Here is a 57671-nt window from a genome sequence, read left to right on the forward strand (position 1 = left end):
GTTCGAAGCCCAGGAAGCCCGGCGTAAAACCACACAAGAAGATGACTCAGAAAAACTGTTGAAAGGTCTTAACTTGGGTGGATTGGGGCAAAACCGGGTGCGCATTGCATGGCCTAATGACGGGGCGTCATGAATGGAGTTTGGCTTTATATACTGCACGTCATGTATCATGAATCCTTTTATGCTCGGGTGGGTGACATGGCGCGCGACAACATCAACGATATCCTTGTCTTTATTGCCGTGGCGCGCGAACGCAGCTTCACCCGCGCCGCCGCCAAGCTGGGCATGACCCAATCGGCGCTCAGCCATATCATCCGCGCGCTCGAAGAACGGCTCGGGGTGCGGCTGCTCACGCGCACCACCCGCAGCGTGTCGCCAACCGAGGCCGGCGAACGCCTGCTGCAAAACGTCGCGCCCCGGCTGGAGGAAATCGACGCTGAAATCGCCGCCATCAGCGACGCTAGCGGCAAGCCCGCCGGCACGGTCCGGATCACGGCCATCGATCACGTGATCGACAAAGTACTCTGGCCGCGGCTCGCGCCAATCTTGCCGCTCTACCCCGACTTGCACCTGGAAATGAATTCGGATTATCGGATGGTGGACATTGCCGCCGAGCGCTACGACATTGGCGTGCGCTACGGCGACCAGGTTGAAAAGGACATGATCGCGGTGCGCTTGACGCCGGACGTGCCGACCGTGATCGTCGCCTCCCCTGGCTACTTCAAGTGGCATGCGGTCCCCACCACGGCGCAAGAGTTGATGAAGCAAAATTGCATCACGCTGCGCTTAGCCAGCAGCGGCGGCATCTATGCGTGGGAGCTGCAGCATGAGGGACAAGCGATCCAGGTCCGCACGCGCGGCCAAGCCATGTTCACCAGCGGCTACCATATGGTCAATGCGGCACTTTCCGGCGCGGGCCTGGCCTTCGTCACCGAGGATCTGGTCGCCGAGCATGTGCAAAGCGGCGCCTTGATCAGCGTGATGCAACAGTGGTGCCCCAAGTTCCCCGGTCTGCACGCTTACTATCCGAGCCGGCGCCAGTCGTCACGGGCGTTGTCCATTGTGATCGAGGCGATCCGGCACCAGGAAGGCTGAACGCTCGCCTCAGCCGGACTGGCGCGCAGCGATGACGTCGGCCAATAAGCTGTCGATGACCTGCATGTCGACCGGCTTGATCAGGTGCCGGTCAAAGCCGGCTTCTCGCGACAGGGCCCGGTCTTGCTCGCCGCCCCATCCGGTCAGCGCGACGAGCGTCATGTTGGCCAGCGGTGGTATCTGGCGCAGCGCCTTGGCTACTTCGTAGCCATTCATGCCGGGCATGCCAATGTCGAGCAAGGCGACATCGGGAAGGAAGTCACGCGCGAGGTTCAACGCGGCATGGCCATTATGCACCACAGCCGTAACGTGGCCGAAAACCTCCAGCAGCAGTGAAAGAATTTCGGCTGCATCGACATTGTCGTCGGCCACCATAATTTTCAGCTTGCGTGCTGCAAGCGCCTCGGTCACACTCGGCTCCAGCGGCGCCGGCGCCGGCACGTCGCCCGCCAATCCCAGCCGCACCGTAAAGGTACTGCCCGCGCCCTTGCCGGCGCTGGTCGCCGAGGCGGTTCCGCCGTGTAATTCGACGAGCTGTCGCACCAGTGACAGTCCAATCCCCAAGCCGCCCTGGGAGCGTTCGAAGTCATGCCCGACCTGGCGAAACAGGCCAAAGATTGCGTCAATCGATTCGGGCGCGATGCCGATACCGTTATCGGTCACGGCAATTACCACGTCGTGCCCGTCACGCGTGACGTTCACTTCAATTACGCCGCCTTTGGGGGTGTATTTGGCCGCGTTGTTGAGCAAGTTGCTGATGACCTGGGAAACGCGGCCGGGATCAACGTAGACGTGGATCACTTCATCGGGAACGGCGACGATCAGGCGGTGCGCCAAGGAACTGATGAGCGGCAGGCTGGTCTCGACGGCCATCTTCACCAGATCGCCAACACGCGCGTGCTGCTTTCGCAGCTCTACCTTCCCGTTGGTAATGCGAGCAATATCGAGCAGATCGTTGACCAGGTGCACCATCTGATTGACTTGGCGGTCGAGCATGTCGCGCACCTGGTTGAAGGTGTCGACGTTTTCCGTTTGCATGCGCAGCAATTGCAAGCCGTGACGGATCGGGGCGAGCGGATTGCGCAATTCATGCGCCAGGGTTGCCAGGAATTCGGTTTTGCGGCGGTCCGCCTCGGACAGGTTGGCTGCCAGGCAGCGCAGTTCTTCCTCCCGATTCTTGCTGGCAGTAATATCGGCCACGGTACCGATAATACGCATCGGCCCGCCATTCACGTGCGGCTGCCGGTTGCCAAAAAACTCGACCCAGCGTAGTTCGCCGTCGGCCCGTTTGATGCGGCACGCGAAGTTGAAATGGGCGCCCGTTTCGATCGTGCCCGGAACTGGCCGTCCGCGCGGCGCAAACGGTGCTCGGTTTCGTACATCACGCCCGAGGCAATGGCCGCATTCCAGGAAGTGGTGGTTTGGTCGCGGTCGTCCGGATGCACCGCCTCGAGCCAGCCAAAGTATTTCATCGATGCGAACAGTTGACCCGTGAACCCGGCCCAGCCTGCCTGCTCGACATCGAATTTTCCGGTGCCGGACGTGCTCCAGACGATCGCTGCCGTCGCAGTTACGAGCGAACGGAACCGTTCTTCGCTGGCGCGTACCTTTTCATTGGCAAAACGCGCTTCGGTGATGTCGCGCGAGGTCGATAAAATCCTGGTCACTTCACCGTTGTGCCCAACAATCAGGGAAACGGTCACGTCCCACCACCGCGCGGCTCCTTTCGCTGTCGGACATGCCAGGCTCAGATGGTAGTGACGGCCGCTTCTGGCGGCAGCCACGGCGGCATGAATGGCATGCCTGTTTTCCTCTCGGTGTTCCTATTTTGTATTGACCGTTTTGTCAACGTTGCATCAACTGCGCGGTTTGCGCGCCGCGCGCGACTTTTCCCAGTTGATGAATGCCGCCAGGTCCGACGCGCACGCTTTGATCGTCCAGGCCAGCACGGTGGCGTCATCGATCAGGCCAATGCCGAAGATAAAGTCGGGAATCAGGTCGATCGGGCTGACAAAGTAGACCAGGGAAGCGACGATCATCAGCAGCGAGCGCGGCGCTACCTGCCGGTACGATCCGTTGCCGTAGGCGCGCACGAGCCTGAAAAACGCCAGCAGCGAACTCCACACACCTTTCAGCTTGCCCTGCCTGCCGGTGGCCTTGAGGCTGGCCTGGTCGATCAGCCTGGATAACTTTTCCTTGCTCTGGATATAGTCGGCAGCCTTGGTGGTCGATTTCCCATAGGAGCGGCTGCCCAGCGACCATGGCATGCGCCGGCTGCGCGTGTCCGCTTCCGGACGGGATGCATCTTTTTTCTTGAAGTCAACCATAGTGTTTTCGAGGTGCTTTGTACGAAGCGGACATGTTAGCGCAATACCCGGCCCCCTGACGCCCGGTTTTTGCCCGCTTTCGCGCAACTTGGCATGCCATGCGGCCTAATTGTCAGCGTGCCACTTGTCCGCGCCGCCCGGCCCAACTGATCGACAGCGCAAGCACGATCAGGAATGCAGCAACGCCGAACGTGAGCCGCATGCCGGCCGCCATTGCGCCCGGCTGGGCGGTCAGCAGGCTGGGCGACGCCGCGCCGATGGCGAACAGCGCGCCCATCACGCTGGCGCCCGTGATCAAGCCGAGATTGCGCGACAAATTGAGCAGGCCGGACAGTACGCCGCGCTGTTGCGGCGACGCGCTGGCCATCACGGCCGTGTTGTTGGCCGTCTGGAACAGCGCATAACTGACGGTCATGCTGGCGCTGGCGCCCAGGTAGCCGGGCACGCCGAACTTTGCCGGCATGAGCGAGAGCGCCACCGAGCCGGCGGCAAGGCCGGCGACGGCGATGCGCGCGGCGCCGAACCGGTCCGCCAGACGCCCGGCGGGGACGCCGGCCAGCGCGGCGGCAACCGGGCCGACCGCCATCACCAGGCCCACGGCCGCGGCATCGAGTGCCAACGCGCGCGACAGATAAAACGGCCCGACCACCAGCGTGGCCATCATGACCGTCGATACCAGCGCGCCGCCCGCCAGGCTGGCGCTCAGCGCCCTGTCGCGCAACATCGACAGGGCAATCATGGGCGAGGCCGCCCTGCCCTCGGCCAGCACAAACAGCACAAGGGTGCAGGCCGCCGCCAGCAGCAAGGCCGCGTTCAGCGGGCCGAAAGTGCCGCGTCCCAGCGTCATGCCGAGCGCATAGGCGCCCAGCGCCAGGACCAGCAGCAGCGTGCCCGCAACGTCGACAGGCAATTTGACGCCGGCCGGGTCGGGCCGGTCGGGCGGCAGATAGCGGCCGGCCAACGCCAGCGTCAGCAGGGCCAGCGCCAGGTTCACGAGGAAGATGGCGCGCCAGCCCAGAGTGCCGATCAGCACGCCACCTAGCGAGGGGCCGAGCGCTGTGCCGGCAGCCGACATGGCGCCAAGCAGTCCCATCGCGCTGCCGGTGCGTGTCTGCGGTACCGTTGCGCCCACCAGGGCCATGGTCAGCGCCATCATGATCGCCGCGCCCAGGCCTTGCCCTGCCCTGGCGGCAATCAGTACCCATAGCGTGGGCGCGACGCCGCCAACAAGGGACGCCGCCGCGAACAGCGCGATGCCCGCGAGCAGCAGGCGCCGGCGCCCGGCGACGTCGCCCAGGCGAGCGACGCTGACGATCAGCGTTGTCATGGCCAGCAAGTAGGCGATCACGACCCACTGGACTTGCTGGAACGAGACGTCAAAAGCTTGCGCGAACGTGGGCAAGGCGACGTTGGCGCAGCTTACGCCAAGCGCAGCAAACAGTGCGCACAGCGACAAGCTGGCAAGGGCGCCGTTGGCGGCGGGCAAGTCAATGGTGGCGGGGCGATTCATGATGGTCCCTTTCGTTGAGCGAGAAGACATGATGCGCCCCCGTTTGGCATAGCGGAAGACGCAGCGTTTGCACTTGATACGTGCAGCGGACGCCATGTCAAACGCCGAACGCGCTAGAATGGCGCCATGTCCACGCCAGACTTGAATCAACTGATCACGCTCGACGCCGTGCTCGCCGAAGGCAGCGTCGCCGGCGCCGCCAGGCGTTTGCGGCTGAGCCCGTCCGCGATGAGCCGCGCGCTGGCGCGCCTGCGCGAGAGCACGGGCGACCCGCTGCTGGTGCGCGTGGGGCGCGCGATGGTGCTCACGCCGCGCGCGCTCGCACTGCGGGTGCAGGTCAGCGAGCTGGTGCAGGAGGCCAAGGTGGTGCTGCGCCCCGAGGCCAGGCTCGATTTGCGGCAACTGGTGCGCACGTTCACGCTGCGCACGCGCGATGGCTTTGCCGAAAACTTCGGGCCCGCCCTGATCGAGCGCGTTGGCGAACAGGCGCCGGGCGTGCACCTGCGTTTCGTGCAAAAACCGGACAAGGACGGCGCCGCCCTGCGCGACGGCGCCGCTGACCTCGAAACGGGCGTGATCGACAACACGACAGAAGCGCACATGCGCACCCGCGCCTTGTTCAGCGACCGCTTCATCGGCGTGGTGCGGGCGGGACACCCGCTGTGCCAGGGGAAATTAAGCGCGGCGCGCTATGCGCAAGGCAGGCACGTGGGCCTGTCCATGGGCGGCCAGTACAAGGGCGCCGTCGACGCGGCCCTGGCGGCCCTTGGCCTGGCGCGCGACGTGGTGGCCACCGTGGGCGGCTTTTCCAGCGCGCTGGCGCTGGCGCGCGGCTCGGACCTGGTCGCTACCGTCCCGACGCGCCATACGGGCATGCTGCGCGATGGGATGCACAGCTTTGCCTTGCCTGTCGATCTGCCCGACATGACGGTCTCGCTGCTGTGGCATCCAAGGCTCGATGCCGACCAGGCCCATCGCTGGCTGCGCGCGCTGCTTGCCGACTGCTGCGCCGCGCCTTTGACGCCGGCGCCGCCTACATTCCCTTGAACAGGGGCGCGTACAAGCGGCTTACTCCCAGCTTGTCCCGGTGCCCGCGCAGCAGCAGCGTCAGCTTGCCGGCTTCGTCGCGCACGGCGCTGGCGATGGCGTCGCAGCGCACCACCGTGCCGCGGTGAATCTGCCAGAAACGCTGCTGGTCGAGCTGGGCCAGCAGCTCGCGCAGCGACACGCGGATCAGGTGTTCCTGCGTGGCGGTGATGACGCGGATGTACTTGTCGGCCACCTCGAAGTAGATCACGTCGTCGATCGGCACCATGGTGATGGCGTTGCCCGAACTGACCTGCAGCACCCGCAAGAGTGGCGCGGCAGGCGCGGCGGGCGCAGCCGGCGCCGCTTCGCCTAGCAGCGCGCGCAATTGGCCGACCACGCTGTCGAGCGCGGGCGCGGCGCACAGCGCACGTTGCGCCAGCGCCGCCTGCAAGCGCCGGCAGGTATCTTGCAAGCGCGCCGGCAGCACCGGTTTTAATACGTAGTCGACGGCGGCGCGCTCGAACGCTTGCACCGCGTACTGGCCGTAGGCCGTGACGAACACCAGCAGCGGGAACGGCTTGGCCGCCGGCCAGGCATCGGCCAAGGCTTGGGCCGCTTCCAGGCCGGACATGCCGGGCATGCGAATGTCCAGGAACAGCACATCCGGCTGCAGGGCCAGCGCGCGCTCGAGCGCAGCTTCGCCGTGGCGCACATTGGCCGCGATGTGCAACTGCGGCCAGGCGCGGGCGAGTTCAGCCTGCAGGTTGGCGGCCAGCATGGGTTCGTCTTCGGCAATCAGGGCGGTGGCGATGTTCAAGGTTGTGCGGATGCTGTCATTGTTTCAGGTTTAATGGGAAGGCGCACGATGGCGAGCGCGCCGCCTTCGGGTGAGGAGTGCAATTGCAGCGAGGCCGCAGCGCCGTACAGCGCTGCGAGCCGTTCGCGCACCTGCTGCAGGCCAAAGCGGCTGCCCTCGCCCGCCTGCCCGCCCAGCCCCACGCCATTGTCGCGCACGGTGAGCACCAGCGTGGCGCCGTCGCGGCGGGCCCCAACGTGGATCAAGCCATTGCTGACCTGCGGTTCCAGGCCATGCTTGATTGCGTTTTCGACCAAGGGTTGCAGCAGTAGCGGCGGCACTGGAAGGGCGGCAAGGTCAGGGGGCAGCTCGAGCGTGCTTTGCAGCCGCTCGCCCATGCGCACTTGCATCAGCTCGAGGTAATCTGCAGTGCGCGCAAATTCGGCCCCCAGCGCATGGGAGCCGGTGCGCGAAGCGTCGAGCATGGCGCGCAGAAAGCCGCTCAAGTGGTCGAGCATGGCTTGCGCCTGCGGTGGATCGATGCCGATCAGCACGCGCAAGTTGGCCAGGGTGTTGAACAGCATATGCGGTTCGAGCTGCGACTCGAGCAGCTTGAGCTGGTTTTCGGCGGCGCTGCGCATGGCCAGTTGCGCGCGCGCGTCGAGGATGGCGATGCGTGCGCGCATGTAGAGAACGTAGACGCAGCAGCCCGATATGGCAATGACCGTGCCCAGGATCAGGCGCAACGCGCGCGGATGGGGGAACAGGCGGCCCTGGCCATGGTCGATGCCAAGCAGTAAGTCGGCACTGAGATGGCCGGAAAAGTAAGCCGCCACCGATGCGATTACCACCCACGGCCCCATCAGGCGCCAGCCGGGCCAGTGGTTGCGGGCGTCGACATGGGCGGGATTGAAGCGGCGCAGCAGCCACGACATGCCGTAGCGGCCCCCCTCGATCAGGAACTGGATCAGCAGGCCAATGCAAAACGCATGCACCAGCGTCGTCAAGAAAGGTTCGTTGAACAAGGCGCTGAAAAAAACCGCGCACAGGATCGGCACCGGGATGCCGATGCGCAGCTCGCGCCACAGCCAGTCTAGCCGCGGCGAGTGCAGCGCCACCGGCTCAGGCGCCGGCGGCATCGGCATCGGTATGGCGGGCGCGCAGCTGGGCCGTTGTGCTGCCCTGGCCGTTGGGCGCCCAGCCCGGCGGCATGAACAGGTGGCCGGCCACGGCGCCCACGCTGCGCGAGCTTGACAGATCGCGCACCAGGCTGGCCCAGCCTGAAAACTCGACGATCAAGGGGTTGTAGCTGGTGATCGGCTGCACCAAGCCGTAGCGGCACGGCAGATCGTCGCGCTCCTTGACATAGGTGCCGAACAGGCGGTCGAACACCATTAGCACGCCGCCGAAATTGGCGTCCAGATATTCCACGTTGGCGGCGTGGTGCACGCGATGGGCTGACGGTGTATTGACAATACCCTCCAGCCAGCCCAATTTGGGAATCCAGGTCGCGTGGATCCAGAACTGGTACAGCAAGTTGAGCGTGAGCAGGGTGAAGACGGCGCGCACGTCAAAGCCAATCCACATCAGCGGCACGAAGAACAGCGCGGTGCCGGACAGCTTGCCGAACGGGCCGATGCGAAAGGCGGCCGACAGGTTCAATTGATTGGGGGAATGGTGGACCGAGTGATTCAGCCAAAACCAGCGAACACTGTGCGCGCTGCGGTGAAACCAGTAATAGCAGAACTCCTGGCCGACAAACAGCACCAGCAGCGTGGCGGCGCCGTTCAGTTCGATGGTGGCGAGGCGGTGCGCCACGGCCCAGCGGAGCAAGGGCGTCGCGATCGACAGCGGCAGCAGGAAGCCGACGCCAAGGCGCACCACCAGATCGAGCGCCGAAACGCCGGCCGCGCGCCAGTCGTAGCGCGCGCGGCGCGACAGCACAATAGCCTCGACCAGGGCGATGATCAGCACAGCGCTGGGGCCCCACAGCAGCAACATTTTATCGGTAGTATTCATGGGAACTCGCGTATGGATGAGAGGTCACATGGTGAGCGGCGTAGCGCTGGTGCGCCAGTGCCATGCGCCAAAACGCGTGCAAGCGGCGCGAAATGCTGCCGGTGCGGCGCAGCTTGCGCCAATGTTCCGCGTTGTTCAGCGTTGCTCAGCGTTTCCACGCGAGCAGCAGCACGCCACCGGCCACCAGCGCAATGCCCAGCCATTCGCGCAGCGACGGACGCTCGCCTAAAAAGGCAAACGCAAACACGGCCACCAGCACCAGGCTCAGCTTGTCGACGGGGGCCACCTTGGACGCTTCGCCCAGCTTGAGCGCGCGGAAATAGCAGACCCAGGAGGCGCCCGTCGCCAGCCCCGACAGGCCCAGGAACAGCCAGGTCCTGGGCGACAGATCCAGGGGATTGCTCCATTTGCGCGCATAGGCAATGAAGGCGGACAGGACGATCAGGATAATGCCGGTGCGAATCAGCGTGGCCATGTCGGAATCGACGCCTTCGATGCCGATCTTGGCAAAGATGGCGGTCAGCGCGGCGAACACGGCCGACAACAGCGCCCAGTACAACCATCCAGCCGGTGCGGCCATGACGTTTCCTTTTGGTTTATGGTGATTTTTTATCAGCATAGCCACTTCTGGCTAGAAACGCCACTGCTGGCCGGCCTCGGCTAGAAGAGCAGGCCCACCGTGTGCAGCAGCAGCCCGACCAGGCCGCCAACGATGGTGCCGTTGATGCGGATATATTGCAGGTCGCGCCCCACGTGCAGCTCGAATTTGCGCGACAGCGTTTCGGTGTCCCAGCTGCGGATCACGCGCCGCACCAGGTCGACGATCAGTTCGCGCTTGGCGACGATGGTTTCGGCGGCAAAGGTGCGGATCCATTCGTTGAGCTTGGCCTGCACCGCCGGGTTGCGCCCGAGCGCGCCGCTGACCGCCTGCAGCGCCTGTTCGATATGGGCGCCCACGCGCGACTGCGGCGAGGTGGTGTCGGCCAGCAAGCGAGCGCTGACGTCATCCCATACCTGGCCCACGTAGGCGCGGAACAAGGGATGGCCCAGGCTGCTGTCGAGCAGTGCGCGCAACTTGGTTTCGTACTCGGGCGAGGTGGCGAGCTTGTCTATCAGTTCTTCGGTGGCGGCCTGGAAACGGTCGCGCCATTCGCTATCCTCGCCTTGCATGTCTGCGAGGATAGCTTGCACGCCCGCCATCAGGCGCTCGTAAAATTTTTCATCGATCACCTTGGGTAGCCAGCGCGGGCTGTGCTCGTGCACTTTCTGGCGGATGTACGGGCGGTGCGCTTCGAGCGCGGCGGCCACGATGCCGAGCAGCTTTTCCAGCAGCACATGGTGCTGGCGGCCAGCCACCAGCACCGACAGCAGGCGCGACAGCAGCGGCGCCAGTTGCACGTCCTTGAGCGCGCCGGCCAGCGCGTCGCGCAGGAACATGGCGGCATCCTTGTCTTCCACCATGCGCAGCAGTGCCGGCACGGCGCTGGTGATTTGCGCGGCAACGGCGCGCGCGTTGGCGCTCTGGTCGAGCCAGTGCGCGGCGGTGCCGGCAAAGTCGATGCGTGCGAGTTCGCCGTGCACGACGGCGTAGCTCATAAAATTGTGTTCGAGGAAATTACCGAGATTCTCACCAATCCGTTCCTTATTGCTCGGAATGATGGCGGTGTGCGGAATCTTCAGCCCCAGCGGGTGTCGAAACAGGGCGGTCACGGCGAACCAGTCGGCAATCGCGCCGACCATGGCCGCCTCGGCAAAGGCGCCCACGAAGGCCAGCGCGGGGTGCCGGTCCCGGAACAGGCGCGCCAGCACAAAGACGAGCGCCATTACGGCCAGCAAGCCGGTGGCTAACAGGCGCATGCGCGCCAGGCGCGCGCCCTGTTCCACCTCTTGCGGCGAAGGCGTGATGGTAGCCAGCTGCGCGCCTGCTTACAGCTTCAGCTTGGCGTGTTCCGTCTCGTCCGGCGTGGTGCCGGTCAACACGGCCTTGGCCATTTTATATAGCTGCACCATCGTGCTGGCCGTGGAATCCCAGTATTCGGCGCTGTCGGACACCACGCGCACCAGCATCGCGTGCGGATCGTCCGGACCGTGGGGAAACCATGCCTGCACGGCCGGGTTCCACATCTCCTTGATCTTGGCGCGCTCGACCACGCGTTCGGCGCGGCCACTGATCGACACGTAGACATTGTCGGCCGGCTCGGCAAAGCTCAGGTTCACTTGCGAATGAACGGCAATGTTTTCCCACAGGTCCGTTTCGCTGGACGTGAAGAACCACAGGTTACCATCGGCATCCATTTCCTGGTTGGTCATCGGACGGCTGAGCAGGCGGCCATTGTCGTCGGCGGTGGTGAACATGGCGAAGCGGATCGACTGAATCTTCGACTTCAGTTCGGCAATCTGGCTGGAATGGTCGTAGGCGGACATGGACTTCCTTTGTTCTGGTTTCTGGAAATTTTATAATAGAACGGCTTGTCATTGTCATCTGTGCGCACGCGAACTTACGTGAAGGCAAGCGATTGTGCATTGCAAAACGCGGGAATATGAATGATAATACGAGTCATTCTCATTAACATTAAAAGACAAGACCATGTCCAGCCACTCGCCCTTCCCTTCCCGCGCCCGTCTTACGCCGATCGCCGCCGCCGCTCACTTGGTCGCAGCGGGCGCCCTGGCCATGGCGAGCGCCGCCGCTTGCGCCCAGGCCGCGCCCGCGACAACGTTGCAGGAGGTGAAGGTGATCGGGACGGCGGAAGCGACTTACAACGTCAAGTCCAGCTCCACGGCAACCAAGACCGATACCTTGCTGCGCGATACCCCGCAAGCGATCACGGTCATCACCAAGGAATTGATGCGCGACCAGAACATGCAAAGCTTGCATGACGTGGTGCGCTACGTGCCGGGGATCGTCACCACGCAGGGCGAAGGCAACCGCGACACGGCGGTGTTTCGGGGCAACAGCTCGACCGGCGACTTTTACGTCGACGGCATCCGCGACGATGTCCAGTATTTCCGCGATTTCTACAATATCGACAGCGTCGAGGCACTCAAGGGTTCGAACGCGATGATTTTCGGGCGCGGCGGGTCGGGCGGCGTGATCAACCGCGTCAGCAAGCAACCGGGCTGGACGCCCGTGCGCGAGGCCTCCCTCACGCTCGGTTCATGGGACAGCCGGCGCGCAAGCGTCGATGTGGGCCAGGCAATTAACGATCAGGTCGCCTTCCGCATCAATGGGTTGGCGGAAAAGTCCGACACCTACCGCAACGGCGTGACCGTCAAGCGCGCCGGCGTCAACCCGACCCTGGCGATCCGCGCTGGCCGAAACACCAGCGTGGTGCTGGGCTACGAACATTTCCGCGACGACCGCGTGGCCGACCGCGGCGTGCCTTCGTTTGCCGGGCGTCCTTACCGCACCGACCCGTCGATGTACTTTGGCAACCAGGAACTGAGCCCCGTGTGGGTGCGCGTGGATGCGTTCACGGCCGTCATCGACCATGACTTCGGCAACGGCGTAAGCCTGCGCAACCGCAGCCGCTACGCCGACTACGACAAGTTCTATCAGAATATTTACGCCAGCAGCGCAGCCGGCGCCGATGGCAAGGTGACGCTGGGCGCCTACAACAACGCCACGCAGCGCACCAATCTGTTCAACCAGACCGACCTGTTTTATACGCTTGCGACCGGCAGCGTGAAGCACAAGCTGGCCGCTGGCCTGGAGTTCGGTCGCCAGGAAACGGACAACGTGCGCCAGACCGGCACCATTGCGGGCGACCGCGTCCTGTTGAGCAATCCGCGCGCCGTCGGCCCGGTGCTGTTCGCCACCTCGAAAACCGATGCCTTGAACCACGGCGTGGCGACCGTGGCCTCGGTCTACCTGCAAGACCAGATCGCATTGTCGCCGCAATGGCAAGTCATCGCGGGCGTGCGTTACGACCGTTTCAAGGTTGACTTCGAGAACAAGAACCCGGCCACGCTGGCCCGGCTGGGCGTGCGCGACACGCCAGTGTCGCCGCGCCTGGGCCTGGTCTACAAGCCATTCGAAGCGCTGTCGCTGTATGGCAGCTACAGCCTGGCCTACGTGCCCCGTGCCGGCGACCAGCTCGGTTCGCTGACCGCGCGCGTGGCCGCATTCGATCCGGAAAAATTCAAGAACCTGGAACTGGGCGCCAAGTGGGATATCCGCCCCGACCTGGCCGCCAGCGTCGCCGTCTACAAGCTCGACCGTACCAACGTCATCATCGCCAACCCGAACGATGCTACCCAAAACATCCTTGCCGACGGCCAGCGCACCAAGGGGGTGGAACTGGGCTTGACGGGCAAGGTCAATGCCGCCTGGAGCGTGATGGGCGGCTACGCTTACCAGGACGCCGAGCTGGCGTTCATCAAGGGCAGCACGACGCTAACCGGCGCCACGCTGGCCAACGTGCCGCGCCAAACGTTTTCGCTATGGAACCGCTACGACCTGGACAGCCAATGGGGCGCGGGCCTGGGCGTGTCTTACCGCGACAGCATTTATGCGGCCGTCGACAATGCCGTCACCCTGCCCGCCTACACCCGGGTCGACGTGGCGCTGTTCTACAAGGTCAACAACAACCTGCAATTGCAGGCCAATGTGGAGAACCTGCTCAACAAGGCGTACTGGGCTTCGGCCAATGGCAACAACAACATCACGCCAGGCTCGCCGCGCGCACTGCGGGTGACCCTGAATGCCACGTTTTAACGCCGGCTTGCCGGAGCATCAAGGGCGCCTTCGGGCGCTTTTTTTTGCTTTTTTTCGCGTGCTCGTACTACGTTTGAGACCGCCCTCGCAAATAAAGGTTCAGTCCCGCACGTTGATGCTGGTCAGCCGCGCGATGCCACGCACGCTGATACTTAAATGACGCACGGCGAGCGGCCATGTCCGTCGTGCCCACCATTAGCGGAGGAAACGTGATTACACCCAGCGAGGAAAACGGCAACCGGCTGGCGGACCAGCAAGTGAACTTTTTGAACAGCCTGACCCAGTTCACCAGGGAGCACCGGGCCGGCCATTGGTCCGGCACTTTTTCCGGCTTTATGGAAGCGGTGCTGCCCGCCGCGCCGCACCAGGTCGCCCGCACGTCGCACCAGTACATCTGGGACATGATCCGCGCCACCTGCACCAGCGACGAGGACGGCCATTTCCGTTGCAGCCTGTTCAACGAAGATTTGTTCGGCATTGACGACGCGATCGAGCGCGTGATCGATTACTTCAAGGCGGCGGCGGCCGGTTCCGAGGTGGGGCGGCGCCTGCTGCTGCTGCTCGGTCCGCCGTCGGGCGGCAAGTCCACGCTGGTCATCTTGCTCAAGCGCGGCCTGGAGGAATACAGTTATACCGACGAAGGCGCGCTGTACGCCATCGCCGGCTGCCCGGTGCACGAGTCGCCGCTGCACCTGGTGCCGCACACCATGCGTGCCACTTGCCGCAACACCTACGGCATCGACATCACCGGCGAAGTGTGCCCGCATTGCCGGGCGCGCCTTGAAGACCAGTTCGCCGGCGACTTCATGCAGATGCCGGTGGAACGTTTTTTCGTGTCCGAATCGGGGCGCAGCGCCATCGGCACCTACGCCCCGCATGACCCCACCACCGCCGACCTGGCCGACCTGGTCGGCTCGGTCGACCTGTCCAAGGTGGCGCAGTACGGCGACGAGGGCGACCCGCGCGCGTGGTCATGGTCGGGCGCCGTGTATGCCGCCAGCCGCGGCGTGCTCGAGATGATCGAAATTCTCAAGGTCAAGCGCGAATTTCTGTATTTGCTGCTCACGCTCACGCAAGAAAAAAACGTCAAGGTGTCGCGCTTTCCGCTCATCTACCTCGATGAAACCATCCTGGCGCACACCAATCTGGCCGAGTTTCGCAAGTTCCTGCAAGAGAGCGAGAATGAGGCATTGCTCGACCGCATGGTCATCATCCAGGTGCCTTACACGCTTAATTATCGCGAAGAGGCGCGCATCTACCGCAAGCTTATTTCGTCGGCAGCGCCGGCCTTTCGCGATGTTCACCTCGACCCGCATGTACTGCACGCGGCGGCCGTATTCGCCATTCTCAGCCGCATCCAGGACGGCGACGAAAAAGACGTTGAACTGATCAAGAAAATCCGCATCCACGCTGACGAAGAAGTCGATGGCGTGAACCGGACCGAGGTCCGGCGTGTCAAAGAGAAGGCCAAGGCGCCCGATGAAGGATTGGCGGGCGTGTCGCCGCGTTTCGTGATCAACGCGCTGTCGAGCGCGATCATTCAGTCCAACCGCAAGAGTCTGTCGACCATGGACGTGCTGCTCGCGCTCAAGGATGGCATCGAAAGCGACGCGCGCATCGATCCCAAGAAAAAGCGCAAATGGGTCGACTACCTGGTACTGACGCGCAAGGACTTCTACAACCGCTGGGTCAAGGAAGACGTGCACAAGGCCTTGTTCGTGTCGTTTGAACAGGAAGCGCAGGATTTGCTGAACAAATACCTCGACGAGGTTGAATCCATGCTCGACAACCGGCAGATCAAGGATCCCATCACCAACGAGGAAAGGCGACCGGACGAACGCTTTTTGCGGGCGGTAGAAGAAAAAATCCATATTTCCGAGTCAGGCAAGCAGTCGTTCCGCCAGGAGGTCGTGCGCAAGGCCATGGGCGCCTACAAGCGCGGCATCAAGTTCAGCCTCGAAAGCCATTTGCAGTTGAACGATGCGGTGCAACAGTATCTGTTCGAGCAGCGGCGCGACGTGCTGCGGCTGGTCAGCTCGGCCAAGCGGCCGGACGATGAAATCCGCACCAAGATTTCCGCCGTTGAAAAACGGCTGGTAGACGAATACGGCTACGACGGCCACAGCGCGCGCGAAGCGCTCAATTACGTGACCACCCTGCTGGCGCAAGAGTAAGGGATTGTCACCAGCGGGTCAGGAGGCATGGCGTGACAGCGATGATCAACACGGGGTGGTATGACTTATTTTCGCGCGGAGCGCGTGATTGGCTGCGGCACAACGACAAGGTGCGCGAAGCCGTGCAAAGCCATTTGCCCGACCTGATCGCCGGCCCTGACCTCATCACCGGGCCGCAGGAGCGCACGGTGCAGGTGCCGGTGCGCATGCTTGAACACGCCCGCTTCAAGCTGGCCGAAGGCCGCAGCCAGACGGGCGCCGGCCAGGGCGAAGGCCAGCCGGGCGACGTGCTCCAGTCCGGCCAGAGCGAGCCCTCTTCGGGCAGTGGCGAGTCGGGTGAAGGCGGCAGCGAAAACGGCGAAGTGCGCCTGCTGCTCGAGTTCTCCATCGACGACGTCATGGACTGGATCTGGGAAGAACTCAAGCTGCCCGACCTGCAGCCCAAGCCGGGTGCGCGCATCGATGAAGTTGAACTGGTGCGCGAAGGCTGGGACAAGCGCGGCGCGCGCTCGCGGCTGGACCGGCGGCGCACCGTCAAGGAAGCGATCAAGCGGCGCGCCGTGCAAACGAATCCAGTGCCCTTTACGAATGACGACCTGCGCTTTCGCCAGCTTGTCACGCGCGTGCGGCCGAGTACCAGCGCGACCATCCTGTTTGTCATCGACGTGTCGGCCAGCATGACGCAGCTCGAGCGCAAGCTGGCCAAGTCCTTTTTCTTTTTTGCGCTGCAAGGCATCCGCCGCAAGTATGCCAAGGTGGAAACGCGCTTTATCGCCCACACCACGCATGCGTGGGAGTTCAGCGAGCGCGAGTTTTTCCAGGTCACGGGCATCGGCGGGACCATCGCTTCGAGCGCCTTCCGTCTCGTGAACGAGCTGGTGCGCAAGGAACTCGATGCGGCGCACAACAACATTTATATGTTCTACGCCTCGGACGGCGAGAACTTCACCGAGGACCGCGCGGCAGCCAACCAGTCCTTGAGCGAACTGGGGGGCATGTTGAATTACATCGGCTATGTCGAAACGCTGCCTGGCGTGCCGCGCGCGCTGGAAACGGAAATGCGGCGCTTGTGCAATGAACTGGAGCGGCGCGGCTTGCCGATCAGTAGCAGCGTCCTGTCGGCGCCCGATGACGTCTGGCGCGCCCTGCGAAAGTTCTTCTCCAAGGAAGTGGAAGCAGACACTGCCGAGGTACGCCCATGAGTTCCGTGCAAGAGACGCTGGCGCAGTACGCCGAACAGATCGAGGCACTCGCCGTCGAACTGGGGATGGACTTTTATCCCGTCACCTTTGACCTGGTGCCGGCCAATTTCATGGTCGAGATCGCCGTCTACGGCTTGCCGGTGCGTATGCGGCATTGGTCGTTCGGGGTGCGCTACATCCATCAATTGGTGCGCCAGCACATGGGCCATTCGCGCATTTTCGAAGTGATGTTTCCCGGTGACCCTTGCCACGCTTTCATGCAGGAGCAAAACTCGCTGGCCGAAAACACGCTGATCACCGCGCACGTGCTTGGCCATGCGGACTTCGCGAAAAACAACCAGCTGTTCACCCGCTTCATTTCCATGGCCGGGGGGAAAATACTCGAACAAAGCGCTGCACGGGCCTTGCGGCTGGAACGCGCGCTGGCGGCGCACGGCCAGTCGCGCGTGGAGGCGGTGCTCGACGCGGCGCTGGCGCTGGAAACCCACATCGACGTCAACCAGGCCCTGCACCGTCCACGCTACCCCGAATTCATCGCGCCGCCCGCCGAGCGGGGTCCGGATCCGTTCTATCACCGCTTTTCTCGCTTGCCGGGCGAAACCGTGCCGGAGGTAAAAAACGAGGCGCCCCAGCGTTCGCCGCTACCTCCCCAGCCGGAGTACGACTTGCTGTGGTTTGTCGCGCACTATGCACCCGACATGGAAGACTGGGAGCGCGATATCTTCCTGGCCGTGCGCGAGGAAGCTTTTTACTTCCATCCCATTTTTGCGTGCCAGATCATGAATGAGGGGTGGGCGTCCTACTGGCATGCGCGCTTGCTGCGCGAAGCACATTTCCTGCCGCACGACCTTTACGTGGCGGCCGTCAAGTCGCATTCCGACGTGGTGCGTCCCTTTGGCAGCGGCCAGCAATTGTCGCTGTCGGTCAACCCCTATCACCTGGGCTTTTCGATGTGGGAGTACATCATCGACAAACATGGCATGGAAAAGGCTCGCCAAATTGTCCGTGAGGAAGACGACTTTGGCTTCATCCGCAATTACCTGGATCAGGAACTGGCCGACCAACTCGATTTGTTCGTCTACGAAATGCGCAAGGATGGCGAAACGCGCATCGCCAACCGCGATATATGTGCAATCCGCGAAGCAATCCTTGCGCCCAAGTACAACTACGGCGCTCCCTGCGTGAGCGTGACCAAGGTGGGGGCCGACGGCAGCCTCGACTTGCACCACGACTATCTGCGCGACGGACGGGGTCTAGAATTGCAACAGGCCGAAAAAGTGATGGATTACGTGGCAAAAGTGTGGCGCCGGCCGGTGACCTTGCATACGGTCGACTTCCGCGGCGTGGTGCGGGTGTTACCTACCCGCAGGCCACCGGTGTGAGTCAGCGAAGCGGCGCCTGCAAGTGCGCGATATACCAGTCAAGCGAAGCGCGCAGTCCATCGTCGAGCCGATGGCTAGGCTGATAGCCCAGCAGCCGGGCGGCTTTTGAAATATCTGCCTGCGAGTGACGCACATCGCCCACCCTGAAGTCCGTGTAGTGCGGTTGGTAGTCGCCCAGGTGGGGGAAACGCTCGTCGAGCATGTTGCGCATCAGGCAATATAACTCGTTCAAGCTGGTCCTGGCATTGACTGCCACGTTGTAGACCTGGTTGACGGCCTCTGGCTTGGTGGTGAGTGCGGCGAGCAAATTGGCCTGCACCGCATTATCGATAAAGCAAAAATCGCGGCTGCTGTCTCCGTCGCCATTGATATTGAGCCTGGCATTGTTGATCATTGCGCTGAACCATTGCGGTATGACCGCAGCGTAAGGACCGTCGGGGTCTTGGCGCGGCCCAAATACATTAAAGTAACGCAGCCCGATCGATTCTGTCTGGTAGCAGCGCGCGAACATGTCGGCGTAAACTTCATTGACATGCTTGGTCAGCGCATAGGGCGACAAGGGCCTTCCGATGCGCTCTTCGACCTTGGGCAACTCGGGATGGTCGCCATAGGTCGCGCTCGACGCCGCGTAGACAAGACGGGCAACTCCGGCATCGCGCGCGGCGACGAGCACATTCAGAAAACCGATCATGTTGATGTCGCTGGTGAGGATCGGATCCTCGATCGAGCGCCCTACTGAGCCGAGCGCCGCCTGGTGGAGCACGAATTCGGCGCCCTGGCAGACTTGCTTGCACGTTGCCAGACAACGGATATCGCCTTCGACAAAGCGAAAACGCGCCCACGCGGCGCGCGGCACCAGCGAGCGCACCTGCTCCAGGTTTTCCCGGTAGCCCGTCATGAAATTATCCAGGCCCGTCACGTGCTGGCCATGGCGCAGCAAGGTTTCCAGCAAGTTCGAGCCGATGAAGCCGGCCACGCCGGTGATGACCCAGCGTCGCGGCTGCGCGTCCAGGCCGGCTAGCGCATGGCGGTAGGCGACGGGATCCATGTCTGCGCTCGCCATCAGGCACGCTCGATCTGGCACGGCTTCATTGACATTCCTCCAAGTTGCCGCATGGCTGCGGCCGGCACCGTCCACACGGCATTGTTGAAAATTTTACGGGCCGGTCGATTTACGCATTTGATTTGCAGCAATACGGAACCGATTGCGCGCAAGTTTGTGTGTAAGGGGAATCGTTGTTTGAAATCAAAGAGTGCCGTGGCTGTGTCCCTAATCTAGCAATGATATCCGTCAAATCGCCCAGGAGAATTCCATGTCCGGACACAAACAGCCCCTTTGGTCGCGCTCAGTAGCGGCTGCGCTGGCCGTCTCGCTCGGCATTACCATCGCCGGCTGCCGCGGCAGCGACCCCGACACCATGATCGCCGAAGCGCGCCAATTCCGCGACAAGGGCGACCTGCGCGCAGCCGTGATCCAGCTCAAGAATGTGATCCAGCACGACGCCGACAACCGCTCTGCGCGGCTCTTGCTTGGTGAACTCTATCTTGACCAGGGAGACGCCGAATCGGCCGAAAAAGAGTTGCGCCTCGCGCTGGCCTTAGGGGCCGACAGCGGTACCGTCGCCTTGTTGCTGGGCAAGTCGTTGCTGATGCAGGGCCAGTACGACCGCATCCTGTCCGATATTGCGCCGGATGCGGCGCCAACTCAGCGCCCGGCCACGCTGGCCTTGCGCGCCAGCGCCTTGCTGGGCCTGGGCAAGGTCGAACCGGCACGCGCGCTGTTCGACGAGGCGCTCAAGCTGCACGCTGACGCGCCCGAAGCCCTGCTCGGTCTGGCCCGCATTGCAATGTGGCAAAAGCAACCCGACACCGCCTTGGCCCTGCTCAAGCGCGCGCTCGCCGCCAGCCCGGGCGACATCGAATGCCTGCGCTTCCAGGCCGACCTGCTGCGCGCCGACGGCAAGGCCGACGAGGCGCTGGCGATTCAGCACAAGATCCTCGAACGGCGCCCCAACAATGCCCAGGCGCTGATCGACGTCGCCAATCTGCAAACCGACGCTGGCCGCTTTGCCGAGGCGCGCACGGCGCTGGCGGCAGCGCGCAAGGTGGCCGGCAGCAGCCTGCCACTGATGTATTCGGAAGCGGTGCTCAATTACCGCGAAAACAAACTGCCGGCCGCGCTCGAATCGGTGCAGCGCCTGCTGCGCGCTGCGCCCGAGCACTACCCCACCATCTTGCTGGCCGGCGCCGTGCAGTCGGCGCTGGGCGCCCATCAGCAAGCCGAGCAGCACTTGCAAAAATTTCTGCACGCCTATCCCGGCCACCCTTACGCGACCAAGCTGCTGGTGTCGCTGCACATCAGCGCCGACCATCCGGAAGCGGCGCTGGCCCTGCTCGGCCCGCTCCTGGAGGCCGACGACGCCGATGTCGAGCTGCTGGCCCTGGCCGGCGAAGCGAACCTGCGGGCGCGCCACTTCAGCGCGGCGGCATCCCTGTTCGACAAGGCCAGCGCGCTGCGTCCCGAAGCGCCGGCGCTGCACGCCGCGCTCGCGCTCAGCCGCATGGGCGACGGCGACAATGCCCGTGCCTTGGCCGAACTCGAGCGGGCCGCCAGCCTCGAGCGCAGTCCGGCGCGCACCGGCGTGCTGCTGGTCATGACTTATTTGCGCGCCAATATGCCCGACAAGGCGCTGGCGACGGTGCTCGACATGGAAAAACATGGCAACAATCCCTTGATTCAGAACTTGAAAGGGGGTATCTACCTGGCGCGCAACGATTTGCGCAGCGCCCGCGCCAGTTTTATGGCGGCGCTGGCGCTAGACGCGGCTTACCTGCCGGCCTTGACAAACCTGGAACAGCTCGATGTGCTCGAGCACAAGACGGTGGAAACGCGCAAGCGTTATCTGGCGGCCCTGACGGCCTCGCCCGGCAACAGCGCCGTGATGGAAGCGCTGTCGGCGTTGGCCGCAGCCCACAATAACGTGCCCGAAGCGATCGGCTGGATGGAGCGCGCCGCGGCCGAGCATCCTGACGCCCTGCCGCTGGCGCTGCGGGCCGGCGCTCTGTATGTGCGCGCCGGCGACAAGCAAAAAGCGCTCGTATTTGCCCAGAAGCTGCAGTCCGGCCACCCGGCCAGCGCCGAAGCGCTTGCGCTGCTGGGCCAGGCGTACGCCGCCAACGGCCAGTACGGGCCGGCGGCCGACACGTATGTGCGCCTGGCCGCGCTCACGCCTGCGGCCGGCACGCCGCACTTGCACATGGCGTCGGTACTGATCGCCCAAAAGCAGGACGCAGCCGCCGTGGCCGCGCTGAACAAGGCGCTGTCGCGGGAGCCCGATTTGCTCGAAGCGCGCATCACGCTGATCAATCTGCTAAGCCGCAACAGCCGCTTCGGCGAAGCGCTGGCGCTGGCGGTGGCGTTCCAGAAACGCCATCCCGACGGCGCAGCCGGATTCAAGCTCGAGGGCGACGTGTATGCGGCCCAGGGCAAGCACGCGAGCGCCTACAAGGCTTACGAAAAGGCGTTCGGCCTGGCGCCCGGCGGCGCGCTGCTGATCCAGATGTATGGCACGCTCGTCAAGCAGGGCCGCGTGGCCGAGGCCGACGCCAGCGTTATCGGCTGGTTGCGCCGCCATCCGGGCGACGTGCCCACTCGCCTGTACTACGCCAGCAGCAAGCTGGTGGGCGATGACCCGAAAACCGCCATCGCCCAGCTGGAACTGGTGCTCAAGCACGCGCCCGACAATCTGGCAGCGCTCAACGACCTGGCCTGGAGTTACCAGCGCACCGGCGAGCGCAAGGGCCTGGCGCTGGCGCAGCGCGCCCATGCGCTGGCGCCCGACAATCCGGCCGTGATGGATACGCTGGGCTGGATTTATCTTGAACAGGGTGAATTGGCCCGGGCCCTGCCGCTGCTGCAAAAGGCGGCTGCGCTGGCGCCCAACGCGGCCGAAATCCGCTATCACTACGGCCTGCTGCTGGCCAAAACGGGCGACAAGCGGGGCGCGCGGCGCGAGCTGGAAAAAGCGCTCGCATCGACCGCCCATTTCGCCAAGCGGGCCGAAGCGAAGACCTTGCTGTCGACGCTGTGATCCTGCCCACTGCCCACTGCCCGCTGCCCGCCGACCGCTGACGCTCACCGCTTCAAGCGACGCTATGACGCTGCGCCCCGCTCTCAGTCGCGCTCGCTGTCGGCGTTTTTGACAGTCAGCCGTGTTCGCTTCGGCCAGCCGCGGCGGGCTGATAGCGGCCGGGCGCGAGCAAGCCCTGCGGATCAAGCGCTTCCTTGATCCGCGCGACGGTCTTCCAGTAGACGTCGGCATGCGGATCGAGCTCGGCCATCGACTGATTGCCGACCCGGTACGGGATATACCCTTCGGCCATGCACAGCGCAAACACCTCGTCGTAGCATTGCTTCGCGCGGGCCACGTCCTGCGCATCTTCCTTGTCGTAGCAAACCGTGATCACCGCGCCCAGCGCGCGCTCGTTGATCATGGAGAACGTCACAAACAGGTCGACCCCGTGCCGCTTGAAGATCGGCTCGACCAGCGCATGCAGGGCCAGCACATCGGCCCCGCGCGTGGGAAGGATGGGCGAGACCCACAACATGCCGCAGTTATCCAGCGCCGGGTTGGCCTGGCGCGGGAAATCGGCCGGCAGCCCGCCGCGCCGCTTCCAGTAGGCGCCCGCCAAAAAGCGCCCGTTCGGTATGCCACGGTTCATGGCGAACAGCGCTTCGCCGAACGCGACCTGGCCGCGCATCCGCTTGCCTGCCGCCGTCTGGCCCAGCACGCGTGCCAGCAGCGCGCCCATGCGCAGCTTGCGCTCGTCGATGAAGCGCGTCTTGGCGGCCGTGCGTTTGAGCGCACTTTTCAGTGCCGCGCGCGCCGCCGCGACCTGTGCGGCACTGCCCGTCAGCGCGCCCGACACCGCCCACGCGCCCACCCCGGCCAGCTCGCGCATCTGCGCGCGCAGCGCCTCGGGTACGCTGGAGGCGCCACCGGCGAGCTCGCGCGGAAAGAGCTGGCCGCCCGACAAGACCCGCAGGTCGTTGCCAATGTGAACGATCGAGCGCAGCGTGCCATCCATGCGCAAGGGCCGCAGCGCATCGATCACGGGGCCGATGTCTTCGTGCCGCGCAACGGTGCACAGGAAGTGGTTCAGGCAGGCGGCCTGGGGCATCAGCCACAACCCGATCTGGGTCACGATGCCCAGGTTTGACTGGGTGAATATGCCGTCGAGAAACGGGCCCACGCCGTACGGGAAGATATGGGTGGCGCGCGCTTTCGGGTAGTGGCCAAAGCCGGTCTGCAGCACGTCGCCATTGGCCAGTACCACCTGCATGCCCGAGACGTGCTGCAAGCGGTTGCCGTAGGGCGAGTGGCCGAAGCCGCGCTCGAGAATATTGCCCATCAGGCTAGTGTCCGGGCCGGCGCCGGTGCAGTCCATCCACAGGTTCAGGCCTTGGTCGCGCAGGTAGTCCGACAGTTGCTGCTGCGTGACGCCCGGTTCGATCACGGCATACGCCAGTTCGGCGTCGACCTTGATGATGCGGTTCATCCGCGAAAGCTCGACAATAAGCTGGCCGTTGCCCACCGCGCAGGCATCGCCATAGCCCCAGTTACGCCCGGTACTGACGGGGTAAAGCGCAATGCCGTGCGCGGCGGCCAGGCGCACCAGCGCCACCACTTCGGCGTGCCCGCCGGGGTAGACCACGGCCAGCGCTCGCGTGCTGCGCGACGCGGTGCTGCGCGCGTAGCGTTCGAGCGTGAGCTCGTCGGACAGGACATACCCGGGGCCGACGATGTCGCGCATGGCGCGGAGCAGCGGTGCATGCCTTTCAGTGCCGGGCAGGTCGCTAGCGGGCTCGATGGGGCTGGCGTCCTGGTGCTGGTCTGCAGGGGCGGCGGTGGTGGTCATGGCGGTCATGGCGGTCAATTCCGGCCGGTCATGAGGCGCGAGGTGATGCCCGGTTCATCCCAGATGGGGAAAAAATACGGATAGAACGAGCGCTCTTCGCCGTGCTGCTCCATCAGGCCGCCCCACTTGCGGATCATGGCGCCCATCTCCGACAGCGGCAGGCGCAGCAGCACGGCCGGCGCGCCCACGCGCGTGCACTGGCGCTCCTCGCCGAAATCGGAAAAGCCCAGCATCCGTTTGTAGAACATCACGTGGCGCGGGTTGACCTCGATCACATAGTCGGTGTAGCCATGGATGTTGTGCGCGTAAATATATGAAATATGGATCAGCGAGGCGAACACGCGCTTGGTGACGCCCTTGTCGATGGCCAGGCGCGACGGCTCGCACAGGCGCCGCCCCTGCAGGCGCAAGCCTTCGAGCTTGTCGCCAAAGTTTTCGTCGGCCGGCAGCGTTGTTTCGCTGTCCAGGCACAGGCTCATCGTCCCCACCACCACGCCGCCCGTTTCTGCATACAGGGTGATCTTGTTCGCTTCGTGCGGCTCATTGGCGTCGACCGAATAGCCGCGCCAGCCGTACATCTTGCGAATCAAGAGACTGGCCGCTTCCCGGCGACCGGCCGAGTTTGCCATCCTGATATGAAACACCTGGAGGTCCAATGGATGGTCCAGGTCTGGCGGCGTACCGCTTTCGCCGATGCACAAATCGCGCATTCCGGTGGGCGATGCGAACGTGGCGATGGCGAGATCCTCTTTGATCATGTTGTCTTCCTTCCAGGTGAGCGTTTTAGCACCGCTTGCCGGCGCGAACGATATGTTGTCAAGGTCAGACCGGCCCATCCGTACGGAAGTTCCCCTGTGGCGAGCTTCTACTATTGCGCGTGAACAAATTGGCAGCGTCGAAAAAATTGGCAGCGGCCCCGCCGGGGCGGCGTTGGCGTCTGGAATTCTTTGTAAGGTTATGATTTTTAAGGAAAAAATGGACTGGCATGGATGCTGCATAGAGACAGTCGCGGCGGCCTGATGTGCGCCCCAAGCTTTCTCGTTATTTATCCCCACCGGAGATCGATCCATGAAACTTTCACGCAAAACCTTGGTCATGTCGGCTGCGCTGGCCACCTTGTCCGTCGGCCTGATGGGCAACGCCCGCGCCGATGCCTTCGCCCAGTCCATCCTTACCATCAACAACTTCCGCCTGCTGCACGCCGACGGCTCCGCTTATGTGCCGGCTGACTTCGACGTGCTCGACGGCGTCAATTCAGCCCATGCGCGCGCCAGCCTGAACGGCGTCACCTCGGTCGCTACGCCGCAGGATTTTTCCATCCTGTCGGGCCTCAATCCCGACGTCGCCCACCAGTTCGTCGGCTTGCCCAATCCACCGCGCGGCGAAAACGACTACACCCCGTTTCCCTCGCCGCCACCGGTGCCGGGCACTTTCGGCTACGCCGACCAGTTCCTGACCGGCAGCGCCATCGCCGTTGGCGGTCGGCCTGCCGGCGCTACCGCGCAAACGCGCGCCGACGCTTCGCTGCAATCGGCAGGCTCCGCTTCGGGCGACTCCGACGTTGGCACCTCGACCACGTTCAGTTTCACCATGGGCGACGCCGACACCATGACGTTCGCCTTTGACGCCACCCCGTTCACCCAGGCCTACACCACCGCCGGCCCCGTCACCAACGCCATCGCACGTTTGTCGTGGAGCTTGAATATTGTCAATCTGACCACAGGCGCGCTGGTACTGTCCTACCAGCCGGGCGCGCTCAATGGCGACGCCAACGTCAGCCGCACCGGCACCTTTGCCGGCCTGTCCACCTACAACCCCGGCAGCGGCTTTTTCACCACCACCACCCCGCTGCTCAACGGCGAGGACACCTATCAGCTGACGGTGCAGCACAACACGCTGGCCAATGCGCTGCAGGGCGCAAGCGTGCCTGAACCTGGCACCTTGGCCATCTTCGGCCTAGGCTTGCTGGGCATGACGGCCTTCAAGCGCCGCCGCAGCGCCTAAGCGCGCAGTGAGCAGTACCCGTCCGCGCTGTGCGTGGACGGGGTATCTGACGACATCGTGGCCCAAGCGGACGTGGCCACGCCAGGGCGTTCGATTCCGTGTTGCGGTTTGGGCCTGCTGGGGATGCGAGCGCCAGATTGCCGCTGGAAGCCCTGATGCCACTGCCAGCCAGTAGGCATTTTCACCCGGCCAGGGCGCGCACTGTCCGGGATTTTTTTCTTGGCGAACGCTGCGCCGTGGTCGAGGAAAAAGCCTTTTGACGGTAATCAACGGCCCCGTGACTAGCAATATTTCCTGGTTTCTACGGCCATATAATCGGATGGGTAGCGAAGTCCCTTCGCGCTTCGAACCGCTGCATGACAAACGGAGAACCGCACGATATGGAGGACCTCATCAGCCAGTTGCTTTCACACGTGCGCGGCATCTGGAAACACCGCTGGTACGCGATCGCCATCATGTGGATGGTTGCCGTGGCCGGCTGGGCAACCGTCTTCACGCTGCCCAACGACTACCAGACCAGCGCGCGCGTGTATGTGGACACGCAAAGCATCCTGAAACCCCTGTTGGCCGGCATGACCAGCATGCCCAATGTCGAAGAACAAGTGTCGATCATGAGCCGTACGCTGCTCAGCCGACCCAATCTTGAGCGCATCATGCGCATGACCGACATGGACGTGCAGGCGACGACGCCGCGCCAAAAGGAGGAGTTGGTCGCCCAGCTCATGGCCAATATCAAGATTACCGGCACTAACACCCACGACATCTACACCATCAGCTACGCCAACAAGAACCCCAAGCTGGTGCGCGACGTGGTGCAGTCGCTGCTGACCATCTTTGTCGAAGGCAGTTTCAAGGGCAAGAAGAACGATTCGCAGCAGGCTGTCCAGTTCATCGACGAACAAATCAACAGCTACGAGCAGCGCCTGGTGGCGGCCGAGAACTCGGTCAAGCAATTCAAGCTGCGCAACGCCGGGCTGTTGCCGCGCCTGGGCGCCGATTACAGCGCCCAGCTCGCTGCAGCTGCCGACGCGCTCGGCACGGCGCGCCTCGAACTGGCCGAGGCCGAACAGACGCGCCAGGCCATCGCTGCCCAGATCCGCGGCGACGCCCCCAAGCGTGGCGGCAAGGTGCGCATCAATAATCCAGAGCTCGACGCCCGCATCGACACGGTCAACAAGAATCTCGACATGCTGCGCCTGCAATACACGGAGCAGCATCCCGACATCGTCGCCGCCCGCCGCCTGCTCGGCCAGCTCGAAGCGCGCAAGGTCGAGGAAAGCCGGCATCCGCTGTCCGACAGCGACCCGGGCCGCAACTACAGTCCCATGCTACAGCAGCTCAAGGTGGCGCTGACCGAGGCCGACGCCCGGATCGCGGCTATCCGCGTGCGGGTGCTCGAATACAGCGCGCGCCATGCCCGCCTTGAAGAGCAAAGCCGCGCGGTGCCCGAAGTGGAGTCGCAATTGTCCCAGCTCAACCGCGACTACGAGATCAACAAAGACAACTATCAAAAGCTGATCAGCAAGCGCGAGGCGGCCAAGCTGTCGGGCGAACTGAGTTCCACCACCGAAATGATGACGTTCAAGATCATTGATCCGCCTACGTTGCCGGTCACCCCGTCCGGCCCCAACCGCCCCTTCCTGTACTCGATGGTCATGCTGGCCGCACTGGGCGCGGGCGCCTTTGCCGCCCTCCTGATCAGCCAAGCCCGGCCCACCTTCGCCGGCCCGGGCATGATGCGCGAGCTGACCGGGCTCAACGTGCTCGGTACCGTGTCGATGAACTGGACCGCAGCCGAGCAGCGCCGCCGCCGCCGCGGCCAGTACCTGCTCGGCCTGTCATTTTCCACGCTGCTGCTGGTGTACGGCAGCGTGCTGGCATCTTCCCTCATCATTACTTAAGCGCCGAGGTACATTATGGACATTCCCGGGCCCCAAGCGAGCGCCTCGTTGCAACTGGTGGCGCCGGGCGAACCCGACCACTTGCGTTACGTCGACATCAACCTGGCGCGCTTGCACCAGATGGGCATGGTCACCCACGACGCCGGGCGCACCAACGCCGCCGAAGATTTTCGTATCATCAAGCGCCCATTATTGCGCAACGCGCAAGGGGCGATCAGCAGCGGCCTGAAAAACGGCAACCTGATCGTTGTCACCAGCGCCTTGCCGGGCGAAGGAAAGACCCATTGCGCCGTCAACCTGGCCATGAGCATTGCCATGGAAAAAGACCACACGGTGCTGCTGGTCGACGCCGACGTGGCCCGGCCCTCGGTGCTGCGGGTGCTGGGCGTGCCGGCCGCGCCCGGGCTGATGGATGTGCTGCTCGACGACACCACCGGCCTGGCCGACGTCATTTTGCGCACCAATATTCCCACGCTCAGCCTGCTGCCAGCGGGGCGCAACAACAAGCATGCCACCGAACTGCTGGCCAGCCAGACAATGAGCGCCCTGCTCGACGAGATCGCCACGCGCTACCCCGAGCGCATCGTCATCTTCGATTCGCCGCCCCTGCTGCTGACCTCGGAAGCGAGCGTGCTGGCAGCGCAAATGGGCCAGGTCGTCATGGTCATCGAGGCGGAAACGACGACCCAGCGCGAAGTGCGCGAAGCATTGCGGCGTCTGGACAACTGCCCGCGCGTGGACTTGATCTGCAACAAGGCGCGCGCCTTTGCCGGCGACTACCACGGCTACTACGACTGAACGGCAGGCACGCATCGGCACAGGATTCATCGGGCGCGGCCCTCCCGCAGCGCCGTCTTTCACTCGGAGTGACACCATGACAGTCTCAGAACAGCCGCGCCTGATCGTGCATCTGGTCCAGCAGCTTGACGTCGGCGGCCTCGAAAACGGGCTCATCAACCTGATCCGCCACATGCCCGCCGAGCGCTACCGGCACGCGATTGTCTGCCTGAAAGATTATTCCGCGTACCACGCCCACATCAAGTCGCGCGGGGTGGAAATCATCAGCTTGAACAAGCGCGAAGGCAAAGATTTTGGCCACTACCTGCGCATGTTCCGCACCCTGCGCGCCTTGCAGCCTGACCTGATCCACACGCGGAACCTGTGCGGTATCGAAGGCCAGCTGGTGGCCGCGCTGGCCGGCGTCAAGCTGCGCGTGCACGGCGAACACGGGCGCGACATGAGCGACCTGTACGGCAAGCGCCTCAAGTACCGCTTGCTGCGTTTGCTGTTGCGCCCGCTCATCGGCCACTTCATTGCCGTCAGCAGCGACCTGGAGGAATGGCTGATCGACAGTGTGGGCGCCGAGCCCGAGCGGGTCTCGCAAATTTCAAATGGCGTTGACAGCGTCCAATTCCACCCGCGCCTGGGTCCCCCGGCGTCGGTCGGCCCGGCCGGCTTCATGCAGGACAATGCCTTTGTGATTGGCAGTGTCGGTCGCATGGATGAGGTGAAAGATTATCCGACGCTAGTTGAAGCCTTCCTGCGCCTGATCGCGTCGCCCCATCCGGCGCACCAGCGCATGCGTCTGTTAATCATCGGCGACGGCCCGCAACGCGCCGCCTGCCTCGACATGCTGGTGCGCGCCGGCGCCGCCCACCGCGCCTGGTTGCCGGGCGAGCGCACCGACATCGCGCAGATGCTGCGCGCCATGGACCTGTTCGTCCTGCCGTCGCTGGCCGAAGGCAGCTCCAACACCATCCTCGAAGCGATGGCGACAGGGTTGCCGGTGGTAGCCACTGCCGTGGGCGGCAATCCGGTGCTGGTGCATTCGGGATTTACCGGTATCTTGGTGCCGCCGCGCACGCCCGACCTGATGGCCGCCGCGATCGCCGATTATTGTCGCATTCCGGAAATGGGCGCGCGCCACGGCATGCGGGCGCGCAGCCAGGTCATCGCGCGCTACAGCCTGCCTGAAATGGCGCGCGGTTACACGGCCGTATACGACGCTTTGACGGGCCAAGCCTCACCGTGCCAGGGGGGGCAAAACACACCACCGGCGTGACGGCGCCGCCGGGCCGGCTGCTTGCACGGACCTGACTCACAACGCCACCGCCTTGCTGTCGACAAGACCGGCATAACAGGCGGCCAGTTGCCCGGCGGCGCGCTCCCAGGTGTAAGGGCGCACCAGGTCGCGCACGCTGGAGCGTGCCGGCGGCGCGGCGATCAATTCCAGCAGGGCCTGCTTTTGCGCGGCAGCATCGCTCCATGCCACTTGACGCAGCGCAAAGCCGCCTTCGGGCAAGTCCAGCACGCTCGACGAGCTCATCACCACGGGAGTACCGGCGGCCAGCGTATCGAACACCGTGCGCGCGCAGCCGTCGCCCTGGCATGGCAACACCAGCACCGACGCGGCCGCGTAGGCGCTGGCCAGCATGTTGGGGTCGTGTTTCAAGCCGCCCAGGCAGGTCACGCCGCGCACCGCGCGCAGCTGGCGCAAATAGTCCTGGTCGCGCTCGCGCGCTTCGCCCAGCAATACGAACGGCAAGGCCAGCTCGGCGAGCACCTGAGCCATGCCAAGCTGGTTCTGGTAGGGCGAGATGGCGCCGGCCATCAGCACGAACGGGCCGGCAATGCCGGTGCGCAGACGAAACAGATCGCCGTCGGCGTCGAACAAATGCGCGCTTACACCGTTCGGAAACACGCGAATCTTGGCGCTGTCGATCAAAAAGCCTTCTTCGATCGCTTTCTTTTCATTTTCGCCCAGCGCCACGACGGCGCTGGCCAATTGCAGCGAACGCCGGGTCTGCGCGTAAGTACTTTGCACCGACCAGGCGGTCTGCTTGCCCATCTTGTGATCGGCCAGGCGCGCATGCTCGCCGCAGCTGCGGTCCCAGCCGGCCGAAATGAGGGGCGAGAGCACCACCGGCACGCCCAGTTCGGCCGCCGCTTCGACGATGCGATGGTTGCCGCCGCTGGCGGAAAAGACGTGGATCAGATCGTAGCTGTCAAGGTGGGTGGGGTCGGCGCCCACCAGCTCCACCGTCAGCGCGTTGCCGTCGACTTGCTGGAGTGCATTGAGCGCGCGCGTCGTTTCGCGTACCTGGACCTGCAGCGCGGCGTCGCGCTGGAACAGCATGGGATAGGAAAGAATACCGATACGCATGAAAGCCTCCGCAGCTGCACTGTCGTTCGCGCCACGGTCGGGGGCGCCCCGGATGCATGTCGGGCCAACATGAGAACGCTCAACAGCCGTGCCGCCGCGCCGGTCTAATATTGCCTCAACATAAGAATTAAGTGTACCGACGCCCCGTTCTTCATTCTTGACAGGAATCAAGACTTTCCCGCCAGAACCGCCGGCACCACGTCACGACAGGCCACGCCATGCAAGTACCGCTCTCGATCCTGATGTACCGGCGCGTAATCGCGCGCCCGGACCCACTATTTCCCGACATTATCGAGGCGGACCGCTTCGCCCAGCATTTGCGCTTGCTGCGGCGCTGGTTCCAGGTGTTGCCGCTCGAGCAAGCCGTGCGCCGCCTGAAGGAACGTTCCCTGCCTTCGCGCGCGGCCTGCATCACCTTCGATGGTGGCTACGCCGACCACGCCGACGTCGCACTGCCACTGCTGCAGCGCTTCGGCCTGCCAGCCACGTTTTTCGTCGCCACCGGCTACCTCGACGGCGGCTACAGCTGGACCGACGCCGTCATCGAACTGGTGCGCAATGCGCCCGGCCCGCGCCTGAACCTGGCGCGCTGCGGCTTTGGCGCCTACGATGTGGCGTGCCCCGTGCGCCGGCGCGCCGTGATCGACATGCTGCTCGCCGCGCTCGGCACGCTGCCGCCCGTCGAACGGCTCGAGCGGGTGCATGCGATGGCGCGCCGCACCACGCCCACCATGCTCAGTTCCGACCAGTTGATCGCCCTGCACCGGGCCGGCATGGATATCGGCGGTCACACCGTCAACCAGCATTCGCTGGCCACGCTGTCGAACGCGGAAGCGCGCGCCGAAATTGGCAATGGCCGCGCCCGGCTGGAAGAAATCGTGCAGGCACCGGTGCGCCTGTTTGCCTATCCGAACGGCAAACCGGGCGAAGACTTTGAAAAACGCCACGCCAACATGCTGCGCTCGGCCGGCTTCGACGCCGCCGTGACCACCGCCAGCGGCGCCGCGCGCGCCGATTGCGACCCGTATGAATTGCCGCGCTTTACGCCTTGGGACCGCAGCAGCGGCGGCTTTTTACTGCGCATGGGCAGCAACCTGCTCAGCGCCGCTTGAAGCGGGCAAGCCGCTCCCCATGCCGGGCTCAATTCACTCATTTGTATTGCTCGCTGCGCGCGCCGGGATGCTGCGTCAGCGCTGCATGCTCGCCTTCCCCCGCCGTGCCCGCCAACCGCCCCGGCAACAGCCATGTCTCGGTCTGCGGCAAGTGGCGGCGCAGCGCGTCCAGGGTCGGGCGCGGCAGCACGCCGCCCACGCTGATGATGTTGCGCAGCGCCTGCGCGCCGTGCCAGTCGAGCGCGGCCGCCTGCATCCACAGCCACGGCGCGGCCGCCACCATCGTCACGCCTTCGCGTCCGGCCAACTGTGGCACCTCGCGCGCGGGAATGTCGTTGACGAGCAGCGCGGTCCCGGCGCAACCGAAGCTGCAAGCCAGAAAGCCAAGGGCGCTCGCGCAAGACAGCGGCAGCAGGCACAGGTCGGCTTGCTGCGCCTGCCGGCCCAGCATCTCGCCCAGCCTGGCAGCGCCCTCGAGCACGCTGCGGTGGGACAGCATTGTCGCGCGCGGCTTGCCACTGGAGCCGCAACTGTATACCAGCGCCGCCATGCCGGTGTCCGCACCGCGCGCAGCTGCCAGCGGTGCGGCGTGGCGCAGGCAATCGTCCCACCCGAACACGGCCAGGCCCGGCACGGCCGCCCCCGCAGCCCCGGTTTGCAGCACGCAGCGCAAATCCGGGCAGCGCGCCAGTGCGTGGCTCAATGCCAGGCGCCGGGTCGGCGTTGTCACCAGCATGCGCGCTCCGCTGTCGCGCAGCACCAGGCCCGCCTGTTCGCTTTTGAGCATGGGATCGACCGGCACGAAGGCGGCGCCGGCGCCGAGCGCGCCGAACATAGCCAGCAGCGCTTCGGCCCGCTTGTCGAGCAGGACCGCGACCCGCTCGTCCCGCTTCAAACCGAGCGACAGGAAAGCTCGCGCCGCGCGCTCGACGCCCTGTGCCAGCTGGCCATAGGTAAGACGGCTTTGCTCGCAGCGCACGGCAAGCTGCTGCGGCTGCTTCCATGCGACATCCATGATCAGGTCGTGCAGTAGCGTCGCCATATTCCTCCTCCTATGACTGCGGGGAAAAGATCATGATTGGGACAAAGCGCACATCAACCCTTGATATAGCTCAATGAAGAGCGCTGCAGAAGCCCTTGCGCGCTGTCAATGTCACGCTGTTATCACAGGTATCTAATTGTTATGTATTAAGGATATCGTTCCTTGAACGCGGGTGGCGGCGTGTTGCCGCGCCAGCCGCACCGCCATTTTTCGGGTACCGGTCTTGGCCGGGCCCGTGCAGGAGAAGGTACAGCATGAACGCCCCGATGCCCTCCGCGCCCCGCGTGGAACCGTTTTTCTTCGACGCCGATCCAGGCACCCGCTTCAGCCTGTATCACGCGCCCGCCCCGCAAGTGCCGGCGCGCGGCGCCATCCTCTACGTGCACCCGTTCGCCGAAGAGCTCAACCGCTCGCGGCGCATGGCCGCCCTGATGTCGCGCCGCTTTGCCGCCATGGGCTTTGCCGTGCTGCAGATCGACCTGTTCGGCTGCGGCGACAGCTGCGGCGACTTCAACGCCGCGCGCTGGGAGCTGTGGAAGCGCGACCTTGACACCGCGCGCGCCTGGCTGGCCGAACGCAGCAGCGGGCCGATGCACGTCTGGGGCTTGCGCCTGGGCGGCCTGCTGGCGCTCGACTACGCCGTCACCTCGCCCGTGGACGGCGTGATCCTGTGGCAGCCCTTCCTCAACGGGCGCACCTGCGTCAACCAGTTCCTGCGCCAGCGCGCCGTGCCGGCCGACGCGCCGCGCGCACCCACCAGCGCGGCGCTGCGCAGCGAACTGGTGGCGCGCGGCCTGTTCGAAGTGGACGGCTACGAGCTGGCCGCGCCGCTGGCCCAGGCGATCGACGCCTGCGACGCCGCCGCGCTCGCGCTGCCCGCGTGCACCGTGCACTGGTTCGCAAGCGGCATTCCGGCGCCGGTCAGGCTGGCCGCGCGCGCGGCGCGCCTGCAGGAGCGCTGGGCCGAGCGCGGCATCACGCTGCACTTCCAGGCTCTTGAAGGCTTGCCTTTCTGGAGCGGCCAGTTCGCCGAGTGCGACGCGCTGCTCGACGCCACCAGCGCTGCCTTTGCCCTGCCCACGCCATGAATACTGAACAGCGCGCGCTCCAGTTCACCTGCCAGGCCAGCTCCCTGGTCGGCATCATCGACGTGCCCGAACGCCCCATCGGGCGCGGCGTGCTGGTCGTCTCGGGCGGCCCGCAATACCGGGTTGGCAGCCACCGCCACTACGCGCTCATGGCGCGCCTGCTTGCCCCGCGCGGCATTCCCGTGATGCGCTTCGACTACCGCGGCATGGGCGACAGCGAAGGCGAAGCGCGCGCCTTTGGCGCCATCGACGACGATATCCGCGCCGCGATCAAGGAATTTTTTATGCAGATGCCCGAACTGCACGAAGTAGTTTTGTGGGGTCTGGGCGACGGCGCCACCGCCGCCGCGCTGTACGCGCACACCGATGCGCGGGTGCGCGGCCTGGTGCTGCTCAACCCGTGGGCGGGCGGCGCGGGCGGGGCGCCCCAGGGGCCGCTGCTGCCGCAGTTGCTCTCGCGCTTTGGCGAAATCGGCTTCTGGAAAAAAGTCGGCAGCCGCCATGCGGTCGCGGTCGACACCGACATGCCGCTCCCGCAGCGCATCATCGCCAGCCTGGCCTGCTTCGACGGCGCCGCGCTGGTGGTCGTCGGCGGCGCCGACACCATTGGGCGCGAATTTGTCGACCTGATGGAGCGCAACGACACCGCCTGCCGCCGCGTCACGATCGCCGGCGCCAACCACACCTTCGCCAGCCGCGAATGGCGCGACGAAGTGGCCGAACTGTCGGCCAACTGGATCGTGTCCTGGTAAGCTGTCCGCTGCACGCTCAAGGTGCGATCCTGATCCCGTGATGGTGCATCAGGTCGTACAGCGTCGGGCGGCTCACGCCGAGCAGCTCGGCCGCCTTCACGATCGAACCGTCGGCGCGCGCCAGCGCCAGGACCATCACCTTGTACTCGGCCGCATCGCGCGCCTGGCGCAGGTTGACCGGGGCGTCGAACTGCTGCGCGCTGGCCAGGCCCAGGTCGGCCGCGCTGATCTGCGGCCCGTCGCACATGATCACCGCGCGCTTGATGCAGTTTTCCAGTTCCCGCACATTGCCCGGCCAGCCATGCTGCTCGATGGCGATCAGCGCGTCGTCGGCAAAGCTGAGCGTAGCGCGCCCTTCGGCCACGCAGGACCGGTTTTTAAAGTGATGCGCGAGCAAAATGGCGTCGCCCACGCGCTCGCGCAGCGGCGGAATCGGCAGCACGATTTCACTGAGCCGGTAGTACAGGTCTTCGCGAAAGCGCCCCTCGCGCACCAGCGCTTTCAAGTCCTGGTGGGTGGCGCACACGATGCGCGCGTCGATGGCAATTTCCACCCGCCCGCCGATGCGCTCGATCACGCGCTCCTGCACAAAGCGCAGCAGCTTGGCCTGCAGCGCCATCGCCATGTCGCCGATCTCGTCGAGGAAAAACGTGCCGCCCTGCGCCATTTCGATCTTGCCCAGCGTTTGCTGGCCGGCGCCGGTAAAGGCGCCCTTCTCATGCCCGAACAGTTCACTTTCCAGCAGATCGGCGGGAATGGCCGCGCAGTTGATCGCCACGAAACGGTGTTCGCTGCGCGCGCTCAATTGGTGCAGCGCGCGCGCGAACAGTTCCTTGCCGCTGCCCGAGTCGCCCAGCAGCATGACGGTCGCCGACGACGGCGCCAGCTTTTCCACGTTGCGGCACAGCTTGAGGATGGCCGGGTCGCGGCTGACAATGCCGGCCAGCGGCGAATCAGCCTGGATCTGCAGCATGCGCGCATTTTCCTCCTGCATGGCATGCAGCACAAAGGCGCGCTCCACCACCAGTTTGAGCAGTTCCGGCTCGCACGGCTTCTGGTGGAAGTCGTAGGCGCCCATCGCCACCGCCTTGAGCGCGTTGGCGCGCTCCTGGTTGCCCGACAAGACGATCACCTTGGTGCCCGGCGCCGCCGCCAGCACCTGGGCCAGCGTGGCCAGGCCTTCGGAGGCGCCGTCCGGATCGGGCGGCAAGCCCAGGTCCATCGTCACCACCGCCGGCGCATGGCGCCGCAGCTGCGCCAGGGCGCTCTCGCGGTCGTCGGCGATGATCACTTCGTAGGCGTCGAAGCTCCAGCGCAGCTGCTTTTGCAGGCCCTTGTCGTCTTCCACGATCAACAGTTTTTTCTTGCCCATGCCAGACTCCTTGAATAATCAGTTAGCGGCTGCCCTTGCCCGTCAAGACCACCTGCACCGTATCGATCAGGATCAAAAGATCGAGGAACAGGCTGTTGTTCTTGACGTAGTACAGGTCGTACTGCAGCTTCTGGACCGCGTCTTCGAGCGAAGCGCCGTACTGGTAGCGCACCTGCGCCAGACCCGTCACGCCGGGCTTGATGCCATGCCTGACGTTGTAATACGGGACTTCCGCGATCAGCTGATCGACAAAATAGGCGCGCTCGGGGCGCGGCCCGACAAAGCTCATTTCGCCCTTGAACACATTGATCATCTGCGGCAGTTCATCGATGCGCAGCAGGCGCAGGATGCGCCCGACGCGCGTGACGCGCGGATCGTTCTCGGCGGCCCAGGTGGGCACGCCCTCTTCGGCGTTCTTGCGCATGCTGCGAAACTTGAGCACCTTGAAGATGCGCCCGTGCCGCCCCACCCGCTCCTGCTGGTAAAAGATCGGGCCGCCGTCGTCGAGCGCGATGGCGGCGGCGGCCAGCAGCAGCACCGGCAGGCTGGCCACGCTGACGGCCACGCTGGCCACCAGGTCGAAGATGCGCTTGACGCTGGCCCGATAAAAACTCTGGTCGAAGCCGCCGCCAAAAATCAGATAGCTCGGCTGCAGCGAATCGAGCCGGATCTGGCATGCCTCGCGCTCGAAAAACGTGGCCGCGTCGATCACGCGCACGCCGCGCAGCGCGCACGCGAGCAGCTCTTCGTTCGGAAAGGCACGGCTGCGCCGCTCGCCCAGCGTGACGACGATTTCGCTGGCCTCGTATTTTTGCGCCATCATCAACAGCGACTCGCCCATCGGCAGCAGATAAGAGTCGGGCACGCAGCTTGGCTCGCCATCGACGACCACGCAGCCGACCACCTTGAACTGATGAAAACCGAATTTGCTGCAGGCCAGGTCCAGGCATTCGCGCGCCATCTCGCCGCTGCCGATGAAGATCAGGCGCGCCTCGAGCAGCGCCGACTCGGCCGACTTGAACACCACCAGGCGCGTGAGAACGACGCCGGTGGCGCCCAATGCAAAAATCGCGCTGCTCATGCCGCGCCCGATGTACATGTCGGGGCGTACCGCGATCAGGGCGCTGAGCAGCGCAAAGCCGAGTGCAAATGAAGGCATGATCCGAAACAGCGTGGTGCGCATGCCTTCGCGCGCGCTGTGCTGGTACATGCCGAGCGCGCTCATGCTAAAAATGATGACGAGCGCGAAAGTGAGCGAGGAGAGGTACAAATTATCGGTGCGAAAGTGACCCTGGCCGTCGGAAACCCAGATCGCCGACGCGACGCTGACGGTCCCCAGCAGCATCACCAGCTCGAGCAGCAGCAGGATGAATGCCATTTTGGACACGTAATGATTAAAGATCCGTATCACGGCGCTCCAATGGCAAGGGGTTCGAACATGGCTCTTGCAGTGTGGCGCAGAAGGACACAACGGGCATTGACTGCGGACAAGATTAATTTGGTGTTTCCTCAAGGCCAGACGTGCGATTGGCAAATGGTCTATAGTGGAGCTTCCGCTATAAATTACTTGCCCATCATGAAATTTGACGTCGCTATCGTCGGCAGTGGCCTTGCCGGCCTCTCGGTCGCCCTCCATCTGGCGCAGACGCGCACCGTTGCCATCATCTCCAAGCGCGCCCTGCTCGACGGCGCCAGCAACTGGGCCCAGGGCGGCATCGCCGCGGTGCTCGATTCGGGCGACACGCACCAAAAGCACATCGACGACACGCTGGTTGCGGGCGGCGGCCTGTGCGACGAAGCGGCCACCCGCTTCATCATCGAACACGGGCGCGAAGCGATCGAATGGCTGATCGAACAAGGCGTGCCGTTCACCCGCGACGCCACCGCGGAACTCGGGTTTCACCTGACGCGCGAAGGGGGCCATAGCGAGCGGCGCATCATCCACGCGGCCGACGCCACCGGCCACGCAGTCCAGGTCACGCTCGAGCAAAAGGTGCGCGCCCACCCGAACATCACCATCTTTGAACAGCACTGCGCGATCGACGTCATCACCAGCGACAAACTGTCGGGCAAAGTGACCCATCCCGCGTCCAGCAATCCGAGCCAGCCGCATTGCTACGGCCTGTACGTGCAGGATGAAAAAACCGGCCAGGTACTCACCTTTGAAGCCGAGCACACCGTGCTGGCCACGGGCGGCGCCGGCAAGGTCTATTTGTATACCACCAACCCCGACACCGCCACCGGCGACGGCATCGCCATGGCATGGCGCGCCGGTTGCCGGGTGTCGAACATGGAATTCATCCAGTTCCACCCCACCTGCCTGTACCACCCGTACGCCAAGTCGTTCCTGATCACCGAAGCGATCCGCGGGGAAGGTGGCCTGCTCAAGCTGCCGCCCGAAGCGGGAGCGGCGGCCGGCACCCGCTTCATGCCGATGTACGACGAGCGCGGCGAACTGGCCCCGCGCGACGTGGTGGCGCGCGCGATCGACTTCGAGATGAAAAAACGCGGGCTCGATTATGTCAACCTCGACATCAGCCACCAGAGTCCTGAATTTTTAATGGAGCACTTCCCGACCATCTATGCGCGCTGCCTGGAACTGGGCATCGACATCACCACCGAGCCGATTCCCGTGGTGCCGGCGGTGCACTTTACCTGCGGCGGCGTGGTCACCGACCTGGCCGGCAGCACCGACGTGCCGGGCCTGTATGCGGTGGGCGAAGTGGCCTGCACCGGCCTGCACGGCGCCAACCGCCTGGCCAGCAATTCGCTGCTCGAATGCCTGGTCGTGGGGCGCGCCTGCGCGCTCGAAATCGCGGCCATGCCGCGCAAGGACATCCCTGCGCTGCCGGCCTGGGATGAAAGCCGGGTCACCAACGCCGACGAGGAAGTGGTCATCGCGCACAACTGGGACGAACTGCGCCGCTTCATGTGGAATTACGTGGGTATCGTGCGCACCAACAAGCGCCTCGAGCGCGCCCAGCACCGCATCGCGCTGCTCAAGGAAGAGATCGACGAGTACTACCGTAATTTCCGCATCACGCATGACCTGCTGGAGTTGCGCAACCTGGTTGACGTGGCCTCGCTGATCGTCAACAGCGCATTGAGCCGGCGCGAAAGCCGCGGCCTGCATTTCAGCCGCGACTATCCAAACACGCTGCCCAAGGCGCTGCCCAGCGTACTGACGCCGCCGCGCAGGTAAAACCCACGGTCCGCGCGCCCGCGCGCGGACGCTGCATCCAACCACTGCCCCGCATGACAGAGCGCCTCTCCCCTTCCACCATCACCTTGCTCACCATCCCGCCGCTGCTGTGGGCTGGCAACGCCATTGTCGGGCGCCTGGTGCGCACGGCCGTGCCGCCGATGACGCTCAACCTGCTACGCTGGAGCATTGCGCTGTTGATCCTGCTGCCGCTGGGCCGGCGCCTGTTGCGCCAGGATTCGGGCCTGTTGTCCAACTGGCGCCGCTACGCGCTACTGGGCCTGCTCGGGGTTGGCCTGTACAACTCCCTGCAGTACCTGGCGCTGCAAAGCTCCACCCCCATCAACGTCACTTTGGTCGCCGCCGGCATGCCAGTCTGGATGATGCTGGTCGGCGCCCTGTGCTTTGGCGTGCCCGCCACGCGCAAGCAGCTGGCCAGCGCCGCACTGTCGCTGGCCGGCGTGCTGCTGGTGCTGTGCCGCGGCCAACTGGACGTGCTGCTGGCCATGCGCCTGGTGCCGGGCGACGCCTACATGATCCTGGCCACCATCGCCTGGTCGTTCTACAGCTGGCTGCTGACCCAGCCGAAAGACCCGCCCGCCGAACGCGCCGACTGGGCCGCTTTCCTGCTGGCCCAAGTCGTCTACGGCGTGCTCTGGTCGGGCGCCTTTGCCGCCGGCGAGCATGCGCTGGGCGCGGCTCCCATTGCCTGGAGCTGGCCGGTCGTGGCCGCGCTGCTGTTTGTGGCCAGCGGCCCGGCCGTGATCGCGTTTCGCTGCTGGGGCGCGGGAGTGCAGCGCGCCGGCCCGGCCACCGGCGCCTTGTTCGTCAACCTCACGCCGTTGTTTACGGCGCTCCTGTCGGCGCTGTTTTTAGGCGAGCTGCCGCGTCTTTACCATGTCGTCGCCTTTGTCCTCATTGTCGGGGGCATCGTGCTTTCCACCCGCAGATCGCATAAAATCAGCGCATGACCGCGTCGCTTTCGCAACTTGCCGACTTCCTCGAACGCCACCGGCGCGTGCTGGTGCTGACCGGCGCGGGCATGAGCACCGCATCCGGCATTCCCGACTACCGCGACAAAGATGGCGTGCGGCGCGGCCAGGCACCGATGCAAGGCCATCAATTTCGCAAGCTCGACGCCGTGCGCCGCCGTTACTGGGCGCGCAGCATGGCCGGTTACCCCACGCTGGCGCGCGCCGAGCCGAATGCCGGCCACCGCGCGCTGGCGCAACTTGGCGCGGCGGGCCATATTGGCGAGCTGATGACGCAAAATGTCGATGGGCTGCACCAGCAAGCCGGCAGTTTCCATGTGCTTGAACTGCACGGCAGCATTCACCAGGTGGTCTGTCTGGACTGCCGCGCCGTGTTCGCGCGCGCCTTCGTGCAAGGCCAGCTGGTGGACGCCAATCCAGGGTTGGCCGGCATTGCCGCCCCGGCCGCGCCCGACGGCGACGCCCAGCATGAACCGGCCTCGCTGGAGGGCTTCAACATCCCCTGGTGCGTGGACTGCGGCGGCATGCTCAAGCCCGATGTCGTCTTTTTTGGCGACGGGGTGCCGGCCGATCGCAGCGCGCGCGCGCTGGCCCAGATGGACGACGCCGACGCGCTGCTGGTGGTGGGCTCCTCGCTGACGGTGTTTTCCGGCTTTCGCTTTTGCCGCATGGCCGCGCAGACAGGCAAGCCGATAGCCGCGGTCAACCTGGGCAAGACGCGCGCCGACGAGTTGCTGGCGCTCAAAATCGCGGATTCTGCCGAGCAGGTTCTGCCAGCGCTGGTGCAACTGCTGAACTAAGGTCCCTGGCGCCGGTCACACCTTATTATCGAGTGCGAGGGAGAACCGCAATGGCCTATCAAATCACGCAGTACCCCACCAAGACCATCCGGCTCGGGCAATGGGGGCCGCCGGCCCTGCTGGCCGCCGCCGGGCTGGCCGCGTCGTTCCTGTATGTGCGCAGCAAGGCGCAGGAGGCGGAAGCAGACAATCCCCCCAAGGGCCAATTCATCGACGTTGACGGCGTGCGCCTGCATTACCTTGAAAAAGGCAGCGGGCAGGTGGTGGTCATGCTGCACGGCAACGGGATCCTCGCCAACGATTTCGACACCAGCGGCCTGCTCGACGAAGCGGCCGGCAAGTACCGGGTGATCGCATTCGATCGCCCCGGCTACGGCTACAGCGAGCGCCCGCGCACCACGCTCTGGACCCCGGCTGCGCAGGCCAAGCTGATTCACAACGCCCTGCAGCAGATGGGCGTGGAGCAACCCATCGTGCTGGGCCATTCGTGGGGCACGCTGGTGGCGCTGTCGATGGCGCTCGACTTCCCCGACGACGTGCGCAGCCTGGTGCTGCTCTCGGGCTACTACTACCCCAGCCTGCGCCTTGATGCGCCCATGAGTGCGCCCCCGGCCATCCCCATCGTCGGCGACTTGCTGCGCTTTACAGTGGCGCCCCTGATCGGCCGCATGATCTGGCCGGCGCTGGTTAAGCGCATCTTCAGTCCCGTTGCCGTGCCTGACAGCTTTCGCGAATTGCCCGTCTGGATGATGCTGCGCCCGTCGCAACTGCGCGCCAGCGCCGCGGAAAGCGCGCTGATGGTGCCTTCGGCGCTGGTGCTCAGCCGGCGCTATGCAGAGCTCAAGATGCCGGTGATGATCGTCGCCGGCAACGAAGACAAAATTGCAAGCGCCGGCCATAACGCCGGGCGCCTGCACGACGCGCTGCCGCAAAGCAGCCTGCGACTGGCGCCCGGCCAGGGTCACATGGTGCATTACGCCGATGCGGACGATATCGTTTGCGGCATTGACGCCATGCAAGCCTTGCCCACGCCATCCATGAAGGAGCACGTCTTGAGTCGGGTGTAGCAGTTCGGCATCCTTGCGCTACAATCGTGCGACATAAAACAAGGCGTGAGGATAACGATGAAGGCGAAATGGATCGTGCCGGCGGCGCTGGCTTTGTTGTTGGCCGGCTGTACGGGCAAGCCGGAGAACGTGACGCCGGTGGATAATTTTGACGGGGCCAGGTACCTTGGCACGTGGTATGAGATCGCGCGCCTGGACCATTCCTTCGAGCGCGGCTTGAGCCAGGTGACGGCGCAGTACAACATGCGCGAGGACGGCGGCCTGAAAGTTATCAACCGGGGTTACAACGCCGGCAAGTCGGAATGGAAGCAAGCCGAGGGAAAGGCGTATTTTGTCGGGAAGCCGGACGTTGGCTACCTGAAGGTGTCGTTTTTTGGGCCGTTTTATGGCTCGTACATCGTGTTCGACCTGGACCAGCAGAATTACGGCTATTCGATGATCAGCGGCCCGGATACGTCATACCTGTGGATTTTATCGCGCACGCCGACCATGGACGACGCGACGAAAAAGCGCCTGGTCGACAAAGCGAAGGGGCTTGGGTTTGATACGTCGAAGCTGATTTATGTGGATCAGAGCCCTGGGGAGTCGAATAGCAAAAATAGCTCCAAGCCGTGAACCACAGCGTGCTCGCGCAGGAGGTTGGAGTTATGCTCACAAATACGACCGCGCTGCAGCGGGTGTGAACGTGCCGCAGCGAGAAGCGTAGGTCGGATAAGCGCTAGGCCTGGGCGGCCCCCTTATCCGACCTACCTCCCGCTGTAATTTCTACAATCTTTACCTGGCCGCGCCTCGCCAACCAATCAGTCAATAATCCGCAGCGAAAAATCCGTCGCCTTCACATCCTTGGTCAGGCTGCCGATCGAAATGCGATCCACGCCCGTCTCGGCAATCGCGCGCACGCTATCCAGGTTGACACCACCTGATGCTTCCAGCAGTGCCCGTCCCGCATTGATCGCAACGGCCTCGCGCATGGCCACCAGCTCAAAATTATCCAGCAGCACCGACTTGGCGCCAGCTCCCAGCGCTTCGGTCAACTGCGCCAGCGTCTCAACCTCGATCTGCACCGGCACGCCGGCATTGAGCGCAAAAGCAGCCGTGAGCGCATTGCTCACGCCATCGGCAGCCGCAATATGGTTTTCCTTGATCAGGATGCCGTCGAACAGCGCCATGCGCTGGTTCTGTCCGCCGCCCACGCGCACCGCGTATTTTTGCGCCTGGCGTAAACCCGGCAGCGTCTTGCGCGTGTCCAGGATGGCGGCCTTGGTGCCGGCCACCACATCGACAAACTTGCGCGTAGCCGTGGCCACGCCAGACATCAGCTGCATGAAATTGAGCGCACTGCGCTCGCCCGTCAACAAGGCGCGCGGCAAGCCTTCGATGGTGCAGACCACGCTGCCCGTTTTCATCATGTCGCCTTCGGCATACTGCCAGTCGACGACCGTATCGCGGTCCAGTGCGAGCATCACGCCTTCAAACCATGGCGCGCCGCACAGTACCGCGTCTTCGCGCACGATCACGCGGGCGCGTACCCGCTCGTCATTTGGTACCAATTTACCGGTCAGGTCGCCGTTGCCGACGTCTTCGAGCAAGGCGGCCAGCAGGTTGGCGTCAAACGCGGTTTGCAGGGCCGCGTCAAAGTCGGCATAGGGATTGCGCAAATTACTCATGCAGGACCAACTCCAGAAAACAGTGAACCTTCTTTGGCCAGCTCGCCGGTCGGCAAGGCCTTGGCCTTTTTCGCGGCCGCAAAGTCCAGCATGCGGTCGATGGCGCGCTTGGCCTCGCGCCCCACCTGCGGCTCGACATGGATTTCGTTGTCGAGGTTTTCAAGCACGTCGACCAGGTTCTGCAAGCCGTTCATCGCCATCCACGGGCAGTGCGCGCAGCTCTTGCAGGTCGCACTGTTGCCGGCGGTGGGCGCGTCGATAAACACCTTGCCCGGCGCCGCAGCGCGCATCTTGTGCAAAATGCCGTTGTCGGTGGCGACGATAAAGGTGGTGGCATCCATCGTTTGCGCGGCGTTGATCAGCTGCGTGGTCGAGCCGACAGCGTCGGCCAGGGCCACCACGTTGGCCGGCGACTCCGGGTGCACCAGTACTTTGGCGCCTGGATTTTCGGCCATCATCAGTTCAAGTTCGACCGCCTTGAATTCGTCATGCACCAGGCACGAACCCTGCCACAGCAGCATGTCGGCGCCGGTCATTTTCTGGATATAGGAACCCAGGTGGCGGTCCGGCGCCCACAGGATTTTTTTGCCTTCGGCGTGCAGGTGCGCGACGATATCCAGGCCAATCGACGACGTCACCATCCAGTCGGCGCGCGCCTTGACGGCGGCGCTGGTGTTGGCGTAGACGACTACGGTGCGGTCGGGATGGGCGTCGCAAAAGGCGGCGAATTCGTCGGCCGGGCAGCCCAGGTCGAGCGAACAGGTCGCGTCCAGGTCGGGCATGAGGATGGTCTTTTCAGGGCTGAGGATCTTGGCCGTTTCGCCCATGAAGCGCACGCCCGCCACCACCAGCGTTTTGGCCGGATGGTCGCGCCCGAAGCGCGCCATTTCCAGCGAGTCGGACACGCAGCCGCCGGTTTCCTCGGCCAGATCCTGCAGGTCGCCGTCCACGTAATAGTGGGCAACGAGCACCGCCTCGCGCTCCTTGAGCAAACGCTTGATGCGCTCCTTGAGCGCGATCTTCTCTTGCGCCGAGGGCGTGGCCGGAGCGCGCGCCCAGGCCTGCGCGGTGCAGCTTGCGCCGTCCACCGGATGGTCGTATTCGACGCTTTTGATCGGTAAAATATTCATGACGATACTATCTCACAAGGCCGAAAAGTTTGCAGAGACCACGCTGAACCCGACAATTATTCGATGCCCTGGCTGGTCAGGTAATCTTCGTAATTGCCACGGAAGTCGGTGATGCCGTCTTCCTTGATTTCCAGGATGCGGTTGGCCAGCGAGGAGACAAATTCGCGGTCATGCGAGACAAAGATCAGCGTGCCGGTGTACTTTTCGAGCGCGATGTTAAGCGACTCGATCGACTCCATGTCCATGTGGTTGGTCGGCTCGTCAAGCAGCATGACGTTGTGCCGGCCCAGCATCAGCTTACCGTACATCATGCGGCCTTTTTCACCACCCGACAGCACGCTGACCGACTTCTTGACGTCGTCGCCGCCAAACAGCAAGCGTCCCAGGATAGAGCGCACGGCCTGGTCGTCGTCACCTTCCTTGGTCCACTGGCCGATCCAGTCGGTCAGCACGGCGCCGCTGGCGAATTCTTCGGTCGGGTCTTGCGGCATGTAGCCGACGTTCGCATTCTCGGCCCACTTGACGCGGCCGGTGTCGAGCGCCATGCCGGTCAGCTCGGCGCCGATGGCGCGCAGCAGCGTGGTCTTGCCCGCGCCGTTGGCGCCGATGATCGCAATGCGCTCGCCCGCTTCCACCATGATGGAAAAATTCTTGAACAGCTGCTTGTCGTACTTTTTGGAGATGCCTTCAACTTCCACCGCCAGGCGGTGCAGCTTTTTTTCCGCTTCAAAGCGCACGAACGGATAGGCGCGCGAGGACGGCTTGATGTCGTCGACCTTGATCTTTTCAATCTGCTTGGCGCGCGACGTGGCCTGGCGCGCCTTGGACTTGTTGGCGGCAAAGCGGCGCACGAAGTCCTGCAGTTCGGCGACCTTTTCCTTGGCCTTGGCGTTGTTGGACAATTGCTGGTTGCGCGCCTGGGTGGAGGCGAACATGTACTCGTCGTAGTTGCCCGGGTAGACCTTGAGCGTGCCGTAATCCATGTCGGCCACGTGGGTGCAGACCTGGTTGAGGAAGTGGCGATCGTGTGAAATGATGATCATCGTCGAGTTGCGGTCGTTGAGCACATCCTCGAGCCAGCGAATCGTGTTGATGTCCAGGTTGTTGGTCGGCTCGTCGAGCAGCAGGATGTCCGGGTTCGAAAACAGCGCCTGCGCCAGCAGCACGCGCAGCTTCCAGCCAGGAGCAACTGCGCTCATCGGGCCCGCGTGCTGGTCGATCGAGACGCCCGCGCCCAGCAGCAGTTCGCCGGCGCGCGCTTCGGCCGAGTAACCGTCGTATTCGGCCACTTTGCTTTCCAGTTCGGCCGCGTGCATGTAGTCGTCGTCGGTCGCCTCGGGGTTGGCGTAGATCGCGTCGCGCTCCGAAATGGCGTTCCACAGTTCGGTGTGGCCCATCATGACCACGTCGAGCACGCGCATGTCTTCAAACGCGAACTGGTCCTGGCGCAGTTTGCCCAGGCGCTCGTTCGTGTCAAGCATGACGGTGCCGCCCGACGGATCAAGGTCGCCGCCGAGAATTTTCATGAAGGTCGATTTGCCGCAGCCGTTGGCGCCGATCAGACCATAGCGGTTGCCATCGCCGAACTTGACGGAGATGTTTTCAAACAGCGGCTTGGCGCCGAATTGCATTGTAATGTTAGCGGTCGAGAGCACGAGTAAAGCCTTTAATAGCGGATTTGATTAACCGGCTATTTTACCACTGTGCAGACAGAGCGGCGGAAGGGGCGCAAAAAGTCTACGGCGTGGCGGCAGCGGCGGCCATGGCCACCAATTTTGCCACGGTGTTCATGTTGCGCGCCGTACCCACCTCGGCGCCGGGCACCTTCAGTTTGGAGTCGGCCATGCCATCGCCGTAATGGACGTAGACTTCGCGCTTGCCCAAGGCAAGCTCTTCCGACTTTTGGCCCGACACTTTGTCGGCCGTATCGGGTGCCGGCGCCCGGTCCATGAAAATGGCCACCGTACGGTTTGGTGGTGCCTTGGGGAAAGGGTTGGCGGCCAGCACGGCAGCCATTTCTTCTGCGCTACGCACCAGCACCAAAACCGGCCTGCCGGCATAGGCGAGCAAGGCCTTTTCCAGCGCCGCCTTGACCTGCGCCTCGGACGCGCCGCTGTCAAACACCACATTGCCGCTGGCAATATAGGTCTTAACCTTGGTAAAGCCCGCCTTCTCGCACATGCTGGTCAACTCGGTCATCGGCAGCTTGCCGGTGCCGCCAACGTTCACGGCGCGTAACAGGGCGATATATATGGGCATGGCAGGGCTTGTCGAAAGTGAAAGTATGATTGTACTGCTTGCGTCAGAACTCCTCCCACTCATCGGCGGCAGCGGCCTTGGCGGACGGCTTGGCCTCGATCTTGCGCGGCGCCAGTCTCGCTCTTGGCGCGGCAACACTGGCACGCACGACCTGCCTAGGCGCAGGTGGTGCCGTCTGCGACTCGTCCAGCTTGAACACGCTGACAATCTGCGCCAGCCTGGCCGCCTGGTCCTGCAGCGACTTGGCGGCCGCTGCCGCCTCCTCCACCAGCGCCGCATTTTGCTGCGTGGCGTCATCCATCGACGTGATCGACTGGTTGATCTGACCGATGCCCTGGCTTTGTTCGTGGCTGGCGGCGGCGATCTCGCTCATCAGGTCGGCCACCTGCCTGACCGAGGTCACAATCTGGTTCATCGTCGAGCCCGCTTCATCGACCAGTTTGCTGCCGGCATCGACCTTGCTGACCGAATCGTCGATCAAGCCCTTGATTTCCTTTGCCGCGCCGGCCGAGCGCTGCGCCAGGTTACGTACTTCGGCCGCCACGACGGCAAAGCCGCGTCCCTGCTCGCCCGCCCGGGCCGCTTCGACGGCGGCGTTCAAGGCCAGGATGTTGGTCTGGAAAGCAATCGCGTCAATGACGCCGATGATGTCGACGATCTTGCGCGAACTGTCGGTGATGGAACCCATCGTGCTGACCACTTGTCCCACTACTTGCCCGCCCTTGGTTGCATAGGTGGATGCGGACACCACCAGCTGGTTGGCCTGGCTGGCGTTTTCCGCATTTTGCTTGACGGTTGAGGTCAGCTCTTCCATGGCGGCGGCGGTTTGTTCCAGGCTGGAAGCTTGGGCTTCGGTGCGACCTGACAAGTCCATATTGCCCGCCGCGATCTGGCTCGACGCAGCCGCAATGGTCTGCGTGCTGCCGCGCACTTCGCTTATCGTCGTGTTAAGGGAAGAAACAAAGCGGTTGAAAGCGTCGGCCAGTGCACCCACCTCGTCGCCAGTCTCAACCGGCATGCGGCGCGACAAATCGCCATTGCCGCTGGCAATGTCGCTAAGCATGTTGGCGGCGCGGGCAACTGGCGCAGCAATGGCGCGGCTGATCAGGTAAATGATCAACAAGCCGATGCTGCCGCCAATCAAGCCGGCCACTAGTGCCGAAATCGTGGCCGAGCGGATCACATTGCCCATCACTTCTGCGTCGGGCACTTCAGCGATCACATACATGTTCAGTTCCGGCACGTAGGACGAGGCGACGATGTTGGTGCCGCCCGGCGCTTCATATTGCGTATGCGTGAAGCTGGCGCCGGAGAGCAACTGCGCGCTCAGCGCGGCATTAAAGCCCGGCAAATCCTTCAGGAAATGCTTACCGTCGGCCAGCGCAGCATCGCGGTGCACCAGCACGCCGCCATTGGCGCGCACCAGCGACACAAAGCCGGACTGGCCAATCTTGTAGGCGCGAATGGTTTCCGCCATGGACGTGACCGACAGGCCAAGGCCCGCCACGCCGAACTTGCCCGGTCCCGCTTCGGCGCGCACGTTAATAAACAGCATGAATTCATTCGAGCCGACATCCTTGTCGAGTTCCAGCGTGTACGGCTTGCCGCCGGCCAAAAAGCCGTAGAACCATTGGTCGCTGGCGGCATCCCGGGCCAGCGTGCGGTTCAGGCCGGCCTCGTTCATGTACTTGCCGCTCGACTCCGAGACCCAAAACACCGTGGCCGCCTTGTTCCTGGTTTTGATGGTGGCGGCGTATTTCTTCCAGGCTTCAAGGCCAGTATCGGCCAGTTCTTCCGCTTCCCAGGCGTGCAGATAGCTGTTGTTGGCGACCGCCTGGGACGTTGCCAGCGGCAGGGCGATCTGGCGCAGGATATCGTTGCGAATTTCCCCCACTACCGCAGGCAATTCCTGGGTCACAACCCGCTCGCGGATGCCTTTGCCCGTCATCACGATGCTGAGCGTGGACGAAATGGCCACGAACAACAGCAAACACGCGGCCATACTGAGCATTAATTTTTTTTGAATCGAGAGATCGCGGAGCAGGGTCACTGGAAGTCCTTCAGGTAGGCGCACGAACGGGGGAACTGCGATATTCCTGAGCGCGACAGGCGGCGTCAAGCTGCGTCGGTACCGGACGCTGTTTGCTCGTGAAAAGTGTTGTGCGCGCGTCTGCGCCGTGGCGCTATCGACAAGATTGCTGCCTTGCCGGCCTACTGCCGCATCCAGTCGCGCAAATCATAATACCAGTACGCCAGTTGCGCCGCCAACAGGCCGGCCGGCCCGCCAGTCGATGGCAAGCCCCAGTGGGTAAAGCGCGCCAGCTCCTCGTCTGCGCCCGCGCCCGCTCCTCCCCCCATGATGGCCGCCGCCAGCACTTCCCCGGCCAGCGTGGTAGGCGCCACGCCGTGGCCGCCAAAACCCATGCCGTACCAGATGCCGTCGGGCAGGCGCCCCAGTTGCGGCATCTTGTGTCGTGCGTAGCTCATCATGCCGCTCCACGCGTAGTCGACCCTGGCGCCGGCCAGTTGCGGATAGACCTTGAGCATGTCGCCGTACAGCAGGCGCGCGACGGCGGCGCTGCTGCGCTCCAGGATTGAAATGCGTCCGCCCCACAGCAAGCGGGTGTCGGCCAGCGGCCGGTAATAGTCGAAGGCGAAGCGCGTGTCGTAGACGGCGGCGCCCGTACGCATGGCTCCCTGCAAGCGATCGCCGAGCGGCTCGGTGACCATCACGTAGGTGGCGATCGGCAGCACGGCGCCGCCCAGGCGCGGATACAGTTTGTCGATGTAGCCGCCGCAGCAAACGACAACGTCGCGCGCGCACACCTGGCCGCCGGCGGTAGCGATGCGCCAGAGGGCGCCGTCGGCGGCGATCTGCGCGACCTTGCTCCCTTCAAAAACGCGCACGCCTTTTGCGACCAGCACGCGCGCCAAGCCCTGCGCATATTTCAGCGGATGAAAATGAAAGGCGTCGGGCTCGAACAGCGCGCCGAAATAGCGCTCCGATGCGATTTTTTCCGCCAGCTGCGCGCGACTGACGCGCTGCCACTGCACGCCCAGCTTGTCGGCCATGAAGCGCGCTTGACGCTCGAGGATGCGCTCGTCGTCGAACCAGTTGACGAGGTACACGCCCTCCTCCCGCAGTTCGCACTCGATGCCGTACTGGTGAATGCGGCTGCGGATGCGCTCCACCGCGGCGAGCGTCATGTGATACAGTTTTCTGGCATCCTCTTCGCCAACTGTATCAATTATCGACCGCTCGCCCAGCGAAAAACCGCCGAACACAAAGCCGCCATTGCGCCCCGAGGCGCCATGGCCCACGCTGTGCGCTTCGAGCACGACGATATCGCTGGCGCCCCGCTCGGCCAGCGCGAGCGCCGTCGACAGACCGGCGAAACCACCGCCGATGACACACACGGCGGCGTCAATCGTGCCCTCAAGCGCCGGGTAGCCGACACCGGGCGAGGTCGCGCGATAGTATTCTGTCGCCAGCGGCGCCTCAGCCATCGGCCAGGTTGGGGTAAGCGCTGATGGCAAGCTCGACGTGCACCGCGTCGGACCACAGGTCGGCCCGGGCGCCGAACGGGATGGTAACGCGTTTTGCGCAGTGGCCGAACTGCAGGCCGGTCAGCACCGGGCAAGGCAGCGTCTTGCGCAGGTAGGCCAGCATGGCGGAAAAATCGTAGCCGTTGTCGGCCGCCGTGATCTTGTAGGCCGAAAAATCGCCCAGCAGAAGCGCCTTCTGGCGCGCCAGCACGCCGCTTTGCATCAACTGCAACAGCATGCGCTCGACCCGGTACGGATGCTCGTTGACGTCTTCGACGAACAGGATGCCATCGTCGACCTGCGGAAAATACGGCGTGCCAAGCAGCGAATTGATCATCGCCAGGTTGCCGCCCCAGAGGGTGCCGCGCACATTGAGCGTGGGATTGCCGCCGACGGCCTGGCTGACGCGGTGCGTGCTGCTGGTGAGGCACTGGAAAAAGTCGTTGATGGTGAACTCCTCCGGCTCGCGCGCGGCAAAGTCGGTCAGGAACATCGGACCCGCATAGCTTAGCGCGCCGGTTTGCGCCAGTAGCGCCATGTGAAAGGCGGTAAAGTCGCTGTGGCCGACAAAGATCTTGCCGCTGGCCGCCATGCGCGCAAAATCGATCTGGGGCAGCAGGCGCGTCATGCCGTACTGGCCGCGCAGCGCCATGACAACGTCGACCAGCGGATCGTCCACCGCCGCGTTCAGCTGCGCCAGGCGCGCCTCGTCGGTGCCGCCGAAGCGCTGGAACACCTGGGCGCTGTCAAAATAATTGTGGACCGTGTGGCCGTGCGCTTCCAGCGCCGCGATGCCGCGCGCGAGCGCCGCGTCGTCGAAGGTGTAGCCGCCCGGGGCGACGATGGCAATGCCGATTTTTTGCGTGTTCATTGTTTTTCCAAACGCTGCGCTGGGGTGTAGGGATCCATCTTACCGTGGGCGTGGGCGTCGATCAAGCACACCAGGCGCTCGGTTAGTTGCGACGGCAGGTCATGGCCCATGCCTTCGATGACTTCCAGGCGCGCGTGCGCAATCTGGCGCGCGGTGTCGGCGCCGCAGGCCAGCGGCACCAACGGATCGGCCGCGCCGTGGATCACGAGCGTAGGCGCGCAAATGCTGTGAAGCAGCGCGCTGCGGTCGCCCGAAGCGGCGATGGCCAGCATCTGGCGCAGCACGCCGCCGGGACAGACATTGCGCCTGATCTGCGCGCCCACGCGTGCGCGCAGCACCTTCTCCGGGGTCGGGTAGGCCGGGCTGCCGATGACGCGAAAAACGTTCGCCCCGTGCGCGACCATTCTGTCAAAGTCGCCCGCGGCCTTGGGGCGCTGGAACAGGATGGCGCGCGCGGCGCGGGTGGGTCCCGGCAAGCCGCGCCGCCCGCTGCTCGACATGATGGACGTGAGCGTGAGCACGCGCGCCGGGTGCGCGGCGGCCAGCACCTGCGCGATCATGCCGCCCATCGAGGCGCCCACCACGTGCGCCTTGGCCACGCCCAGCGCGTCGAGCACGCCCACCGCGTCGCGCGCCATGTCGGCCAGCGTATAGGCGCCCTTGAGCGGCCAGCGCACCAGCATCTTGAGCATGGCGAGCGGCACATTGGGCGTGCCCGCATGCTCGAATTTGTCGGACAGGCCGATGTCCCGGTTATCAAAACGGATCACGTAAAAGCCCTGCTCCGTCAAGCCTTCGACAAAGTCTTCCGGCCAGCCGGTCAACTGCATCCCAAGGCCCATGATCAGCAGCAGGGGTGGCCCGGCCGGGTCGCCCGAGGTTTGGTAAGCGATGCGAACCCCGTTGACGCGCGTATAAGGCATCAGGCCGCCTTGGCGACACGCGCCTTGCGCGGCGCCGTCTTGCTGGCCGTGGCGCGTTTTTTTGGCGCGCCAGGTTCGCCTGCGGCCAGCAGTTCCTGGTGCGAATGCGCCATGCAGGCGGCGAACAGGCCGATATCGGGCAGCGCGCGGCGGCATGCGAGCAAGCCGACATTGAGGGCGCCGTCGTAGCTTTGCACTGTGACGTTCAACGCCAGGCCGTGGGTGACAATGGAGAGCGGAAAATTGCTGGTCACCCGGGCGCCGGCCAGGTACATGGCAACGCGCGGCCCCGGCACATTGGAAACGATGACGTTGGCCACCGGCGGCAGCGCGTCGGCCAGGCGCGCGCGCGCGTACAGGGACACCAGGACGCTCAACAGCCACGGCAGGCCCAGGCTGGGACAATCAATCGGCAGCACCGACTTGACGCCGGCCACTGTCTTTTTCATCTGAGCCGACGCCTTGACGATGGCGTGCATGCGCAGCACCGGGTCGGCCTGGTCGGTGGCCAGTTTCATGAGCATCATGCTGACCTGGTTGTTCATCTGCGTGTCGCCCTCCGCGCGCAGGCTGACCGGCACTGCCGCCACCAACGGCTCATCGGGCAAGGCGCCGTGCTGGTCCAGGTAGCGCCGCAGCGCGCCGCTGACGATGCACAGCACTACGTCGTTGAGCGTTCCACCATAGGTTTTGCCCAGCGCCAGCGCCTGTTTCAGGTCGAGCGCCACGGTCGCATACGCGCGCCGGCTGGTAATGCTGACATTAAAAGGCGTGCGCGGCGCGAGCGCCAGCCTGACGGGCCAGCCCAGGCGGCGCCTGCCGTCGGCCCCGGGCGCGAGCATGCCGGCGGCGGCGCGTACGCCCGTCGGAACGCCGCGCACCAGCTTCGCGCATTGGTCATACGTGTCGCGCAGGGCGGCCTTGAGCATGCCCGGCGCCGACACTTGGTGCGGGGCGCCCTCGCGCGGGGGCGGCGCACGGACGCGGCGCGGCGCGGCCGTCACGTCCAGCAGCGCCTGGGCCAGCACGCCTGCGCCCTGCCCGTCCAGCGCCGCATGGTGGATCTTGACATACAAGGCTACCTGGCCTGACTTGAGGCCCCCAATCAGATAGAACTCCCACAGCGGCCGGCTGCGATCGAGCAGGCCGGCATGCAAGCGCGCCACGCACGTTTCGAGCTGGAGCTGGGTGCCCGGCGCCGGCAGGCTGACCTGGCCGATGTGATAATCGAGGTCGACGTCGCCAGCGTCAACCCACACCGGGTTGGCGATATCGAGCGGCATGAAGACGAGTTTTTTGCCAAACACCGCAGCCAGGTGCATGCGCTTTTGAATATGGCGCTTGAGCGCGTCGATGTACTCGCCTTTCAGGCCAGCGGGCAGATCGAGCAGGTGGAGCGCGCCCACGTGCATGGGCATGTCAAGCGTCTCAAGGTGAAGGAAGGTGGCATCCAGGGCGCTCAGGTGTTTCATGCTTGACTTCCTTTGATAAGCGCGTGCCGGAGCCTAATAGAAACCGAAAAAAGGATTCGGCCACGAGGAGCGGTTCGGGTCCTGGAACAACAGCTTTTTCAGGCCCGTGTGAACGGTATGGTCAAAGCGCTTCCAGTCGCCTTCGACCTGCGAGAGCCGGTCCGCGATCGCATACAACGCGGTCGGGTTCATGCCCATGCCTACGTGGCTGGCGTGGACCTCGATGTTTTCGGAGGTGGCCGTTTCCTGCTCCACGCTGCACTGCCAGGCCACCACGCCGTCGGTGCGGCTGTAGATCGAGGTGGTGGGCACGCGCGGCGTTTCCTTGAGCGCGGCAAAGCGCGCCTCGTCGACTTCCTTTTCGCCCGACACCAGTTGGTACACGCGCCACGCGTTGGTCGCCTTGTGGCTGCCCGTGAAGGGCGAGCCGAGCGTGATGACCTGGCGTACGTGGTCGGGCATCATCTTGGCCAGTTCGCGCGCGTACACGCCGCCCAGGCTCCAGCCGACCAGGCTGACCGGGCGGCCATGCGCCTCGTGCAGCTGGCCGATCTGTTCGATGCACGCCTCAAGCACGCCCGGACGCGGACCGAAATTGAGGCCCTGTTCCCACGCGTAGGCCGGGTAGCCCAGGTCGTTCAGAAAGCGGCGGATGACGACGGTGGTGAGGTCGCCCGCCGCCAGGCCCGGAAACACCAGCACCGGATGGCCGTCGCCCTTGGGCGCGCCGCGCAGAAACGGCAGCGATGCCAGCGCAAAGCCTAGTTCCCAGGGCGCGCGCATTTCGAGCGCGAGGCGAACGATGCCTGGCGCGGTGTCGCTCTTTTCTTTGTTTACCAGTTTAGTACGAGGCAAGCTGATCTCCTGTCGTCGCGCTTTGGGCTTGAACCGCCCGCGCCCTTATAGCTCCGATTGGTCCGATGGTTCCGATGGGTCCGATGGGTCCGATGGGTCCACTACGAGCATACCATTTTTGGGACGGCGCGCGGCACTGCGCCGTTCGGCGAAAAACGCCTTGAGCATAGCGCCCGCCTCCACTGCCATGACGCCGCCGGTCACCTGCGTGTGGTGATTGAGCTGCTGCTGCTCGAACAGGTTGAGCACCGAGCCGCACACGCCCGTCTTGGGGTCGCTCGCTGCGTAAACGACACGCGCCAGGCGCGCATGCATCATCGCGCCGGCGCACATCAAACACGGTTCGAGCGTGACGTACAGCGCGCACCCGGGCAGCCGGTAGTTGCCCAGTTTTTCTGCGGCCGCGCGCAAGGCATTGACCTCGGCATGCGCGGTCGGGTCGTGGCTGCCGATCGGCCGGTTAAAGCCGGTGGCGATGACCACGCCATCTTTCACCACGACCGCCCCCACCGGCACTTCGCCCAAGCTCCACGCATGTTGCGCCTGCTCGAGCGCCAGCAGCATGAAGGGCGAATCAGGCATCGGTGATCTCGGCCCAGCAGTTGGGGGTTTCGTGCAGCACCAGCTTGTGCAGGTGCAGGCCGGTGCCGAAACGGTCGGTGTAGGCCGCTCTCAAGATGTCAAAGGCGATCTGCGCCAGGTTTTCCACCGTCGGGATGCGGTCGATGACGACCGTCTTGTGGCCGGGCAGCGACGCGAGAAAGTCGCGCACCTTGTCGTCTTTGTCGTAGACCAGAAAGGCGTGGTCCCAGAGGTCGACCAGGTGTTCCTTGGCCAGCGCCTTGATGTCCGAAAAATCCATGATCATGCCATTGTCGGAATTGCCTTCGGCCTGGATGACGGCGCCCGTCAGCGTGATTTCGAGCGTGTAGCGGTGCCCGTGCAGGTTGCGGCACTGGCTTTTATGGTCGGGAATGCGGTGACCTGCATCGAATTCGAGCTTGCGTGTGATCGTGAGCATAAGGACTTGGGCGTTTAAGGTATGTGTAAAAGTTTATGGGTTTGCAGGCTCAATTTCCATCGCGGATTGCGCTTGCAGGTCTCGATCGCCAGGCCGGTGTTGTACTCGGCCAGCGGGCCGTCCATCGGCTGCACGAAAAAATGCTCGAAGTCGAGCTGTTCGTAGGCACGCAAATCCTGCTGCGCCTGCGGGATGACAACCTTGATTTCGCTTCCCCTGGCCACCACCAGCGTCGCACCCATCTTGGGGCTGACGCAGATCCAGTCCACGCCCGGCGGCACCGGCAGCGTGCCGTTGGTTTCGATGGCGATCATGAAGCCGGCAGCGTGCATGGCGTCGATCAGCGCAGCGTCGAGCTGCAGCAGCGGTTCGCCGCCGGTGAACACGACATACTTGGTCTGCGGATAAGCGGCCGGCCACAGGCTGTCGATGCGCGCGGCCAACTCGGCGGCTGCGCCAAATTTGCCGCCCAGCTCGCCATCAGTGCCGACGAAATCGGTATCGCAAAAGCTGCAGACAGCCGTGGCGCGGTCGCTTTCGCGTCCACTCCAGAGGTTGCAGCCGGAAAATCGGCAGAACACGGCCGGCCGGCCGGCGTGCGCGCCCTCGCCCTGCAAGGTGTAGAAAATCTCTTTGATGCTGTAAGTCACGTGGATAACCTTAATCGTCAACCCTCCATTATAGCAAGGCGCGGCGTGGTACTGGAAAAACCCGGCTTGATCTGAGTTGATGCCACCATGAAACTCAGTTGATTTCGGACAATTACGTAAAGATTCCCTAATGTAACTTTATCGGAGATTGCTGGACATCGTCGGAAAACCGGAGATTGACATGACTACCCTGCCCGCCTTGCTCGCCGCGATTGTCTGGATGTTGCTGTTGGGATGGGGCTTTCATGCGCTGCTCAAGCGCCACTTGCGCCTGGACGACTTGCTGGCGGACCACGAAGCGCAACTTGCCGTCGAGCGCCACGCGCGCCTGACGGCCGAGCGTTCGCTGGCCGCGAGCCACGACACCCTGTGCCAACTTGCCCGCCAGCAGGAAACAGTGCGCGAAACCGAGCGCCAGCGCATCGGGCGCGATATCCACGACGACCTGGGTCAGAACCTGCTGACGCTGAAGATCGATTTATCTTTGCTGCATGTAAGCACCACGGGCGCCCATCCGATGATTACCCAAAAAGTCGATTGCATGATGGGCAACCTGGACCTGACGATACAGTCGCTGCGCGCGGTGATCAACGACTTGCGGCCAGTCGCCCT

The 57671-nt window shown here is 64.2% G+C and carries 50 protein-coding genes (1 of these 50 running past the window's edge); 20 read left to right on the forward strand and 30 right to left on the reverse strand.

The window, feature by feature from the left end:
* The first annotated feature begins 198 nt into the window (after positions 1-198).
* Positions 199-1095 (forward strand): LysR family transcriptional regulator, encoded by an 897-nt coding sequence (locus ACP7BV_RS19335; RefSeq protein ID WP_426106119.1) that lies wholly within the window; start codon positions 199-201, stop codon positions 1093-1095.
* A 9-nt stretch (positions 1096-1104) separates the two neighbouring features.
* Here ACP7BV_RS19335 and ACP7BV_RS19340 read toward each other — a convergent pair whose 3' ends face one another.
* From ACP7BV_RS19340 to ACP7BV_RS19355, 4 genes are all read right to left on the reverse strand, one after another.
* Entirely contained in the window at positions 1105-2424 is a 1320-nt protein-coding gene (locus ACP7BV_RS19340) for an ATP-binding protein (RefSeq protein WP_426106209.1), read from the reverse strand.
* Entirely contained in the window at positions 2325-2879 is a 555-nt protein-coding gene (locus ACP7BV_RS19345; RefSeq protein WP_426106121.1) for a PAS domain-containing protein, read from the reverse strand. Before ACP7BV_RS19345 ends, ACP7BV_RS19340 begins: the two co-directional genes overlap by 100 nt.
* A gap of 72 nt (positions 2880-2951) precedes the next feature.
* Positions 2952-3422 (reverse strand): YkvA family protein, encoded by a 471-nt coding sequence (locus ACP7BV_RS19350; protein ID WP_426106122.1) that lies wholly within the window; start codon positions 3420-3422, stop codon positions 2952-2954.
* Between the two features lie 112 nt (positions 3423-3534).
* The gene (locus ACP7BV_RS19355; protein ID WP_426106123.1) at positions 3535-4932 is read right to left on the reverse strand and encodes an MFS transporter; all 1398 of its coding nucleotides are present in this window, start codon (positions 4930-4932) and stop codon (positions 3535-3537) included.
* A gap of 126 nt (positions 4933-5058) precedes the next feature.
* Here ACP7BV_RS19355 and ACP7BV_RS19360 point away from each other — a divergent pair, with 126 nt between their 5' ends.
* On the forward strand, positions 5059-5979 hold the full coding sequence (locus ACP7BV_RS19360; RefSeq protein WP_426106124.1) for a LysR family transcriptional regulator: 921 nt from the start codon (positions 5059-5061) through the stop codon (positions 5977-5979).
* Here ACP7BV_RS19360 and ACP7BV_RS19365 read toward each other — a convergent pair.
* The 6 genes from ACP7BV_RS19365 to ACP7BV_RS19390 form a co-directional block, all read right to left on the reverse strand.
* Complete coding sequence (locus tag ACP7BV_RS19365; RefSeq protein ID WP_426106125.1) at positions 5966-6778, reverse strand: LytR/AlgR family response regulator transcription factor; 813 nt, start codon at positions 6776-6778, stop codon at positions 5966-5968. The two genes, ACP7BV_RS19360 and ACP7BV_RS19365, sit on opposite strands and share 14 nt — an antisense overlap.
* A complete protein-coding gene (locus ACP7BV_RS19370) occupies positions 6775-7902 on the reverse strand; it encodes a sensor histidine kinase (protein ID WP_426106126.1) in 1128 nt (375 codons plus the stop codon). Before ACP7BV_RS19370 ends, ACP7BV_RS19365 begins: the two co-directional genes overlap by 4 nt.
* Positions 7880-8776, reverse strand: a complete 897-nt coding sequence (locus ACP7BV_RS19375) for a sterol desaturase family protein (RefSeq protein ID WP_426106127.1) — start codon at positions 8774-8776, stop codon at positions 7880-7882. The genes ACP7BV_RS19370 and ACP7BV_RS19375 overlap by 23 nt, the downstream gene beginning before the upstream one ends.
* A 145-nt stretch (positions 8777-8921) precedes the next feature.
* Positions 8922-9356: an EamA family transporter gene (locus tag ACP7BV_RS19380; RefSeq protein ID WP_426106128.1), complete on the reverse strand. Its 435-nt coding sequence runs from the start codon at positions 9354-9356 to the stop codon at positions 8922-8924.
* An 80-nt stretch (positions 9357-9436) separates the two neighbouring features.
* Positions 9437-10633: a DUF445 domain-containing protein gene (locus tag ACP7BV_RS19385; RefSeq protein ID WP_426106129.1), complete on the reverse strand. Its 1197-nt coding sequence runs from the start codon at positions 10631-10633 to the stop codon at positions 9437-9439.
* Between the two features lie 69 nt (positions 10634-10702).
* Positions 10703-11200: a pyridoxamine 5'-phosphate oxidase family protein gene (locus ACP7BV_RS19390; RefSeq protein WP_426106130.1), complete on the reverse strand. Its 498-nt coding sequence runs from the start codon at positions 11198-11200 to the stop codon at positions 10703-10705.
* A 163-nt stretch (positions 11201-11363) separates the two neighbouring features.
* On the opposite strand from ACP7BV_RS19390, the gene ACP7BV_RS19395 reads away from it, so the two are divergent.
* The 4 genes from ACP7BV_RS19395 to ACP7BV_RS19410 all read left to right on the forward strand — a co-directional run bounded on the left by ACP7BV_RS19395 (position 11364) and on the right by ACP7BV_RS19410 (position 18251).
* Positions 11364-13493: a TonB-dependent receptor gene (locus ACP7BV_RS19395; RefSeq protein ID WP_426106132.1), complete on the forward strand. Its 2130-nt coding sequence runs from the start codon at positions 11364-11366 to the stop codon at positions 13491-13493.
* Between the two features lie 209 nt (positions 13494-13702).
* A complete protein-coding gene (locus ACP7BV_RS19400; protein WP_426106134.1) occupies positions 13703-15667 on the forward strand; it encodes a serine protein kinase in 1965 nt (654 codons plus the stop codon).
* A 41-nt stretch (positions 15668-15708) separates the two neighbouring features.
* Positions 15709-16869: a DUF444 family protein gene (locus ACP7BV_RS19405; RefSeq protein ID WP_426106210.1), complete on the forward strand. Its 1161-nt coding sequence runs from the start codon at positions 15709-15711 to the stop codon at positions 16867-16869.
* Positions 16866-18251, forward strand: coding sequence for a SpoVR family protein (locus ACP7BV_RS19410; protein ID WP_426106135.1), 1386 nt, complete (start codon positions 16866-16868; stop codon positions 18249-18251). The genes ACP7BV_RS19405 and ACP7BV_RS19410 overlap by 4 nt, the downstream gene beginning before the upstream one ends.
* Position 18252: 1 nt before the next feature.
* Here the strand turns inward: ACP7BV_RS19410 and ACP7BV_RS19415 are convergent, their stop codons facing one another.
* Positions 18253-19314 carry an SDR family oxidoreductase gene (locus ACP7BV_RS19415; RefSeq protein WP_426106137.1) on the reverse strand — a complete coding sequence of 354 codons (1062 nt, stop codon included), beginning with the start codon at positions 19312-19314 and terminating at the stop codon, positions 18253-18255.
* A 250-nt stretch (positions 19315-19564) separates the two neighbouring features.
* Between ACP7BV_RS19415 and prsT the strand changes: the two genes are divergently transcribed.
* On the forward strand, positions 19565-22342 hold the full coding sequence (gene prsT / locus ACP7BV_RS19420) for an XrtA/PEP-CTERM system TPR-repeat protein PrsT (RefSeq protein WP_426106138.1): 2778 nt from the start codon (positions 19565-19567) through the stop codon (positions 22340-22342).
* Positions 22343-22457: 115 nt separating this feature from the next.
* On the opposite strand, the gene ACP7BV_RS19425 is transcribed toward prsT, so the two are convergent.
* A complete protein-coding gene (locus ACP7BV_RS19425) occupies positions 22458-24179 on the reverse strand; it encodes an FAD-binding oxidoreductase (protein ID WP_426106139.1) in 1722 nt (573 codons plus the stop codon).
* A gap of 5 nt (positions 24180-24184) precedes the next feature.
* Positions 24185-24928 carry an N-acyl amino acid synthase FeeM domain-containing protein gene (locus tag ACP7BV_RS19430; protein ID WP_426106140.1) on the reverse strand — a complete coding sequence of 248 codons (744 nt, stop codon included), beginning with the start codon at positions 24926-24928 and terminating at the stop codon, positions 24185-24187.
* Between the two features lie 310 nt (positions 24929-25238).
* On the opposite strand from ACP7BV_RS19430, the gene ACP7BV_RS19435 reads away from it, so the two are divergent.
* The 4 genes from ACP7BV_RS19435 to ACP7BV_RS19450 all read left to right on the forward strand — a co-directional run bounded on the left by ACP7BV_RS19435 (position 25239) and on the right by ACP7BV_RS19450 (position 30137).
* A complete protein-coding gene (locus ACP7BV_RS19435) occupies positions 25239-26174 on the forward strand; it encodes an EDSAP-1 family PEP-CTERM protein (RefSeq protein WP_426106141.1) in 936 nt (311 codons plus the stop codon).
* A gap of 356 nt (positions 26175-26530) precedes the next feature.
* Entirely contained in the window at positions 26531-28075 is a 1545-nt protein-coding gene (locus tag ACP7BV_RS19440) for an XrtA system polysaccharide chain length determinant (protein ID WP_426106142.1), read from the forward strand.
* Between the two features lie 15 nt (positions 28076-28090).
* Positions 28091-28873: an XrtA-associated tyrosine autokinase gene (locus ACP7BV_RS19445; protein ID WP_426106143.1), complete on the forward strand. Its 783-nt coding sequence runs from the start codon at positions 28091-28093 to the stop codon at positions 28871-28873.
* Between the two features lie 76 nt (positions 28874-28949).
* On the forward strand, positions 28950-30137 hold the full coding sequence (locus tag ACP7BV_RS19450) for a TIGR03088 family PEP-CTERM/XrtA system glycosyltransferase (protein WP_426106145.1): 1188 nt from the start codon (positions 28950-28952) through the stop codon (positions 30135-30137).
* A 36-nt stretch (positions 30138-30173) separates the two neighbouring features.
* Here ACP7BV_RS19450 and ACP7BV_RS19455 read toward each other — a convergent pair whose 3' ends face one another.
* Positions 30174-31238, reverse strand: coding sequence for a glycosyltransferase family 4 protein (locus ACP7BV_RS19455; protein ID WP_426106146.1), 1065 nt, complete (start codon positions 31236-31238; stop codon positions 30174-30176).
* Between the two features lie 218 nt (positions 31239-31456).
* On the opposite strand from ACP7BV_RS19455, the gene ACP7BV_RS19460 reads away from it, so the two are divergent.
* The gene (locus ACP7BV_RS19460) at positions 31457-32350 is read left to right on the forward strand and encodes a polysaccharide deacetylase family protein (protein ID WP_426106147.1); all 894 of its coding nucleotides are present in this window, start codon (positions 31457-31459) and stop codon (positions 32348-32350) included.
* Between the two features lie 37 nt (positions 32351-32387).
* On the opposite strand, the gene ACP7BV_RS19465 is transcribed toward ACP7BV_RS19460, so the two are convergent.
* Entirely contained in the window at positions 32388-33392 is a 1005-nt protein-coding gene (locus ACP7BV_RS19465; RefSeq protein ID WP_426106148.1) for an AMP-binding protein, read from the reverse strand.
* Positions 33393-33646: 254 nt separating this feature from the next.
* Between ACP7BV_RS19465 and ACP7BV_RS19470 the strand changes: the two genes are divergently transcribed.
* Positions 33647-34480, forward strand: coding sequence for a hydrolase 2, exosortase A system-associated (locus ACP7BV_RS19470; RefSeq protein ID WP_426106149.1), 834 nt, complete (start codon positions 33647-33649; stop codon positions 34478-34480).
* Positions 34477-35232 (forward strand): hydrolase 1, exosortase A system-associated, encoded by a 756-nt coding sequence (locus tag ACP7BV_RS19475; RefSeq protein WP_426106150.1) that lies wholly within the window; start codon positions 34477-34479, stop codon positions 35230-35232. The genes ACP7BV_RS19470 and ACP7BV_RS19475 overlap by 4 nt, the downstream gene beginning before the upstream one ends.
* A gap of 16 nt (positions 35233-35248) precedes the next feature.
* Here ACP7BV_RS19475 and prsR read toward each other — a convergent pair whose 3' ends face one another.
* The gene (prsR, locus tag ACP7BV_RS19480) at positions 35249-36604 is read right to left on the reverse strand and encodes a PEP-CTERM-box response regulator transcription factor (protein ID WP_426106152.1); all 1356 of its coding nucleotides are present in this window, start codon (positions 36602-36604) and stop codon (positions 35249-35251) included.
* Positions 36605-36626: 22 nt separating this feature from the next.
* Positions 36627-37982 carry a TIGR03013 family XrtA/PEP-CTERM system glycosyltransferase gene (locus ACP7BV_RS19485; protein WP_426106153.1) on the reverse strand — a complete coding sequence of 452 codons (1356 nt, stop codon included), beginning with the start codon at positions 37980-37982 and terminating at the stop codon, positions 36627-36629.
* Between the two features lie 198 nt (positions 37983-38180).
* Here ACP7BV_RS19485 and nadB point away from each other — a divergent pair, with 198 nt between their 5' ends.
* The 5 genes from nadB to ACP7BV_RS19510 are packed head-to-tail and all read left to right on the forward strand — an operon-like array spanning position 38181 to position 43280.
* Positions 38181-39806 (forward strand): L-aspartate oxidase, encoded by a 1626-nt coding sequence (nadB, locus tag ACP7BV_RS19490; protein ID WP_426106154.1) that lies wholly within the window; start codon positions 38181-38183, stop codon positions 39804-39806.
* 53 nt (positions 39807-39859) lie between these two features.
* A complete protein-coding gene (locus ACP7BV_RS19495; protein ID WP_426106155.1) occupies positions 39860-40777 on the forward strand; it encodes a DMT family transporter in 918 nt (305 codons plus the stop codon).
* Complete coding sequence (locus tag ACP7BV_RS19500; RefSeq protein WP_426106156.1) at positions 40774-41598, forward strand: NAD-dependent protein deacetylase; 825 nt, start codon at positions 40774-40776, stop codon at positions 41596-41598. The genes ACP7BV_RS19495 and ACP7BV_RS19500 overlap by 4 nt, the downstream gene beginning before the upstream one ends.
* Positions 41599-41648: 50 nt before the next feature.
* Positions 41649-42665: an alpha/beta fold hydrolase gene (locus tag ACP7BV_RS19505; RefSeq protein WP_426106157.1), complete on the forward strand. Its 1017-nt coding sequence runs from the start codon at positions 41649-41651 to the stop codon at positions 42663-42665.
* A gap of 57 nt (positions 42666-42722) precedes the next feature.
* The gene (locus tag ACP7BV_RS19510; protein WP_426106158.1) at positions 42723-43280 is read left to right on the forward strand and encodes a lipocalin family protein; all 558 of its coding nucleotides are present in this window, start codon (positions 42723-42725) and stop codon (positions 43278-43280) included.
* 185 nt (positions 43281-43465) lie between these two features.
* On the opposite strand, the gene nadC is transcribed toward ACP7BV_RS19510, so the two are convergent.
* The 13 genes from nadC to queE form a co-directional block, all read right to left on the reverse strand.
* On the reverse strand, positions 43466-44332 hold the full coding sequence (gene nadC, locus ACP7BV_RS19515) for a carboxylating nicotinate-nucleotide diphosphorylase (RefSeq protein WP_426106160.1): 867 nt from the start codon (positions 44330-44332) through the stop codon (positions 43466-43468).
* Positions 44329-45462, reverse strand: coding sequence for a quinolinate synthase NadA (gene nadA / locus ACP7BV_RS19520; protein WP_426106161.1), 1134 nt, complete (start codon positions 45460-45462; stop codon positions 44329-44331). Before nadA ends, nadC begins: the two co-directional genes overlap by 4 nt.
* 56 nt (positions 45463-45518) lie before the next feature.
* Positions 45519-47117 (reverse strand): ABC-F family ATPase, encoded by a 1599-nt coding sequence (locus ACP7BV_RS19525; protein ID WP_426106162.1) that lies wholly within the window; start codon positions 47115-47117, stop codon positions 45519-45521.
* A gap of 82 nt (positions 47118-47199) precedes the next feature.
* Entirely contained in the window at positions 47200-47721 is a 522-nt protein-coding gene (locus tag ACP7BV_RS19530) for a DUF1697 domain-containing protein (RefSeq protein WP_426106163.1), read from the reverse strand.
* Between the two features lie 43 nt (positions 47722-47764).
* The gene (locus ACP7BV_RS19535) at positions 47765-49732 is read right to left on the reverse strand and encodes a methyl-accepting chemotaxis protein (RefSeq protein WP_426106164.1); all 1968 of its coding nucleotides are present in this window, start codon (positions 49730-49732) and stop codon (positions 47765-47767) included.
* A 200-nt stretch (positions 49733-49932) separates the two neighbouring features.
* Positions 49933-51228, reverse strand: coding sequence for an NAD(P)/FAD-dependent oxidoreductase (locus tag ACP7BV_RS19540; protein ID WP_426106212.1), 1296 nt, complete (start codon positions 51226-51228; stop codon positions 49933-49935).
* On the reverse strand, positions 51221-52138 hold the full coding sequence (gene ldcA, locus ACP7BV_RS19545) for a muramoyltetrapeptide carboxypeptidase (RefSeq protein ID WP_426106165.1): 918 nt from the start codon (positions 52136-52138) through the stop codon (positions 51221-51223). Before ldcA ends, ACP7BV_RS19540 begins: the two co-directional genes overlap by 8 nt.
* On the reverse strand, positions 52135-53061 hold the full coding sequence (locus tag ACP7BV_RS19550) for an alpha/beta fold hydrolase (RefSeq protein ID WP_426106166.1): 927 nt from the start codon (positions 53059-53061) through the stop codon (positions 52135-52137). Before ACP7BV_RS19550 ends, ldcA begins: the two co-directional genes overlap by 4 nt.
* A complete protein-coding gene (locus tag ACP7BV_RS19555) occupies positions 53061-54533 on the reverse strand; it encodes a WS/DGAT/MGAT family O-acyltransferase (protein WP_426106167.1) in 1473 nt (490 codons plus the stop codon). The genes ACP7BV_RS19550 and ACP7BV_RS19555 overlap by 1 nt, the downstream gene beginning before the upstream one ends.
* Positions 54534-54566: 33 nt before the next feature.
* Entirely contained in the window at positions 54567-55388 is an 822-nt protein-coding gene (locus ACP7BV_RS19560; protein WP_426106168.1) for an esterase/lipase family protein, read from the reverse strand.
* Positions 55389-55433: 45 nt separating this feature from the next.
* The gene (gene tadA / locus ACP7BV_RS19565; RefSeq protein ID WP_426106169.1) at positions 55434-55970 is read right to left on the reverse strand and encodes a tRNA adenosine(34) deaminase TadA; all 537 of its coding nucleotides are present in this window, start codon (positions 55968-55970) and stop codon (positions 55434-55436) included.
* Positions 55963-56409, reverse strand: a complete 447-nt coding sequence (gene queD / locus ACP7BV_RS19570; RefSeq protein WP_426106171.1) for a 6-carboxytetrahydropterin synthase QueD — start codon at positions 56407-56409, stop codon at positions 55963-55965. Before queD ends, tadA begins: the two co-directional genes overlap by 8 nt.
* 14 nt (positions 56410-56423) lie before the next feature.
* A complete protein-coding gene (gene queE, locus ACP7BV_RS19575) occupies positions 56424-57059 on the reverse strand; it encodes a 7-carboxy-7-deazaguanine synthase (protein WP_426106173.1) in 636 nt (211 codons plus the stop codon).
* A 181-nt stretch (positions 57060-57240) separates the two neighbouring features.
* On the opposite strand from queE, the gene ACP7BV_RS19580 reads away from it, so the two are divergent.
* Positions 57241-57671, forward strand: partial view of a sensor histidine kinase gene (locus ACP7BV_RS19580; RefSeq protein WP_426106174.1) — the 5' portion only. It continues 412 nt past the right edge of the window; only the first 431 of its 843 coding nucleotides appear in the window; it begins with the start codon at positions 57241-57243; its stop codon lies beyond the right edge, outside the window.

Origin of the sequence: Massilia sp. TSP1-1-2, from assembly GCF_049896185.1 — a bacterium.
Taxonomy (GTDB): domain Bacteria; phylum Pseudomonadota; class Gammaproteobacteria; order Burkholderiales; family Burkholderiaceae_D; genus Telluria_A.

Excerpts from the sequence above, each read along its gene's own strand:
- ACP7BV_RS19455 (WP_426106146.1), bottom strand. The coding sequence starts at position 31,238 with ATGCGTATCGGTATTCTTTCCTATCCCATGCTGTTCCAGCGCGACGCC.
- ACP7BV_RS19360 (WP_426106124.1), top strand. The coding sequence starts at position 5,059 with ATGTCCACGCCAGACTTGAATCAACTGATCACGCTCGACGCCGTGCTC.
- ACP7BV_RS19410 (WP_426106135.1), top strand. The coding sequence starts at position 16,866 with ATGAGTTCCGTGCAAGAGACGCTGGCGCAGTACGCCGAACAGATCGAG.
- ACP7BV_RS19550 (WP_426106166.1), bottom strand. The coding sequence starts at position 53,061 with ATGCCTTATACGCGCGTCAACGGGGTTCGCATCGCTTACCAAACCTCG.
- ACP7BV_RS19430 (WP_426106140.1), bottom strand. The coding sequence starts at position 24,928 with ATGATCAAAGAGGATCTCGCCATCGCCACGTTCGCATCGCCCACCGGA.
- ACP7BV_RS19465 (WP_426106148.1), bottom strand. The coding sequence starts at position 33,392 with ATGGCGACGCTACTGCACGACCTGATCATGGATGTCGCATGGAAGCAG.
- ACP7BV_RS19355 (WP_426106123.1), bottom strand. The coding sequence starts at position 4,932 with ATGAATCGCCCCGCCACCATTGACTTGCCCGCCGCCAACGGCGCCCTT.
- ACP7BV_RS19450 (WP_426106145.1), top strand. The coding sequence starts at position 28,950 with ATGACAGTCTCAGAACAGCCGCGCCTGATCGTGCATCTGGTCCAGCAG.
- ACP7BV_RS19380 (WP_426106128.1), bottom strand. The coding sequence starts at position 9,356 with ATGGCCGCACCGGCTGGATGGTTGTACTGGGCGCTGTTGTCGGCCGTG.
- queD (WP_426106171.1), bottom strand. The coding sequence starts at position 56,409 with ATGCTCACGATCACACGCAAGCTCGAATTCGATGCAGGTCACCGCATT.
- ACP7BV_RS19415 (WP_426106137.1), bottom strand. The coding sequence starts at position 19,314 with ATGGCGAGCGCAGACATGGATCCCGTCGCCTACCGCCATGCGCTAGCC.
- ACP7BV_RS19500 (WP_426106156.1), top strand. The coding sequence starts at position 40,774 with ATGACCGCGTCGCTTTCGCAACTTGCCGACTTCCTCGAACGCCACCGG.
- ACP7BV_RS19555 (WP_426106167.1), bottom strand. The coding sequence starts at position 54,533 with ATGAAACACCTGAGCGCCCTGGATGCCACCTTCCTTCACCTTGAGACG.
- ACP7BV_RS19335 (WP_426106119.1), top strand. The coding sequence starts at position 199 with ATGGCGCGCGACAACATCAACGATATCCTTGTCTTTATTGCCGTGGCG.
- ACP7BV_RS19470 (WP_426106149.1), top strand. The coding sequence starts at position 33,647 with ATGAACGCCCCGATGCCCTCCGCGCCCCGCGTGGAACCGTTTTTCTTC.
- ACP7BV_RS19530 (WP_426106163.1), bottom strand. The coding sequence starts at position 47,721 with ATGCCCATATATATCGCCCTGTTACGCGCCGTGAACGTTGGCGGCACC.
- tadA (WP_426106169.1), bottom strand. The coding sequence starts at position 55,970 with ATGCCTGATTCGCCCTTCATGCTGCTGGCGCTCGAGCAGGCGCAACAT.
- ACP7BV_RS19540 (WP_426106212.1), bottom strand. The coding sequence starts at position 51,228 with ATGGCTGAGGCGCCGCTGGCGACAGAATACTATCGCGCGACCTCGCCC.
- ACP7BV_RS19435 (WP_426106141.1), top strand. The coding sequence starts at position 25,239 with ATGAAACTTTCACGCAAAACCTTGGTCATGTCGGCTGCGCTGGCCACC.
- ACP7BV_RS19440 (WP_426106142.1), top strand. The coding sequence starts at position 26,531 with ATGACAAACGGAGAACCGCACGATATGGAGGACCTCATCAGCCAGTTG.
- nadA (WP_426106161.1), bottom strand. The coding sequence starts at position 45,462 with ATGAATATTTTACCGATCAAAAGCGTCGAATACGACCATCCGGTGGAC.
- ACP7BV_RS19535 (WP_426106164.1), bottom strand. The coding sequence starts at position 49,732 with ATGCTCAGTATGGCCGCGTGTTTGCTGTTGTTCGTGGCCATTTCGTCC.
- ACP7BV_RS19495 (WP_426106155.1), top strand. The coding sequence starts at position 39,860 with ATGACAGAGCGCCTCTCCCCTTCCACCATCACCTTGCTCACCATCCCG.
- prsR (WP_426106152.1), bottom strand. The coding sequence starts at position 36,604 with ATGGGCAAGAAAAAACTGTTGATCGTGGAAGACGACAAGGGCCTGCAA.
- ACP7BV_RS19395 (WP_426106132.1), top strand. The coding sequence starts at position 11,364 with ATGTCCAGCCACTCGCCCTTCCCTTCCCGCGCCCGTCTTACGCCGATC.
- ACP7BV_RS19425 (WP_426106139.1), bottom strand. The coding sequence starts at position 24,179 with ATGACCGCCATGACCACCACCGCCGCCCCTGCAGACCAGCACCAGGAC.
- nadC (WP_426106160.1), bottom strand. The coding sequence starts at position 44,332 with ATGAGTAATTTGCGCAATCCCTATGCCGACTTTGACGCGGCCCTGCAA.
- prsT (WP_426106138.1), top strand. The coding sequence starts at position 19,565 with ATGTCCGGACACAAACAGCCCCTTTGGTCGCGCTCAGTAGCGGCTGCG.
- ldcA (WP_426106165.1), bottom strand. The coding sequence starts at position 52,138 with ATGAACACGCAAAAAATCGGCATTGCCATCGTCGCCCCGGGCGGCTAC.
- ACP7BV_RS19375 (WP_426106127.1), bottom strand. The coding sequence starts at position 8,776 with ATGAATACTACCGATAAAATGTTGCTGCTGTGGGGCCCCAGCGCTGTG.
- ACP7BV_RS19405 (WP_426106210.1), top strand. The coding sequence starts at position 15,709 with ATGATCAACACGGGGTGGTATGACTTATTTTCGCGCGGAGCGCGTGAT.
- ACP7BV_RS19505 (WP_426106157.1), top strand. The coding sequence starts at position 41,649 with ATGGCCTATCAAATCACGCAGTACCCCACCAAGACCATCCGGCTCGGG.
- ACP7BV_RS19475 (WP_426106150.1), top strand. The coding sequence starts at position 34,477 with ATGAATACTGAACAGCGCGCGCTCCAGTTCACCTGCCAGGCCAGCTCC.
- ACP7BV_RS19460 (WP_426106147.1), top strand. The coding sequence starts at position 31,457 with ATGCAAGTACCGCTCTCGATCCTGATGTACCGGCGCGTAATCGCGCGC.
- ACP7BV_RS19390 (WP_426106130.1), bottom strand. The coding sequence starts at position 11,200 with ATGTCCGCCTACGACCATTCCAGCCAGATTGCCGAACTGAAGTCGAAG.
- ACP7BV_RS19370 (WP_426106126.1), bottom strand. The coding sequence starts at position 7,902 with ATGCCGATGCCGCCGGCGCCTGAGCCGGTGGCGCTGCACTCGCCGCGG.
- nadB (WP_426106154.1), top strand. The coding sequence starts at position 38,181 with ATGAAATTTGACGTCGCTATCGTCGGCAGTGGCCTTGCCGGCCTCTCG.
- ACP7BV_RS19510 (WP_426106158.1), top strand. The coding sequence starts at position 42,723 with ATGAAGGCGAAATGGATCGTGCCGGCGGCGCTGGCTTTGTTGTTGGCC.
- ACP7BV_RS19445 (WP_426106143.1), top strand. The coding sequence starts at position 28,091 with ATGGACATTCCCGGGCCCCAAGCGAGCGCCTCGTTGCAACTGGTGGCG.
- ACP7BV_RS19485 (WP_426106153.1), bottom strand. The coding sequence starts at position 37,982 with ATGGCATTCATCCTGCTGCTGCTCGAGCTGGTGATGCTGCTGGGGACC.
- ACP7BV_RS19350 (WP_426106122.1), bottom strand. The coding sequence starts at position 3,422 with ATGGTTGACTTCAAGAAAAAAGATGCATCCCGTCCGGAAGCGGACACG.
- ACP7BV_RS19385 (WP_426106129.1), bottom strand. The coding sequence starts at position 10,633 with ATGCGCCTGTTAGCCACCGGCTTGCTGGCCGTAATGGCGCTCGTCTTT.